Source organism: Actinoplanes sp. NPDC051494 (genome assembly GCF_044454705.1).
Classification (GTDB): domain Bacteria; phylum Actinomycetota; class Actinomycetes; order Mycobacteriales; family Micromonosporaceae; genus Actinoplanes.
Genome location: NZ_JBITDZ010000012.1, coordinates 56515 through 112898 on the forward strand (window position 1 = coordinate 56515; position 56384 = coordinate 112898).

Annotated in this window: 56 protein-coding genes, 2 pseudogenes and 1 riboswitch (2 of these 59 only partly in view); of the genes and pseudogenes, 13 read left to right on the top strand and 45 right to left on the bottom strand. The window is 69.9% G+C overall.

What is annotated here, in order from left to right:
- Positions 1 to 1154, bottom strand: partial view of an AAA domain-containing protein gene (locus ACIA6A_RS33155; RefSeq protein ID WP_396101917.1) — the start only. Its footprint begins 1489 nt before the window's first position; only the first 1154 of its 2643 coding nucleotides appear in the window; its start codon is at positions 1152 to 1154; its stop codon lies beyond the left edge, outside the window.
- 11 nt (positions 1155 to 1165) lie between these two features.
- On the bottom strand, positions 1166 to 1729 hold the full coding sequence (locus ACIA6A_RS33160) for a methyltransferase domain-containing protein (RefSeq protein ID WP_396101918.1): 564 nt from the start codon (positions 1727 to 1729) through the stop codon (positions 1166 to 1168).
- Positions 1730 to 1865: 136 nt separating this feature from the next.
- Between ACIA6A_RS33160 and ACIA6A_RS33165 the strand changes: the two genes are divergently transcribed.
- The 4 genes from ACIA6A_RS33165 to ACIA6A_RS33180 all read left to right on the top strand — a co-directional run bounded on the left by ACIA6A_RS33165 (position 1866) and on the right by ACIA6A_RS33180 (position 4711).
- The gene (locus ACIA6A_RS33165) at positions 1866 to 2168 is read left to right on the top strand and encodes a putative quinol monooxygenase (RefSeq protein ID WP_396101919.1); all 303 of its coding nucleotides are present in this window, start codon (positions 1866 to 1868) and stop codon (positions 2166 to 2168) included.
- Positions 2165 to 2635 carry a DUF664 domain-containing protein gene (locus ACIA6A_RS33170; RefSeq protein WP_396101920.1) on the top strand — a complete coding sequence of 157 codons (471 nt, stop codon included), beginning with the start codon at positions 2165 to 2167 and terminating at the stop codon, positions 2633 to 2635. The genes ACIA6A_RS33165 and ACIA6A_RS33170 overlap by 4 nt, the downstream gene beginning before the upstream one ends.
- A gap of 354 nt (positions 2636 to 2989) precedes the next feature.
- A complete protein-coding gene (locus ACIA6A_RS33175) occupies positions 2990 to 4036 on the top strand; it encodes a hypothetical protein (RefSeq protein WP_396101921.1) in 1047 nt (348 codons plus the stop codon).
- Between the two features lie 105 nt (positions 4037 to 4141).
- Complete coding sequence (locus ACIA6A_RS33180; RefSeq protein WP_396101922.1) at positions 4142 to 4711, top strand: hypothetical protein; 570 nt, start codon at positions 4142 to 4144, stop codon at positions 4709 to 4711.
- Positions 4712 to 5017: 306 nt separating this feature from the next.
- Here the strand turns inward: ACIA6A_RS33180 and ACIA6A_RS33185 are convergent, their stop codons facing one another.
- The 5 genes from ACIA6A_RS33185 to ACIA6A_RS33205 form a co-directional block, all read right to left on the bottom strand.
- Positions 5018 to 5590 carry a TetR/AcrR family transcriptional regulator gene (locus tag ACIA6A_RS33185; RefSeq protein WP_396101923.1) on the bottom strand — a complete coding sequence of 191 codons (573 nt, stop codon included), beginning with the start codon at positions 5588 to 5590 and terminating at the stop codon, positions 5018 to 5020.
- 129 nt (positions 5591 to 5719) lie between these two features.
- Entirely contained in the window at positions 5720 to 6718 is a 999-nt protein-coding gene (locus tag ACIA6A_RS33190; RefSeq protein ID WP_396101924.1) for an SDR family NAD(P)-dependent oxidoreductase, read from the bottom strand.
- A gap of 97 nt (positions 6719 to 6815) precedes the next feature.
- On the bottom strand, positions 6816 to 7214 hold the full coding sequence (locus tag ACIA6A_RS33195) for a VOC family protein (protein ID WP_396101925.1): 399 nt from the start codon (positions 7212 to 7214) through the stop codon (positions 6816 to 6818).
- Positions 7215 to 7510: 296 nt separating this feature from the next.
- A complete protein-coding gene (locus tag ACIA6A_RS33200) occupies positions 7511 to 8338 on the bottom strand; it encodes an alpha/beta fold hydrolase (protein WP_396101926.1) in 828 nt (275 codons plus the stop codon).
- 140 nt (positions 8339 to 8478) lie between these two features.
- On the bottom strand, positions 8479 to 9330 hold the full coding sequence (locus ACIA6A_RS33205) for an NmrA family NAD(P)-binding protein (protein ID WP_396101927.1): 852 nt from the start codon (positions 9328 to 9330) through the stop codon (positions 8479 to 8481).
- A gap of 76 nt (positions 9331 to 9406) precedes the next feature.
- Between ACIA6A_RS33205 and ACIA6A_RS33210 the strand changes: the two genes are divergently transcribed.
- Positions 9407 to 10318, top strand: coding sequence for a cupin domain-containing protein (locus ACIA6A_RS33210; protein ID WP_396101928.1), 912 nt, complete (start codon positions 9407 to 9409; stop codon positions 10316 to 10318).
- Positions 10319 to 11322: 1004 nt separating this feature from the next.
- Here the strand turns inward: ACIA6A_RS33210 and ACIA6A_RS33215 are convergent.
- Positions 11323 to 12840 (bottom strand): MFS transporter, encoded by a 1518-nt coding sequence (locus ACIA6A_RS33215; protein ID WP_396101929.1) that lies wholly within the window; start codon positions 12838 to 12840, stop codon positions 11323 to 11325.
- Positions 12841 to 12967: 127 nt separating this feature from the next.
- Here ACIA6A_RS33215 and ACIA6A_RS33220 point away from each other — a divergent pair, with 127 nt between their 5' ends.
- Positions 12968 to 13606 (top strand): TetR family transcriptional regulator, encoded by a 639-nt coding sequence (locus ACIA6A_RS33220; protein ID WP_396101930.1) that lies wholly within the window; start codon positions 12968 to 12970, stop codon positions 13604 to 13606.
- Here ACIA6A_RS33220 and ACIA6A_RS33225 read toward each other — a convergent pair.
- Positions 13586 to 13879, bottom strand: a complete 294-nt coding sequence (locus tag ACIA6A_RS33225) for a hypothetical protein (protein ID WP_396101931.1) — start codon at positions 13877 to 13879, stop codon at positions 13586 to 13588. The two genes, ACIA6A_RS33220 and ACIA6A_RS33225, sit on opposite strands and share 21 nt — an antisense overlap.
- 220 nt (positions 13880 to 14099) lie before the next feature.
- On the opposite strand from ACIA6A_RS33225, the gene ACIA6A_RS33230 reads away from it, so the two are divergent.
- A complete protein-coding gene (locus ACIA6A_RS33230) occupies positions 14100 to 14624 on the top strand; it encodes a DUF6624 domain-containing protein (protein WP_396101932.1) in 525 nt (174 codons plus the stop codon).
- On the opposite strand, the gene ACIA6A_RS33235 is transcribed toward ACIA6A_RS33230, so the two are convergent.
- From ACIA6A_RS33235 to ACIA6A_RS33280, 10 genes are all read right to left on the bottom strand, one after another.
- Positions 14606 to 15373: a GNAT family N-acetyltransferase gene (locus tag ACIA6A_RS33235; RefSeq protein ID WP_396101933.1), complete on the bottom strand. Its 768-nt coding sequence runs from the start codon at positions 15371 to 15373 to the stop codon at positions 14606 to 14608. The two genes, ACIA6A_RS33230 and ACIA6A_RS33235, sit on opposite strands and share 19 nt — an antisense overlap.
- A gap of 227 nt (positions 15374 to 15600) precedes the next feature.
- A complete protein-coding gene (gene pheT, locus ACIA6A_RS33240; protein ID WP_396101934.1) occupies positions 15601 to 18078 on the bottom strand; it encodes a phenylalanine--tRNA ligase subunit beta in 2478 nt (825 codons plus the stop codon).
- Between the two features lie 2 nt (positions 18079 to 18080).
- Entirely contained in the window at positions 18081 to 19142 is a 1062-nt protein-coding gene (pheS, locus tag ACIA6A_RS33245) for a phenylalanine--tRNA ligase subunit alpha (RefSeq protein ID WP_396101935.1), read from the bottom strand.
- A 204-nt stretch (positions 19143 to 19346) separates the two neighbouring features.
- A complete protein-coding gene (locus ACIA6A_RS33250) occupies positions 19347 to 20141 on the bottom strand; it encodes a TrmH family RNA methyltransferase (RefSeq protein WP_396101936.1) in 795 nt (264 codons plus the stop codon).
- Between the two features lie 78 nt (positions 20142 to 20219).
- Entirely contained in the window at positions 20220 to 20612 is a 393-nt protein-coding gene (gene rplT, locus ACIA6A_RS33255) for a 50S ribosomal protein L20 (RefSeq protein WP_396101937.1), read from the bottom strand.
- A gap of 37 nt (positions 20613 to 20649) precedes the next feature.
- Positions 20650 to 20844 carry a 50S ribosomal protein L35 gene (rpmI, locus tag ACIA6A_RS33260; RefSeq protein ID WP_396101938.1) on the bottom strand — a complete coding sequence of 65 codons (195 nt, stop codon included), beginning with the start codon at positions 20842 to 20844 and terminating at the stop codon, positions 20650 to 20652.
- Between the two features lie 66 nt (positions 20845 to 20910).
- A complete protein-coding gene (infC, locus tag ACIA6A_RS33265) occupies positions 20911 to 21537 on the bottom strand; it encodes a translation initiation factor IF-3 (protein WP_396102134.1) in 627 nt (208 codons plus the stop codon).
- 352 nt (positions 21538 to 21889) lie between these two features.
- Positions 21890 to 22333, bottom strand: a complete 444-nt coding sequence (locus tag ACIA6A_RS33270) for a PH domain-containing protein (protein ID WP_396101939.1) — start codon at positions 22331 to 22333, stop codon at positions 21890 to 21892.
- Complete coding sequence (hisG, locus tag ACIA6A_RS33275) at positions 22330 to 23175, bottom strand: ATP phosphoribosyltransferase (RefSeq protein ID WP_396101940.1); 846 nt, start codon at positions 23173 to 23175, stop codon at positions 22330 to 22332. The genes ACIA6A_RS33270 and hisG overlap by 4 nt, the downstream gene beginning before the upstream one ends.
- Positions 23176 to 23218: 43 nt before the next feature.
- Positions 23219 to 23482, bottom strand: coding sequence for a phosphoribosyl-ATP diphosphatase (locus ACIA6A_RS33280; protein ID WP_396101941.1), 264 nt, complete (start codon positions 23480 to 23482; stop codon positions 23219 to 23221).
- Between the two features lie 79 nt (positions 23483 to 23561).
- Here ACIA6A_RS33280 and ACIA6A_RS33285 point away from each other — a divergent pair, with 79 nt between their 5' ends.
- From ACIA6A_RS33285 to ACIA6A_RS33300, 4 genes are all read left to right on the top strand, one after another.
- Positions 23562 to 24434 (top strand): ABC transporter substrate-binding protein, encoded by an 873-nt coding sequence (locus ACIA6A_RS33285; protein WP_396101942.1) that lies wholly within the window; start codon positions 23562 to 23564, stop codon positions 24432 to 24434.
- The gene (locus ACIA6A_RS33290) at positions 24431 to 25279 is read left to right on the top strand and encodes an amino acid ABC transporter permease (protein WP_396101943.1); all 849 of its coding nucleotides are present in this window, start codon (positions 24431 to 24433) and stop codon (positions 25277 to 25279) included. Before ACIA6A_RS33285 ends, ACIA6A_RS33290 begins: the two co-directional genes overlap by 4 nt.
- Before the next feature lies 1 nt (position 25280).
- Positions 25281 to 26021: an amino acid ABC transporter ATP-binding protein gene (locus ACIA6A_RS33295; RefSeq protein ID WP_396101944.1), complete on the top strand. Its 741-nt coding sequence runs from the start codon at positions 25281 to 25283 to the stop codon at positions 26019 to 26021.
- Positions 26022 to 26131: 110 nt separating this feature from the next.
- Complete coding sequence (locus tag ACIA6A_RS33300) at positions 26132 to 26938, top strand: hypothetical protein (RefSeq protein ID WP_396101945.1); 807 nt, start codon at positions 26132 to 26134, stop codon at positions 26936 to 26938.
- On the opposite strand, the gene ACIA6A_RS33305 is transcribed toward ACIA6A_RS33300, so the two are convergent.
- Together ACIA6A_RS33305 and ACIA6A_RS33310 are read right to left on the bottom strand one after the other, a co-directional pair.
- The gene (locus tag ACIA6A_RS33305) at positions 26910 to 27641 is read right to left on the bottom strand and encodes a glycosyltransferase family 2 protein (protein ID WP_396101946.1); all 732 of its coding nucleotides are present in this window, start codon (positions 27639 to 27641) and stop codon (positions 26910 to 26912) included. The two genes, ACIA6A_RS33300 and ACIA6A_RS33305, sit on opposite strands and share 29 nt — an antisense overlap.
- On the bottom strand, positions 27638 to 28354 hold the full coding sequence (locus tag ACIA6A_RS33310) for a hypothetical protein (RefSeq protein WP_396101947.1): 717 nt from the start codon (positions 28352 to 28354) through the stop codon (positions 27638 to 27640). The genes ACIA6A_RS33305 and ACIA6A_RS33310 overlap by 4 nt, the downstream gene beginning before the upstream one ends.
- Positions 28355 to 28479: 125 nt before the next feature.
- Between ACIA6A_RS33310 and ACIA6A_RS33315 the strand changes: the two genes are divergently transcribed.
- Positions 28480 to 29217 (top strand): phosphatidate cytidylyltransferase, encoded by a 738-nt coding sequence (locus ACIA6A_RS33315; RefSeq protein ID WP_396101948.1) that lies wholly within the window; start codon positions 28480 to 28482, stop codon positions 29215 to 29217.
- Here ACIA6A_RS33315 and ACIA6A_RS33320 read toward each other — a convergent pair whose 3' ends face one another.
- The 11 genes from ACIA6A_RS33320 to ACIA6A_RS33370 all read right to left on the bottom strand — a co-directional run bounded on the left by ACIA6A_RS33320 (position 29218) and on the right by ACIA6A_RS33370 (position 40025).
- A complete protein-coding gene (locus ACIA6A_RS33320; RefSeq protein ID WP_396101949.1) occupies positions 29218 to 30195 on the bottom strand; it encodes a polyprenyl synthetase family protein in 978 nt (325 codons plus the stop codon).
- A 94-nt stretch (positions 30196 to 30289) separates the two neighbouring features.
- Positions 30290 to 30766 carry a 6,7-dimethyl-8-ribityllumazine synthase gene (ribH, locus tag ACIA6A_RS33325; protein WP_396101950.1) on the bottom strand — a complete coding sequence of 159 codons (477 nt, stop codon included), beginning with the start codon at positions 30764 to 30766 and terminating at the stop codon, positions 30290 to 30292.
- A 29-nt stretch (positions 30767 to 30795) separates the two neighbouring features.
- Complete coding sequence (locus ACIA6A_RS33330) at positions 30796 to 32001, bottom strand: bifunctional 3,4-dihydroxy-2-butanone-4-phosphate synthase/GTP cyclohydrolase II (protein WP_396101951.1); 1206 nt, start codon at positions 31999 to 32001, stop codon at positions 30796 to 30798.
- On the bottom strand, positions 31991 to 32605 hold the full coding sequence (locus ACIA6A_RS33335; protein WP_396101952.1) for a riboflavin synthase: 615 nt from the start codon (positions 32603 to 32605) through the stop codon (positions 31991 to 31993). The genes ACIA6A_RS33330 and ACIA6A_RS33335 overlap by 11 nt, the downstream gene beginning before the upstream one ends.
- Complete coding sequence (gene ribD / locus ACIA6A_RS33340; RefSeq protein ID WP_396101953.1) at positions 32605 to 33660, bottom strand: bifunctional diaminohydroxyphosphoribosylaminopyrimidine deaminase/5-amino-6-(5-phosphoribosylamino)uracil reductase RibD; 1056 nt, start codon at positions 33658 to 33660, stop codon at positions 32605 to 32607. Before ribD ends, ACIA6A_RS33335 begins: the two co-directional genes overlap by 1 nt.
- 134 nt (positions 33661 to 33794) lie before the next feature.
- Positions 33795 to 33972, bottom strand: a riboswitch (FMN riboswitch).
- Positions 33973 to 34043: 71 nt separating this feature from the next.
- Positions 34044 to 35063 (bottom strand): response regulator, encoded by a 1020-nt coding sequence (locus ACIA6A_RS33345; RefSeq protein WP_396101954.1) that lies wholly within the window; start codon positions 35061 to 35063, stop codon positions 34044 to 34046.
- Positions 35060 to 35737 carry a ribulose-phosphate 3-epimerase gene (gene rpe / locus ACIA6A_RS33350; RefSeq protein WP_396101955.1) on the bottom strand — a complete coding sequence of 226 codons (678 nt, stop codon included), beginning with the start codon at positions 35735 to 35737 and terminating at the stop codon, positions 35060 to 35062. The genes ACIA6A_RS33345 and rpe overlap by 4 nt, the downstream gene beginning before the upstream one ends.
- A gap of 42 nt (positions 35738 to 35779) precedes the next feature.
- Positions 35780 to 37270 carry an RsmB/NOP family class I SAM-dependent RNA methyltransferase gene (locus tag ACIA6A_RS33355; RefSeq protein ID WP_396101956.1) on the bottom strand — a complete coding sequence of 497 codons (1491 nt, stop codon included), beginning with the start codon at positions 37268 to 37270 and terminating at the stop codon, positions 35780 to 35782.
- Positions 37267 to 38193, bottom strand: coding sequence for a methionyl-tRNA formyltransferase (gene fmt / locus ACIA6A_RS33360; protein ID WP_396101957.1), 927 nt, complete (start codon positions 38191 to 38193; stop codon positions 37267 to 37269). The genes ACIA6A_RS33355 and fmt overlap by 4 nt, the downstream gene beginning before the upstream one ends.
- A gap of 4 nt (positions 38194 to 38197) precedes the next feature.
- The gene (def, locus tag ACIA6A_RS33365) at positions 38198 to 38755 is read right to left on the bottom strand and encodes a peptide deformylase (protein WP_396101958.1); all 558 of its coding nucleotides are present in this window, start codon (positions 38753 to 38755) and stop codon (positions 38198 to 38200) included.
- 37 nt (positions 38756 to 38792) lie between these two features.
- Positions 38793 to 40025 carry a cytochrome P450 gene (locus ACIA6A_RS33370; RefSeq protein ID WP_396101959.1) on the bottom strand — a complete coding sequence of 411 codons (1233 nt, stop codon included), beginning with the start codon at positions 40023 to 40025 and terminating at the stop codon, positions 38793 to 38795.
- Between the two features lie 52 nt (positions 40026 to 40077).
- Here ACIA6A_RS33370 and ACIA6A_RS33375 point away from each other — a divergent pair, with 52 nt between their 5' ends.
- Positions 40078 to 41259: an esterase-like activity of phytase family protein gene (locus ACIA6A_RS33375; RefSeq protein WP_396101960.1), complete on the top strand. Its 1182-nt coding sequence runs from the start codon at positions 40078 to 40080 to the stop codon at positions 41257 to 41259.
- Here ACIA6A_RS33375 and ACIA6A_RS33380 read toward each other — a convergent pair.
- The 13 genes and pseudogenes from ACIA6A_RS33380 to ACIA6A_RS33440 form a co-directional block, all read right to left on the bottom strand.
- A pseudogene (locus ACIA6A_RS33380) lies at positions 41256 to 42803 on the bottom strand (primosomal protein N'); the annotation flags it as partial. The gene ACIA6A_RS33375 and the pseudogene ACIA6A_RS33380 sit on opposite strands and share 4 nt — an antisense overlap.
- Positions 42804 to 43451: 648 nt before the next feature.
- Positions 43452 to 43895 (bottom strand): annotated as a pseudogene (locus ACIA6A_RS33385) (hypothetical protein); the annotation flags it as partial.
- 344 nt (positions 43896 to 44239) lie between these two features.
- Entirely contained in the window at positions 44240 to 45430 is a 1191-nt protein-coding gene (gene metK, locus ACIA6A_RS33390) for a methionine adenosyltransferase (protein WP_396101961.1), read from the bottom strand.
- Positions 45431 to 45484: 54 nt separating this feature from the next.
- The gene (gene coaBC / locus ACIA6A_RS33395) at positions 45485 to 46729 is read right to left on the bottom strand and encodes a bifunctional phosphopantothenoylcysteine decarboxylase/phosphopantothenate--cysteine ligase CoaBC (RefSeq protein ID WP_396101962.1); all 1245 of its coding nucleotides are present in this window, start codon (positions 46727 to 46729) and stop codon (positions 45485 to 45487) included.
- A gap of 64 nt (positions 46730 to 46793) precedes the next feature.
- Entirely contained in the window at positions 46794 to 47057 is a 264-nt protein-coding gene (gene rpoZ, locus ACIA6A_RS33400; protein WP_396101963.1) for a DNA-directed RNA polymerase subunit omega, read from the bottom strand.
- Between the two features lie 12 nt (positions 47058 to 47069).
- Complete coding sequence (gmk, locus tag ACIA6A_RS33405; RefSeq protein ID WP_396101964.1) at positions 47070 to 47660, bottom strand: guanylate kinase; 591 nt, start codon at positions 47658 to 47660, stop codon at positions 47070 to 47072.
- A 32-nt stretch (positions 47661 to 47692) separates the two neighbouring features.
- The gene (gene mihF / locus ACIA6A_RS33410) at positions 47693 to 48010 is read right to left on the bottom strand and encodes an integration host factor, actinobacterial type (protein ID WP_396101965.1); all 318 of its coding nucleotides are present in this window, start codon (positions 48008 to 48010) and stop codon (positions 47693 to 47695) included.
- A 184-nt stretch (positions 48011 to 48194) separates the two neighbouring features.
- Positions 48195 to 49025 carry an orotidine-5'-phosphate decarboxylase gene (gene pyrF, locus ACIA6A_RS33415; protein WP_396101966.1) on the bottom strand — a complete coding sequence of 277 codons (831 nt, stop codon included), beginning with the start codon at positions 49023 to 49025 and terminating at the stop codon, positions 48195 to 48197.
- Between the two features lie 277 nt (positions 49026 to 49302).
- On the bottom strand, positions 49303 to 50307 hold the full coding sequence (locus tag ACIA6A_RS33420; RefSeq protein ID WP_396101967.1) for a quinone-dependent dihydroorotate dehydrogenase: 1005 nt from the start codon (positions 50305 to 50307) through the stop codon (positions 49303 to 49305).
- A complete protein-coding gene (carB, locus tag ACIA6A_RS33425) occupies positions 50304 to 53612 on the bottom strand; it encodes a carbamoyl-phosphate synthase large subunit (RefSeq protein WP_396101968.1) in 3309 nt (1102 codons plus the stop codon). Before carB ends, ACIA6A_RS33420 begins: the two co-directional genes overlap by 4 nt.
- Positions 53612 to 54721: a glutamine-hydrolyzing carbamoyl-phosphate synthase small subunit gene (gene carA, locus ACIA6A_RS33430; protein WP_396101969.1), complete on the bottom strand. Its 1110-nt coding sequence runs from the start codon at positions 54719 to 54721 to the stop codon at positions 53612 to 53614. The genes carB and carA overlap by 1 nt, the downstream gene beginning before the upstream one ends.
- Entirely contained in the window at positions 54718 to 55998 is a 1281-nt protein-coding gene (locus ACIA6A_RS33435) for a dihydroorotase (RefSeq protein WP_396101970.1), read from the bottom strand. Before ACIA6A_RS33435 ends, carA begins: the two co-directional genes overlap by 4 nt.
- On the bottom strand, positions 55995 to 56384 hold the final stretch of the coding sequence (locus ACIA6A_RS33440) for an aspartate carbamoyltransferase catalytic subunit (RefSeq protein WP_396101971.1). It continues 534 nt past the right edge of the window; the window shows 390 of its 924 coding nt (coding positions 535-924); the start codon falls outside the window, past its right edge; the stop codon is at positions 55995 to 55997. Before ACIA6A_RS33440 ends, ACIA6A_RS33435 begins: the two co-directional genes overlap by 4 nt.

Consider the following 56384-nt stretch of genomic DNA (forward strand, 5'->3'; position numbering starts at 1 on the left):
TCGACGTCGTCGTCGAACACCCCCGGCACGTCGGCGGCCAGACCCGGCAGCAACGGTTGCCAGGTGGCCAGCTCGGCGGCCGCCCGATGCAGATCCAGCGTGTGCTGCAGATCGGCGACGTGGCCGCGTACCGCATCGTGGTGCCGGGTGACGGCCTGGCGGTCCGCACGCAGCTCGCGGTCGGTGAACCCGGCCCCGGCCCCGCCCGCCAGCTCGGCGGCCAGCGCGACCCGCCGCTCAGCGTTGCCGAACAGCACCGGTGCCGGCCCCGGATAGCGGGTCAGCAGCGCGGCCAGCACGTCGGCGGCGTGCGGTGACTGCGTCGCGACCAGCACCGATCCGCCGCGGTGCACCACCTCGAGCGCGGCCGCGACCACGGTGTGGCTCTTGCCGCTGCCGGGCGGCCCGGACACCACGGTGACCGGCGCGGTACGGGCCCGCGCGACCACCTCGGTCTGCGCCCGGGTCAGCGGGAGCGGCGACAGCACCTCGCCACCCTCCTCGTCCGGCACCGGCCCGGGCCCATAGACCGCGGCCAGTGCCGTCGCGGTCAGATCCCGGGCCGCCCAGCTGCGCAGACTGTCGACCAGGCCGCCACCGAAGACGTCGCGCGCCACGAACAATGCCGCCGCCGACACCACAACAAGGCGATCGTTCGGGAACCGGGCGGTGGCCGTGGTGACCGAGTCCAGCGGCAGACCGGTGGCCTCCGCGACCGACCACAACCACGAACGGGTGCCGAGCGCGTCGAGCCACCCCGCTGTGCCCAACCCCGGCGCCGACTCCATCGCCGCGGCCAGCTCCCGGTCCTCGACCAGCGGCGTGATCTCCGCGTCGCCGGCCGGCACCACCTTGTAACCGGTCAAGCCGCGCTCCAGCCGCACCGGCTGGGTCAGCAACGGTACCCGGATCTTGCGTTTCACCCCGTCGATCTCACTCTGCCCGGCGATGAAACCCCAGGCCCGCCGCAGCACCCGCTCCTCGCGGTGCAGCGCGTCGACGGCCGCGAGCCGGTCGCTGTCCGCACCGCGGGGCGCCCGCTCGGCATCCTTGAGCCACACCAGTGCCTGACCGCCCCGGGTGACATCATGGACGCGGTCGCTCCCGGCCGGGGCCAGCTCGGCGAGCACGGAGAGAACGGTCTGGGGTCGCATCGGCGCCGACGCTACCGAACAGCCGCGACCCACATCCCGCCGCCGTCGAGGTAACGTGCGATCCGCAGCCCGGCTCCGGCGAGCGTGTCCTCGAACCGCTCACGGCTCAACGGCCGGCTCAGGAACGTCTGGGTCCACGTCGCGTCAGGGAAGACATACTCCGTCCGCACCGACCGCACGCCCGCTGACGTCTCCGTCGACGACACGGTCCGCAGGACGCCGTCCAGCAACGGCCGTTCCCGGGGCAGATCCGTGTGCCAGCCCTCGCCCTCACGCTGGATCACCACCACACCACCGGGTGACACATGCCGGTGACAGGTCGCCAGCACGCCCGCCGGATCCGGTGCGTGCACGAGGAACGACGCGAGCAGGACGACATCGAACGTCCGGCCCAGATCAAGATCCTCGATCGGGCTGCATACGGTACGACCACCCGTGACGTACCCGAGCATGGCAGCGCTCTCGTCGACGGCGGTCACGTCGTACCCCAGCCGCGTCAACGGCCTGGTCAACCGGCCGACGCCGCACCCGAGCTCCAGCAGCGACGCGGGCGGTCCGGCCGCTGTCGTCACCATCAGCGGCTCGTTGTCCACAGGAAGGCGCCGGTAGAGGTCCACGGCGCATCCGTCCGGCGTAATGTGCCCGGGGCCGGACCCGGAATAGCCGGGCCGGAAGGTGGTCTCCATACGATCGAGCCTAGGAGGACCGGCTGTGTACGGCTATGTCGGCACCATGCGCACGACGGCGGGCAACCGCGACAAGGTCGTGTCGATCCTGCTCAGCGGCGTCGAGGGCCTGCGCGCCGCGGGCTGCCATCTGTACCTGGTGAGCGTGTCCGGCACCGACCCCGACCTGATCCACGTCACCGAGGCCTGGGACAGCAAGGAGCACCACGACAACTCCCTCAAGCTCCCCGGGACGCGGGCGGCCATCGCCACGGCCATGCCGCTGCTGACCGGCGAGTTCACCAGCCAGGAACTGACCGTCGTCGGCGGACTGGGGCTGTCGTCATGACCTACCCGGCGTTCCCCGACGGCCTGGCCGACGAGCGGGAGTTGCTGCTGCGCTGGCTGGGCTTCCTGCGAGGAGCCGTGCTGCGCAAGGCCTCGGGCATCACCGACGAGCAGTCCCGCTGGCAGCCGGACGGCAAACTGATCCCGCTGGTCGGCATCGTCCACCACCTGACCAACGTCGAATGGCGCTGGATCGACGGCGAGATGCGAGGCGAGCAGACCAGCAAGGCCGCCGACGAATACCAGGCTCCGGGCCTGTCCATCGCCGACGCGATCGCGGCCTACCAGCAGCGAGCACAGAAGACCGACGAGGCGGTACGCGCCATCGGCGACCTGAGCACCCCCGGCCGCTACGGCCACGACACGGACCTGAGGTTCGTGCTCCTGCACCTGATCAACGAAACAGCCCGGCACTCCGGCCACGCGGACGCCGTACGCGAACTCCTGGACGGCACCACCGGGGAATGACCCCGGCCGCTCCCACGACCGTCTGCTGATTCTCGCGATGACGCTCCGGCCATGTCGCATGTGCCTCGGAGCCGCGACGACCCTCGGCGTCGCCCGGGTCTCCGACGACCGGGTGGCATCAGATGACAGCGCCGGCGGTGTAGCCGCCGTGTGCAGGGCGGCCCGGCAGAGCATGTCGGTCCCTCACCTGCCCGCTGCGCCCGGTGGTTACCGGCGGCGGGATTGCCGGGATCAGTTCCGGCGGTACTCGGTGACCGCCACGAACGCCCCACCACGCCGGTTGCCGCAGGCATGACGGACCTCCCGGAGAACGTGGCCACCTCGCCGCTAAGGTGCAGGGTTTAAAGTGGAGACATGGGTGAAATTCACGTCCCGGCTGTCCCTGCGAAGACCACTTCCGGCACGGCCGCCCGGCGCCCGGTCCACCCCGGCCTGACCCCGCAGCAGCAGCACCTGGTCACGCTCCAGCGTGCAGCCGGCAACAGTGCCGTGACAGCCCTGCTCGAGCGGGCACCGGTCGCGGGCACCGAGACCGAGTCGACCGAGAAGCGCTACAAGCAGACCACCTCGTCGGGGCCTGGCACCCGGCCCGCCGACCTGCGGGCCCTGGACCGCCTGGCCCGCGTGCTGTATGCGGCGTTGAATCCCGGCAAGTCGACGCCGCACCTCGCCACGATCGTCGACGACGGCATCCTCCACGTCGCCGGCAACACGGCGAAGCGGTCGGTGAACCAGGAGGAACAGAGCAAGGCCATCGCATTGCTCAAGCAGGTCGCCGACGACGCCGTGCGGACGGTGCCCGACAGGTTCAAGGGCGACGTCAACCGGTGGAACAAGGACTTCGCCAAGGTACGTGCGCTGGCCACCGGCGACTACGCGGCTGTGCATTCCGAGATCGCGGGCATGGCGGAGAGCCTCGACGTGATCGCGAGAGCGATGGGCACACTCACCAAGGACTCCTGGCCCAATGTGGAGAAGAACCGTGGCCCGAAGGGCCCGGCCGAGCACGGCGAGCTCACCCTGCTCGGCCAGATCCACGAGAAGAACAAGGACCGCCCGGAGACCAGCGGCGGATCGCTCGAGGAGATCAAGATCGGTGGTGTGAAACTGGCCTGCGGGGCGTGCCAGCTCGCCTACGACGCCTACAACCAGGAGTTCGCCGAGAAGCGCGGCTACAAGGTGGTCGCCTCTGGCACCCACGAGGGTTTTTTCCCAGGCTGGAAGGCGCCGAAATACCTCTGGGACATCCCCGCCGTGCGGGCGCGGCTGATGGCGGGGCTGCCGAGTACGGCCTGGAGCCTCACTGCGGATGGCGTGTTGGAGGGCGCGGTGGACCTCAGCGCGGCGCAGGGCCCCGACCACAACCCGGGCGAATCAAGTTCGGACTGGGACACGGAGTAGGCCCACCGGGCACCCGTCTCCTGCGCCGAACGCGCGACGCGACCGCGGACGCTAGTGGCCTCCGAGGGGTTCACCATGCTCCGATTACGGACGTTGCGCGGTCGCGTGATGGCCGTCCGCGGGGCACTCAGCCTGCTGCTCGTCGCGCTCGGTATGACCGCGGCGCTCACCGCGACGGGCAGCAACGACCGCATCGACATCCTCATCGACAAGACAGGCCCCATGCGGACCGCCGGGCAGACCCGCGATTCGGCCGTAGTCGACCAGGAGGCCGGGGTATGCGGCTTTCTGGTGCTCCTTCGGTGGGGACCGCGGGTTGTCTCAGTTGAGGAGAATACGACGGCGGAGGAGGGTGAGTCCGGCTCGGCCGTGCATCTGACGCATGATTCGTCCAGGCGAGCGCTGTTGCCTTCGCCGGTCGTGGAAGGCGGCGAACGAGCTGACGAGACCGGTGAGATCGAATGTTCAGGGGCAGGCATCAGGCAGCTCGTGGCGATGTTCGCGCCGGTTGTCGCTGAGGTGGGCCGGCACGAGGCCGGTCAACCGGGACGCAGACATCGGCGGGCGGCCACCACCCTTCTGCGAGGCCACGCACGTCGGCGTGGATTTCGCAGGCTCCGGACCGGCACCTGGTGGCTGCTGCGGCTGCCGGGCCTCAGGCACGGCAGCCCCTGAACGGGTCAGGTGTTGCAACGACCGGTGGAACCCGAGCCACCGCGGCGGGACCGTCGGGGCCGCAGCCTGGTGGGGCGGGCCGCGACAGGGCGGGGCGGGCCGCAGCAGGGCGGGGCGGGCCACGGCAGGCCGCGGCTACCCGGTTCGCGGGTGGTCGCGGCCTGCGTCAGCTGCGGCTCTGGGGGCCGCCTTCCCTGAAGGTGGTGCGTCCCGATCCTCGACTTGGCGGAGCAGCCGCGCTGATACCAGCCCTCATCGGAGTTGACCACACGCATGGCTCGAGGCGGCTTGTATCGCTGCGGGTTGTCAGTCGAGGTCAGGCTGACGCATCCACTCCGGTAACAAAGAGTGCGCCACGCGTGCGATGTGCGCGGGGTCACCCTCTCCACGGGCGCCGATCGACAACACGGCGTAAAGGCCCGCGGCGGCGTAGGTGACCTCGACCTCGGCGGTGTCCGATTTGTTACCGCTGTCTGCCCAGACGATGCGATTTTGAACTCTGAAGACTTCGGCGAGCCCGGGAAGGTTGGAACCGTCTTCATAGGCGTCGGCCAGTCGGATGAGCTGCGGCTCAGACCTCAGCACCTCGACGATCAGGCGGAGGCTCTCTATTCCGGCGGCTTCGAATGTCATCCCTTGACGCCGGTCCTCGAAGGCGCGCTCCAGGATGTGATCGAAGGTGTCGAGGATGGCGAACCACGCCGCCTCCTCGATCGTGTCGAAGTGGTTGTAGAAGGTTGCTCTCGTGACGCCGGCGGCCGTGCTCAGGCAGGAGATGGTGGTGAGTTCTCCTTCGCGCGCTTGGTGATGCAGTGCGTCGAGGATCTGCTGGCGGGATCTCTGCGCCCGTGGGTCTGACGAGATCGAGCGTGCTCCCATGAGGCTGACTCGCCCTTCGATTGGCCACCTGGCGCCGGCTACACCCACGAATTTATCCCAGTGTGCAAGACCCGCCGCTCCCGGCCGCCGCGCAGCCGGTAGCTGACGCGAACCCCGGCCCGGACACGATCAGGTTCTCGCCTCGGCGATCAGCTCTTCTGATACGTCCCACAGACGCCTGGCGGCGGCGGGGTCGAGAGCGTGTCGCATCACGCCCGCCCACCCTTGCATGTCGTCGACGATGTCTGATTCGCTGCTGTTCTCGAAGTAACGGCCACCTATGCCCGCCAGTAGCGGCGACGCGGCGAGAAATACCGATGTCGCGGCACCCTCCTCTACGGTCTTCATTCGGAAGCCGCCGGTTGATTCGGCTTGTTTCACTTGCTCTGTCGCTTCCGCGCGTTGCTCCGCGGTCCAGTGCCGGGACAGGTTTGTGGCGATGATACCGGGCATCAAAGCGTTTGCGGTGATGCCATCGGCCGCCCAGCGTCGTGTTGCTTCGACGGCGAAGAGCACGTTCGCAGTCTTGGATTGCCCGTACGCGCTGTTCGGGTCATATTGGCGTTTTTCGAAGAACAAATCGTCGAAAAAAATCGGCGAGCCGGCGTGACCCGCGGACGCGACGGACACGATTCGTGCGTCTTTGGCAGCGGCTAGCGCCGAGTGGAGGCCGGTCGCCAGAGCGAAGTGACCGAGGTGGTTCGTTCCGAAGTGGGTTTCCCAACCTTGTCTGGTCGTTCCTTGCGGCGCGTCCATGACGCCGGCGTTGTTGACCAGGATGTCGAGCGCCCCGGTCCATGCTGCGACGAATGCGTCGATCGTCTCGAGGTCACCGAGGTCGAGGAATGCGACCGCGACGTCGTCGCGACCGCTCGTGCGCCCGATGTCGGCCCTGACGCGTTCCCCTGACGCGAGGTCGCGGACCGCGAGCGTGACCTGAGCGCCTGCGTGAGCCAGCGCGCGAGCCGTTTCCACGCCGATGCCGGACGAGCCGCCCGTCACGATGGCCCGCCTACCGCCGAGGTCGACGCCGTCCACTATCTGCAGGGCGGTGGTGGTGTCGTCGTAGTCGGTGGAAATTCGAGATGGCGCGTTGAGTTCGCGGGAGTCCTGGGCGCGCTGTGTCATTGGGGACAAGTCCTTTGTGTCTCTGAAGTGATGGAGACGCGGCGCACGGGTGTTGCGGAGACCCCGAGCGCGACATCGCTGGCGCGAGACTGGGCGACTAGCGTTTCGGGGCCCAGCTCTTGTTGACGATCTCGAACTGGTTGCCGTCGAAGTCGGTGAAGTTGGCGGCGTAATACCCCTCGGCGAACTGGGGACGAGGTCCGGGTGCCCCGTCGTCGTTTCCACCGGCCGCCAACGCCGCGGCGTACGTGGCGTCGACCTCATCGGTCGAGTTCGCAGCGATGCCGAGGTAGATGCCTTCGATCAAGTCCGACTCGCGACGGCGAAGCCAGATGCTGTCCGGGCCTTCGACAATGCCCCAGGCGTCGACCTCGGTGCCGGGACCACCGGAGCTGAACTTGCCGAACTCTTTCCAACCGAGGGGCTTCAGTGCCTCGAGGAGGAAATCGAAGGAACGTTCCGGGTTGCTGACGGAAATGAACACGTGATCGAGCATGGTGGTCTCCTTCTTCGGAACCGGCCCCCTGGCCGGGAATTCACGTGGTGGGCTCGCCACCAGTGTGCCACTTCTTTTACACTTGTCAAATACTTCTTTTACGGCTGTCAAAGAAGTACCCGTTTGGGCATGACTGTGCCGGGTGCGTGAAGCGGCGGCCGGCACTCGCGGGATCGTGTTCAAGGTGCGGCGGGCGCCGGCGAGCGGCCTCTGGATGCTTTCGAACGTGAACCGGTTCGGCACCTGAAAAACGCCGGGGATCCCAGCCGCGTACGCCTACCCCCGACGTCGTCCTCCTACTTCTGGACGAAGGGCAGCAGGATGGCATTGACCTCGTCGGCGTGGGTCCAGAGCATGCCGTGCGGAGCACCGTTGATCTCGTGGTAGGCCGCCTCGGGGAAAGCCTGGTGGAATGGGCGGCCGGTCGCGTCGATCGGCAGGACGCGGTCGACCGTGCCGTGCACGATCAGGGTCGGGGTTCCGCTGGCCCGCACCGCGGCGACGTCGGCGGTGAAGTCGTCGATCCACGTCGGGACGACCTCGTAGGCCGCGGCCGGTGCGCTGGCGACCGCGACATTCCAGCTGGCGGTGACGACTTCCTGGGAGATGCGGGAACCCAGATTTTCGTCGAGGTTGTAGAAGTTGGAGTAGAACTCCGAGAACCAGGCGTAGCGGTCGTTTTTCGCGGTTTCGGCGATGCCGTCGAACAGTGACCGTGGCATCCCCTGCCCGAGCATTCCGGGTTCGATGGCGGCGAGGAAGGCGAACTTGGCGATCCGATCCGTGCCGAAAAGCTTGGCGTAGCGAGCCAGTTCACCGGTTCCCATGGAGAAGCCGACCAGGATCACCTCGGTAAGGTCCAGCTTCGTGAGGAGCGTGTCGAGATCGCCTGCGTAGGTGTCATAGTCGTAGCCGACCTCGGATTTCGACGACTTGCCGAAGCCGCGACGGTCGTAGGTGATGACCCGGTGACCAGCCGCCCGCAGCTCACGGGACTGGCGCTCCCATGACGTGCCGTCGAGCGGATAGCCGTGCACGAGCACGACGGGCTGCCCGGCGCCGTGGTCTTCGTAGTACAACTCGATCGGGGTCGAGTTCTCCTGGCCGACGGTGAGGTATCCCATGATTTCTCCTTGATCCAGTTACTTGAGGACGCTTGTTCACAGGCTGTTGCCGACCTCGCACCAGCCCAACTCGTGCGGCGCCGAGGAATAGAACACGGCGGAAAGGGCGACATCCGTCACCGGGAGGAACACCTGGTCGATCATCGAACGGTCTCGGTCGTCCACGCCGATGCGGCGCGGGCGGCGAATTCCGCGAAGGCGATCGGGGCGGACCCGGTCACGGTGAGGACGTCGTCGGTGGGCGTGGAGCCGTGCCCGTCCGCGATGGTCGAGGTGAGTGTGCGCAGCACGTCGCCGTACGTTTCCGGGATTCCGGATGCCATCATGGCCCGCACCCATCGCTCGCGGTCGGTGTCCCGGTAGGTGATGGTGCGGCCGATCGAGGTGGAGATGATCACCGCGGCTTCCGCTACGGTCAGCGCCTCCGGGCCTGTGGGGGCGTAGGCCTTACCGGCGTGGCGCCCGGGTTCCCGGAGCGTGGCCGCCGCCACGGCCACGATGTCCTCGACCGCGACGAACGCCTCGCGTCCGTCGCCGTTCGGTACGACGATCTGATCGGCTACCGGCTTCAGGAACGTCTCGCTGAAGTCCTCCATGAACCACGCCGGCCGGATGATCGAATGAGTGAACGTGCTGCGGGAGCCGAGGTCCAGCTCGACCGCTCGGAGCGCGACTTCAGCCGGGGAGCGCTCGACGCCGTACCCGCTCAGGTAGGTGACGTGCCCGACACCCGCACGTTCGGCCTGATCCAGGAAAGCTGACACGTCCGCCGCGAAGTCGACCCGCAGGACCGGGGACACGAGGTACACGCCCGTCACCCCGTCCAGTACCGGGGCGAAGGTCACCTTGTCGTTCCAGTCGAACCGGACCTGAGGGTCTCGCCGAGCTGCGCGGACCGCGAGACCGTGCTCGGACAGGATGCGGGCCACCCGCGTACCCGTCTTGCCGGAGGCGCCGAGCACGAGGATGAGGGATTTTGCTGATCTCTGCACGCCATCGATCATGAGCGCGACTCATGAGCGCATCAATCATTGATTAGCTCATCTTTTTACGTGAGACACTCAATGGGTGGACATTCTCCAGGAGCATCTCGTCCGCGCTCGCGCCACCGGCGGGGTCTTCGCCCGGTCGGTCGCGGCCCCGCCCTGGGGCCTGCGCATGCCCGGCGAGATCCAGCTCGCGGTGCACGCGGTGACCCGGGGGCACGCCTGGATCCGGGTCGACGATGGCACCGACCCCATCGAACTGGAACCGGGAGACCTCGCCCTCGTCAAAGGCGGCGCGGACCACATCATCGCCCACCGGCCCGATGCGGAGGCCCTCACACACGACGAGTTCGCGATCAGGCACCCAGCCGACACCGAGCCCATCGATCCCGACAGCAGCGTATTTCTCTGCGGGGCCTACCGGTTCCCCGGCGACATCGGACGAAGCCTCGTCGACGCCCTGCCGCAGCTGCTCCGCCTCAGAGCGAGCGCAGACGACCCCGTACAAGGCGTCGTCGCCCTCGTCTCACGGGAGATGGTCAACGACAGCCCCGGCAAACAAACCGTGCTCGACCGGCTCCTCGATATCCTCGTTGTCTACGGGTTACGCACCGGCCTCACGCAGAGCACCAGCCCGCCCCCGTGGCTCCGCGCCGCATCCGACCCACGCCTGACGGCAGCGCTGCACGCCATCCACTCCAGCCCCGACACAGCCTGGACCGTCGACGAACTCGCCGGGCTCAGCGCCATGTCCCGAGCTTCATTCGCCCGGGTCTTCCGCGCCGCTGTCGGCCAGTCGCCGATGCAGTACCTCTCGGACTGGCGCATGACCCTCGCTCGCGACTACCTGAGCTCGGGAACAATGCCGCTCGCCCACATCGCCGCCAAAGTCGGGTTCTCCTCGGTGTACGCCTTCGGCGCCGCGTTCCGCCGGCACCACAACGAAGCACCCGGCCAGTGGCGCCGGCGCACCGGAACGTCTGCGACCAGGTAGTTCCGGGAGAACGGTGACCGGGACCCACCGGCCCGAGGACGCATGATCGTGCGTTCCCACCGGACAACGCAGTCGATGTCCGTTCGTGACCACCTGCCACGCCGCGTCGTCCGCCCGAGCCGCCGCGATCGGCGAGGTTCCGGGTTCCTCGTGGTCAGCCGGTCCACACCAAACGCTAGCTACAACACCACCGAATCTTCGCTGCGAGGCCATCGACGTGATTCACGCCCGCAATCAGATCTTGCGGGGCCGGTTGTTGAGTTCGACGGCTACGGCGGTCAGGTTGTGCGGCGTGCTGGTGACGGGGTGAACTCGGCATGCCGGCCCATCTCGATGCCCTGAGCCCAGGCCGGCGACCGTCTCAGCCCCACCGGAAGGGTCGAGAACAAGGTGATGCGCAGGTCGTGGACGGTCATCGAGCGGTCGGTGCACCACCGTTGCGACGACGCTTTGCGGTAGGTGCAGCCGGTGCGCAGCAACGGCGAGCGTATGAGAGTCAGACCGCCGGGACCGGGCCGGCACAAACGCCTGGTGGATCGTTCGTGTATCAGCCGTAGCCCTCCCCGGCCGGGATGCGGCAACGGCAGGGAGCGGCAGACCTGCTCCGCGGCTGATCCAGCCGTCCTGGTGCCGGGTCGCGCGGCTCCGCGAGGGGTTCCGCATGCTCCGGACGACACCTGGTGGCTTACGCGGCCGCCGGCGCTCGGGCACGGCAACTCCTGAGCGGGTCAGGTGTTGCAACGACCGATGGACCTCTGGGCCACCGCGGCGGGACCGTCGGGCCGCAACCAGGTGGGGCGGGCTGCGGCAGGGCGGGAGCATCCGCGACCGGGTGGGGGTCCGTGGCAAGGCGGGGCGGGGCGGGGCATCCGGGACCGGGCGGGGTGGGGTGGGACCGGGGCGGGATCGGCGGAAACGCGGCAGGCCGCGACTACCCGGTTCGCGGGTGGTCGCGGCCTGCGTCAGGTGCGGCTCTGGGGGCCGCCTTGCTCGGGTGGCTGGGGTCAGCCGCGAGCGCCCTCGTGGCGGTGGGGCAGGTGCGGGAGGTGGATCTCGTCGGGTTCCGGCGGGAGGTCCTCGACGCCGGTTGCCACGGCCTGCTCGTGCCGGCTGCGGGCTGAGGGGACGAGCAGTGCGGCGATGATGGCCAGGGAGGCCACGACCGCGCAGACCCAGAAGCCGGTAGTGAACGCGGAGTCCATCGGCAGGCCCTGCGGCGTGCTCTTGGAGGTGATCACGGCGGCGATGACGGCGGTGCCGATGCTGCTGCCGATGGTCCGGGCGATGGTGTTGACGCTGCTGGCCTCGCCGGTGTTGGCGGCCGGGACGGCTTCGATGACCGCGTTCGACATGGCGGCGAACGCCAGGCCGATGCCGGCACCGGTGAGCACGCCGGACGCCAGGACCTGCCAGATGGCGCCGTGGGTGATGGCCGGGAGGACGAACGCCGCGGTGACCGAGACCGCGCCGAGGAACATCGGGAGCTTCGGGCCGTACTTGCGGACCAGGATGCCGGCCAGCGGGCCGAACACGACCATCATCAGGGTGGTCGGCAGCAGGAACAGCCCGGCCGTGGAGACGGTCTTGCCGAAACCGTAACCGGTGGCCTCGGGGAGCTGGAGCAGCGTCGGGACCAGCACGAACGTGCCGAACATCGCGAAGCCGAAGATCAGGGCGACCAGGTTGGCGGTCCAGACACCGCGGATACCCATGAGCTTCATGTTGATCAGTGGTTCGCTCACCCGCAGCTCGACCATGACGAACACGACCAGCGCCACGACGCCGAGGACGAGCAGGCCGACGGTCTTCGCCTCGCCCCAGCCCCAGGACTGGCCCTTGCTGATCGCCAGCAGCAGTGCCACCAGGCCGACCGACAGGATGGAAGCGCCGAGCACGTCGAGGCGGCCCGGGGTACGGACCGGGGATTCCGGCATGCCGAAGACCGCGCCGATCAGCGCGATGACGACCAGCACCAGCGGCAGCCAGAACAGCCAGTGCCAGGACAGGTGCTCGACGATCGGGCCGGCGGCCACGATGCCGACGCCCGCGCCGATACCGAAGATGGCGGAGAGCAGGCCGATCGTGACGCCGACCTTCTCGCGGGGCAGCTCGTCGCGGACGATGCCGATCGAGAGCGGCATGACCGCACCGGCCGCACCCTGCAGCGCGCGGGCCACGATCAGGACGGCCAGGTTGGGCGCGAGCGCGGCGAGCAGGGTGCCGATGGCGAGCAGGCCCAGGACGGCGATGAGGACGCGACGCTTGCCAACCATGTCGCCGAGACGGCCCAGGATGGGGGTCAGGACCGAGGCGGACAGCAGGTAGGCGGTCAGCACCCAGCTGATGTCGCTGGTCGAGGCGTTGAGGTCCTTGGCGATGGTCGACAGCGCCGGCGCCACGAGTGACTGCAGCACCGCGAAGGCCAGGCCACCCAGCGACAGGCAGAGCACCACCATGGTGCTGTTAGCGCGGCGGACCACGCTGGCATCGGGGCCGGACGGCCCTTCGAGGGTTTGCGTCATGAGATCCTCAAGCTTGATGTAAACAGTTGCTGACTTGGTCCAGTATCGGGGCTGTCGAGCTGAAGTCAACAATCGTTTACGTCACATCCCTCTCCCGCTACTCTTAACAGCGCAACGAGAGGACGCCATGACGACACGTGCACCCCGGCCCGCCACCGAGACACCGGCCGCACTCTGCGAGGACGCTCCCCCCGCACGGCGCCGGGATGCGACCGCCACGAAGCAGGTCCTGCTCGACGCCGCCCGCCACCGGTTCGCCCGGCACGGATACTCCGCCACCACGGTGCGCGACATCGCGGACGACGCCGGGGTCAACGTGGCCCTCATCAGCCGATATTTCACCTCCAAGGAGGGCCTGTTCGAGGCGTGCCTGGTGGTCGCGGTCAGCGAGATCGGCCGCACCGTCGACGACGACTCGACCCTCGACCAGGTGGCCCGCCGGATGGCCGCGCAGCTGGCCGGCAGCGAGGCCGGGAAACGCGCCAACCAGATGCTCATGCTGTTGCGCTCCTCCGGCGACGCCCGTGCCGACCAGATCCGGGTCGCCATCCTGCGGTCCTTCGCCGAGAAGCTGGTCCAGACGTCGGGCGACCCGAACGGGGACCAGATCCTGCTGCGCGCCCAGATCGCCATCGCCACCGGGCTGGGCATGGCCCTGCTGCGCTCCTCGACCACACTGGAACCCCTCTCCTCCGCGGGCGAACAGGACTTCGTCGAACCCCTCCAGGACATGTTGAAAGGGCTCTTACAGCCCGGGAAGCCCTGACCGGTCGGCACTACGCGGGTCGTCGACCGGACGGCTGCGATAGATGTCACCCCGCTTCGCCTCCGCACGCCACGGACGGGCGAGATGCGGAGTCATGTGGAACGCCGGATCGTCGCGGTCCAGCAAAACGACGGCCACCTGCCCGCCGGCCCGGGCACCGACATCAACCCGGCCCTTCGCACCGGCACCGACCTCGGACAGGGGGTCGCCGGTGGGACCGATGATCGACGACCGCAGCAGGCCGGCACACTGCGCCGGCACCGACAGTCTCAACCAGTAGCAGTGATCGCCGCGAGCGACTGCGCCTTGGGAAAGAAGATCTCGTCGACCGGCCACGCCGACAGGAGCAGGCAGTCCACGCCGAGGGTTTCGTACTCCGCGAAGAGCTCGGGGAATGCCCCAGGGGCCGTATCAAGTATCGCGAATCGGTGTCCGTGAACGCGCGCGGGGGACCTGGCTGTCCCACATGGACAGATACCTAATGTCGGACAGCATGACGAACGAGACACTGGCACACGAACTGATCACCATGACTGACGAGGACCGGGAGCTGCAGGCCGGCGCGCTGAGCGACGATCTCGGGGCCCAGCTGGCCCACCGCCGGGTCACCACACGCAACGCCGACCGGCTTGCCGAGATCCTCGACGGATCCGGCTGGCCGACGGCCGTCACGGTCGGCGCGGAGGCGGCACGGCGTGCGTGGCTGATCGTCCAGCACGCCGACCGGCAGCTCGAATTGCAGCGCCGGGCACTCGCGTTGCTGACCGACGCGGTCCGGCGCGGTGAGGCGGACCCGCAGCATCTCGCCATGCTGCGGGACCGCGTTCTCGTCAACGAGGGACGGCCGCAGATCTACGGTACGCAGATCGCGGGGGTCCGCGACGGGCGCCCGCTCCCGTGGCCGTGCGAGGACCCGGACCGGATGGACGAACGCCGCGCCGAGGTGGGCCTCGACCCGTTCGAGGTCCACGTCGCCCGGCACGCGCCGCCCGCCGCGAATCAGTCCAGGGCGAGGTAGGTTCGCTTGCCGGCCGCCCGGTAGCCGACCCGTTCGTAGACCCGCCAGGACTCCTCGCCCGAGGCTTCCAGCCAGGCGATCTCGGCACCGGCGGCGAACAGCCGGGTGGTGACGGCCGCGGTGATCGCTCCGGCCAGGCCACGACGGCGGTACGCCTCCCGGACCGCGATCCCCGCGACCTCGCTCACCCCGCCGGACGGGGGCACCGCCTGCCCACCCCCGGCACACACCCCACCAGGGAGGAGTGACGCGGTGGTCACGGCCATGATGGCGATGCCTCCGCGGGACTGCAGGCGGCGCATGCGGTCGGCGTCCGCGGGGGTGGCTCCCGGGTCGCCGCCGAAGGCTTCGCTCTGGGCGTCGACCATGGCGATGCGCTGGTCGTCGGTGGCCGGGGGGTGCACCTCGAAGCCGTCCGGGGCCGACGGCAGGACCACCGATGCCGGGTCGCACACCAGGTAGTCGTGGCGGGCCTCGACGGTGAAGCCGGCCGCCAAGAGCAGCGCTTCGAGGTCGGGGGCGCTGCTGGTGACGTACTCCAAGCGGGGTTTGCGGTCCGCCTGCCGGAAGGCTTTCACCATGGCGGTCACGTCCGCGCCGGTGATGCGGGTGCCGGGGCGGGGTGTCGCGTAGTTGATGCCGGGGTTGTCGGTGGCCGGGTCGAGGCCGAGGACGAACGGTCCCGAGTCGACGGCCGCGGGCCGGGTGGAGAGGTTGGCGACGACGGACTGCTGGATGCGGGCATCCATGATCAAGATAGACCTCTGGTGTCGGGTGAAGCGTGACGAACGACAGGACGATGGACGTCGGGCCGCTGTCAGCCGCGGAGACCGGTGGACCGGTCGCGTCGCGGACGAATCAGGCGGCCGCTGCGGGCGCCGTGATCACAGGCTTCATTCCTTCGAACACCAGAAGAGACGATTACCGGGCCAGACTAACAGGGCCGGCCCCTCCGGGGAGGGACCGGCCAGGTGCGTCAGGCGCCGCGCAGGGTGGCCCCGGTGCGCGTGCTCGCTTCGGTGACGGCGGCGTCGCGGGCGGCGACCGCCTCCTCCACCGTGAGGGTGCGGTCCGGTGCCCGGAAGGTCAGCTTGTAGGCGAGGCTCTTGAGACCCTCGCCGAGCTGCTCCGAGGTGTACACGTCGAACAACCGGACCGATTCCAGCAGCTCGCCCGCGCCGGTGACCAGGGCCTGCTGGACCGACGCGGCCGGGACCGCGGCCTCGACCACGAGCGCCACGTCGATCAGCGCGGGCGGGAACGTGGAGATCGACACCGACTCGGTGACCGGGGCGGCGGGGATCGCGTCCAGGTCGATCTCCATGGCGCAGGTGCGCTTCGGGAGTTCGAGGGTGGACAGCACCGCCGGGTGCAGCTCGCCCGCGTGACCGATCACGACGCCGTCGACGAGGATCGCGGCGCAGCGGCCCGGGTGCCAGGGGGCGTGGTCCGCCGCCTCGACCGTGATCCGTGCCGGGGTCATGCCCGACGCGGCGAGCGCGATGCGGGCCGCCTCGATCGCGTCCGACCAGGTGGCGGTGCGGCCGCCGCCCCACCAGCCGGCCGGGGCCGCGTCGCCGGTCAGCGCGACCGCGAGGTGCCACGGCTGCTCCGGGACGATCGCGTTGGCCGCCACCCAGTCCTCCTCGGACGGGGCGTGATCGACACCGAGCACCGGGGGTGCCGTCGCGGTCAGGTGCGGCTGGAAGACCGTACCCGTCTCGTAGATCGCCACGTCGCGCTCGCCGCGGCCGAGGTTGCGCTTGAGCGTCGCGAGCAGCGGCGTCAGCAGCGAGGTGCGCAGCAGCGGCTCCTGCTCGGACAGCGGGTTGGTCAGTCGGACCGCGCTGCGCCGGGGGTCGTCCTCGGCCAGGCCGAGCGCGTCCGCCGCGCCGGGTGCGACGAACGGGTACGACAGCACCTCGACGTAACCGTTCTCGGCCATGGCCCGGCCGACCGTACGGCGCCGCACCTGCATCGGGGTGAGTCCGCCGCCGCCACGGGCCGGGGGCAGGATCGACGGGATCGCGTCGAGACCGCCGAGCCGGGCCACCTCCTCGATCAGGTCGATCGGGGCGACGAGGTCGGGGCGCCACGACGGCGGGGTGACCTCGAGCGGCTCGGCCCCGGTGACCGTACAGCCGATCCTGCTGAGAATCTCCTCGATCTGCTCGACCGGGTACGGCACACCGATGCGCCGGGTCGCGAGGTCGGTCGGCAGCTGGATCGCCGCCGGGGCGCTCACGTGGTCGAGATCGAGGACGAGAGGATCAACGACGCCACCCGCGTACGTGGTGAGCAGCGCGACCGCCCGCTCCAGCGCGACCAGCGTCAGGCTCGGGTCGACGCCGCGTTCCCAGCGCTTCGCGGCCTCGCTGAACAGCTTGTGCCGGCGTGCCGTGCGCCCGACCATGACCGGGTCCCAGTGGGCGGCCTCGAGCAGCACGTCCACGGTGTCCGGCTGGACCTCGCTGGTCTCGCCGCCCATGACCGCGGCGAGCGAGATCGGGCCGGAGTCGTCGAGGATCACCATGTCCTCGGCGTCGAGGACGCGGGCCACCCCGTCGAGTGTGGTCAGCTTCTCGCCCTGGTGGGCGCGGCGCACGACCAGGCCGCCACGCAGGCGGTTCAGGTCGAACACGTGCATGGGCTGGCCGAGCTCGAGCATCACGTAGTTGGTGATGTCGACGGCGAGCGAGATCGACCGGATGCCCGCCGCGACGAGCCGGCGCTGGATGAAGTCCGGGGACGGCGCCGACGGGTCGATGCCGCGCACGACCCGGGCCGAGAACCGGTCACAGCCGACCGGGTCGTCGATCCGCACCGCATAGGGCGCGTCGGCGGTGCCACCGGGAACGGATGCCACGCCCGGGTCGGTGTACGCGGCTGCGTACGGGTAGGAGAGCTCGCGCGCGATGCCTCGTACGCTCATCTCGTAGCCCCGGTCCGGGGTGATCTCGACGTCGATGACGGTGTCGTCGAGGCCGATCAGCGGCCGGGCGTCGGTGCCGGGCACCGCGGAGCCGGCCGGCAGCACGATGATGCCGTCGTGGTCGCCGCTGAGGCCGAGCTCGGCGGCGGAGCAGATCATGCCGTGCGAGTTGCGGCCGTACGTCTTGCGGGCGCCGATCGTGAATCCGCCGGGCAGCACCCCGCCGGGCAGGATCACGACCACCAGGTCACCGGCGGCGTAGTTGCGGGCACCGCAGATGATCTCCTGCGGCGCGGGGTTGCCGACGTCGACGAGGTTGAAGCGGATCGGCTTCTTGAAACCGGTCAGCTCCTCGACCTCGAGGACCCGGCCGACGACCAGGCCGCCCTTGATGGTGGCGGCCTGGTCGACGATGGACTCGACCTCGATGCCGAGGTCGACCAGCTTGCGTTCGAGGTCGGCGGCGTCGAGGTCGGCCGGCAGGTCGACGTACTCGCGCAGCCAGGAAAGAGTGAGCTTCATGATCAGACCGCCATACCGAAGTTGCGGGTGAAACGGACGTCACCCTCCACCATGTCGCGCATGTCGCTGACGCCGTTGCGGAACATCAGCGTGCGCTCGACGCCGATGCCGAACGCGAAACCGGAATACCGGTCCGGGTCGATGCCGCAGGCGGTCAGCACCCGCGGGTTGACCATGCCGCAGCCGCCCCACTCGACCCAGCGCGGGCCGTCGCGGTGCTGGGCGAACCACACGTCGAACTCGGCCGACGGCTCGGTGAACGGGAAGTAGTGCGGCCGCCAGCGGGTCTTCGCGTCCGGGCCGAACAGCGACCGGGCGAAGTGGTCGAGGGTGCCCTTGAGGTGCGCCATCGTGATGCCCTCGTCGATGACCAGGCCCTCGATCTGGTGGAACACCGGGCTGTGGGTGGCGTCGACCTCGTCGGTGCGGTACACCCGGCCGGGGCTGACCACGTAGATCGGCGGCTGCTGGGTGAGCATCGTGCGGACCTGGCCGGGCGAGGTGTGCGTCCGCATGACCAGGCCGGGCAGGTCGACGTGGAACGTGTCCATCAGACCGCGGGCCGGGTGGTCCGGACCGATGTTGAGGGCGTCGAAGTTGGCCCACTCGAGCTCCAGCTCGGGACCGTCGACCACCGAGTAGCCCATGCCGGCGAACAGGTCGCCCATGTGCTCCATCAGCGTGGTCACGGGGTGCCGGGCGCCGCGCGGGTGGCGGTCCCAGGGCAGCGTGACGTCGACGCGTTCCTCGACCAGGACCCGCTGCGCGCGTTCGCGCTCGAGCTCGCCCTGGCGGGTGTCGTAGGCGGCCTGCACGGCCTGGCGGGCCACGTTGACGCGCTTGCCGGCGTCGGACTTCGCGGCCGGCGGCAGCGAGCCGATCTCCCGGCGGGCGAGCGACACCGGCGACCGGTCACCGAGGTGTGCCGGCTTCAGCGCGCCGAGGGCGTCGAGGTCAGCGGCCTTCTCGAAGGCGCCGGCGGCGTCGGTGACGGCCGTCTCCAGCGCCTCCGGCGCGAGCAGGGCCGCCTGCTTCGGATCGTACGGATCGTTGCGGTAGGACATGGTCGAGCAAGCTCCCTCACACCGAGATGAATCATCGGCTTGTCGGAACCGAGTGCACCGGGCGCAGCGAGGACCGCGAGGGGGCGACTCGGGTGGATCAGTGTACGGAGGCACGGCTGGGCCGCAGCCCGCCGGTCAGGGAGTTTCGCGCGTGAAGAAGTCAGGCAGCGAGCCCGCGACCAGCGGGCCGGGTAAACAGCATGCTCATGACGTTCCCCTAACGGAGCGTTGCGCTCTCGCCGAAGCATACAAGCAGACCGCCGCGGCGGCAGCCAGGTTAAGGCTCTCCGCACCGCCGTAGATGGGTACGCGCACCCGCGCGTCGGCCGCCTTCAACAGCTCCGCCGGCAGCCCGTGCGCCTCCGAGCCGAACAGCCACGCGGTGGGCCGTACCAGCGAACCGTCGTCGAGCAGATCGTCCAGATCGGCGTCGCCGTACCCGGTGGTCGCGAGCACCCGCATCCCGGAATCGCGCAGGTCGTCGAGAGCGGACAGCGGCGCGCGCACGACGTCCACGTTGAACAGGCTCCCGGCCGAGGACCGGACACATTTGCCGTTGTACGGGTCCACGGCGTCACCGGCGAAGATGACCGTCCCGGCCCCGGCGGCGTCCGCGGTGCGCAGGATCGTGCCGGCGTTGCCCGGGTCCCGGATCTCGGCGACCACCGCCACCAGCCGCGGCCCCTTGGACAACGCCTCGGGCAGGGACACGTCCATCTGCTCGCAGACCGCGACCAGGCCCTGGGGCTGGACCGTCTCGGCGAGACCGGCGAGCGCCTCCTCGGTGACCGGGGACACCTCCGGCGCCTGCATCGCGAGGTCGCCGTAGCGGGTGAGTGCTTCGTCCGTACCGAAAAGGTCAAGGACCACCCCGGCGGCGAGAGCGGACCGCACGGCCTGGGGTCCTTCGGCGAGGAACCGGCCGGCCCTGTCGCGGTCGCGGCGGCGCTGCAGGCGGCGGGCCGCGACGACCCTGGGGGTGCGCGGGGTGAAAGTCACGGGCGAGCCTTCCGGCAATGGCAGAGGCGCCCCCCGGCTGACCGGGAAGCGCCTCTGCGAAAAGTGCGGTGCGATATGTCAGGCTGCCTGGGCAGCGGCGCCGCCGATGCCCTCGGCCGCGACCGCGGCACGCGCGATCTCGACGATCGCCGCGAAGGACGCGGCGTCGTTGATGGCCATGTCGGAGAGGATCTTGCGGTCCACCTCGACGCCGGCCAGCTTCAGGCCCTGGATGAGGCGGTTGTAGGTCATGCCGTTGGACCGGGCACCAGCGTTGATGCGCGTGATCCACAGCTGGCGGAAGTCGCCCTTGCGGTCCCGGCGGTCACGGTAGCTGTACTGCATCGAGTGCAGTACCTGCTCCTTGGCCTTCCGGTAGAGCCGCGAACGCTGTCCGCGGTAACCGCTGGCGCTCTCCAGCAACGTGCGACGCTTCTTCTGGGCGTTGACTGCCCGCTTGACGCGTGCCATTTCAGTACTCCTAACAGGGGAACGGGTGTGGCGCGCGTCAGCGGCCGAGCATCTTCTTCACGCGCTTGGTGTCGGCCTTGGCCACCTCGACCGTGCCGGTCATCCGGCGGGTGGTCTTGGAGGACTTGCCCTCCAGCAGGTGACGCTTACCGGTCTGCTCGGTGAGGAGCTTGCCCCTACCGGTGACCTTCACCCGCTTACCCATGCCGGTGTGGCTCTTCATCTTCGGCACTTGACGCCTACTCTCAGTCTCTTTCCCCAGCGGCTGACAACCGCCGGGGAAACCTCATCCGTGCTCTTACTCTGCTGCGCTGTCGGCGGTCTCAACCGCCGCAGGTGCCTCGGCCTGGTCACCCTCACGGGGCTCGCGCGGCGCGCGCCCGGTCTCGGCGGCGGCGACCGCGGCGGCCTTGGTGGCCCGGTGCGGTGCGAGCACCATGATCATGTTCCGGCCGTCCTGCTTCGGGCTGGCCTCGACGAAGCCGAGCTCGGAGATCTCCTCGCTGAGCCGGCGAAGCAGCCGGAAGCCCAGCTCGGGGCGGCTCTGCTCACGACCACGGAACATGATCGTGACCTTGACCTTGTCGCCGGCCTTGAGGAACCGCACCACGTGACCCTTTTTGGTCTCGTAGTCGTGCGGGTCGATCTTCGGCCGCAACTTCATTTCCTTGATGACCGTCTGCTGCTGGTTGCGCCGCGATTCGCGCGCCTTGAGTGCGCTCTCGTACTTGAACTTGCCGAAGTCCATGAGCTTGCACACCGGCGGGCGCGCCATGGGCGCAACCTCGACCAGGTCCAGGTCGACGTCGGCGGCCAGCTGCAGGGCGCGCTCGAGCGGGACGATGCCCACCTGCTCACCCTCGGGGCCGACCAGCCGGACCTCTCGTGACCGGATCTGTTCGTTAACGCGTGGTTCGACGCTGATGGGGCCTCCTCAGAACGGGATCAATACAGCTACCCCGCGGTTGGGACCGCGAGACGGCACGTGCCAATGTCGGTCGGCCTCGCGCCGCCCTCTGACCACCGGGCGGCGGGAAAGCAGAAGGCCTCGGCACCGCGCTGGAACAAAAGCGCATGCCAAGGCCCGCTCGACCGGTCATCGGCGCCCACAAGAGGACGCACACCCACCGCGGGATATTCCCACGATCGGTAGACCGGACCCAGCCGCCTCGAGGGCAACGGGGTGGGAACCAGCGGGCTCCTCTTTCGCGCCAGCCAAATGACAACGTGCGGTCGTCAGAGGGCAGGCGTGGTCGACTGCTCGGAAGTCTACCAGCTCAGGACGTAGCCGCCGAATGGAGGGCCCGCAACGAACGGACGCCCTCCACCGCGTACTCCTTGTCGGTCGCCTGCAGCGCGTGCACCGACACCGTCTCGTCGTCGTGCAGCTCCAGCATCGCCCAGGCCGAGTTGCGGTCGAACCGCACCGCCCGCACCGCCGACCAGGGCAGATCGAAGTTGCCGACCACGTTGCGGACCCGCACGTGCTCGGCGTCCGCCCAGACCCGGGGCCGGGTGAACGCGAGGATGCCGATCCCGGCCAGCACACCCAGCCCGATCATCGCGCTCTGGTCACCGCGCTGGAACGACCCGAAATTGTCGCCGGTCGAACCGTGCAGCCCGAAACTGAGCACGGTGAACAGGATCATCACCGCGGCCGCCGAGATACCGGCCACCCAGCGGATCCGCTTCGGCTTGAACTCGACCACGGTGTCTCTCACAGTCTGCAGTTGGCGATGTCGGTGACCAGGATCGCGCGGGCACCCAGGTCGTACAACTCGTCCATGACCCGGTGCACGTCGGCCCGGCGGACCATGGCCTGCACCGCCACCCAGCCCTCCCGGTGCAACGGCGACACGGTCGGCGACTCGATGCCCGGCGTCAGCGCGGTGGCGTTCTCCAGCAGATCGGCCCGCACGTCGTAGGCGAGCATCACGTACGACCGGGCGACCAGCACCCCCTGCAGCCGGCGGATCAGCTGCGAGGTCCTGGGGTCGGCCTCGTCGTGGTGCCGGCCGATCACGATCGCCGACGAGCGCAGCAGCGGCTCCCCGAACGTGACCAGGCCCGCCTGCCGCAGCGTCGCGCCGGTCTCGACCACGTCGGCGATCAGGTCCGCCACCCCCAGCCGTACGGCGTTCTCGACCGCGCCGTCGAGCCGCACCACGTCGGCCTTCAGGTCGTGGGCCGCCAGATACTGCGCGACCACACCCGGGTACGCGGTGGCGATGCGCTTGCCACCGATGCCCTCCTCCGACGCGCTCGACCCGGCCGGGGCCGCCCAGCGGAACGTCGCCCCGCCGAAGCCCAGATCGAGCACCTCCTCGGCCGGGACGCCGGAGTCGACCAGCAGGTCCCGCCCGGTGATGCCGAGATCCAGGTCACCCGAACCGACGTACGTGGCGATGTCGCGCGGGCGCAGATAGAAGAACTCGACGTTGTTGTCCTCGTCACGGCAGGCGAGGTCCTTGGGGTCGGTGCGCTGGCGGTAGCCGGCGTCACGCAGCATCTGCGCGGCCGGGGCGGACAGGGTGCCCTTGTTGGGGACGGCGATACGCAACACGGACGTGCTCCATTCTCGGGGTTCGATCGAACGGGAGGGCACGTCAGAGATGTCGGTAAACGTCCTTCAGGTCGAGCCCGGAGGCGATCATCAGGCATTGTGCCTGGTAGAGCAGCTGCGAGATCTCCTCGGCGGTGCGCTCGGCCCCCTCGTGCTCGGCGGCCATCCACGACTCGGCGGCTTCCTCGACGACCTTCTTGCCGATGAAGTGCACACCCTTGTCGAGCGCGGCGACCGTGCCCGAGCCCGCCGGCCGCTCGGCCGCCTTGCGCTGCAACTCGGCGAACAACTCTTCGAACGTCTTCACAGGGCCAGATTGTTGCAGCTCATTACGGGGTGGCAACGGACGGGCCTCATCCGGCGGCACGTGCCCTAGGCTGCGGTTCATGGTCAGCAGAAACACCTTCACCGTTCTGGGCAGCGCCGCTGTGCTCCTCACCACACTCGCCGCCTGCGCGCCCGCGGACGAGGACACCACCCCCACAGCGGGTGGATCCGCCTCCGCCGGCGCCTCCTGCGCCCCCGGCGCCCTGGACACCCTGACCGACGGCAAGCTCACCATCGGCACGGACAACCCGGCCTACGAGCCGTGGTTCAGCGACAACACGCCGAGCAACGGCAAGGGCTTCGAGTCCGCGGTCGCGTACAAGGTCGCCGAGAAGCTGGGCTACCCCACCGCGAACGTCGCCTGGACCCAGGTCACGTTCAACAACGCGATCGCGCCCGGCCCGAAGACGTTCGACTTCGACGTCAACCAGTTCTCGATCACGCCGGAACGCCAGAAGGCGGTCGACTTCTCGTCGCCCTACTACCTCGTGCGCCAGACCGTGATCACCGTCAAGGGCTCCCCGATCGCCGCCGCGAAGTCGATCGCCGAGCTGCAGAACGCCAAGCTGGGCGCCCAGGTCGGCACCACGAGCTACCAGGCCATCACGGACCTGCTCAAGCCGGCCACCGACCCGCAGGTGTTCAACAACAACGACGACGCCAAGGCCGCACTGGTCAACAAGCAGATCGACGGCCTCGTCGTGGACCTGCCGACCGCGTTTTACATGACCGGCGCCGAGCTCGACGACGGCCTCATCGTGGGACAGCTGCCGCAGGTGGGCACGCCCGAGCAGTTCGGCCTCGTACTCGACCTCGACTCGAAGCTCACCCCCTGCGTCAGCCAGGCCGTCGACCAGCTGCGCCAGGACGGCACCCTCGCCGAGCTCGAGAAGACCTGGCTGGCCAGCGGCGGAGCACCCGAACTTTCGTGACCGGAACGCCCTATCACCCCAGTGACACCCAGCGCGAGCGGATCGCCTACCGGCGCCGGCTGACGATCCGCTCCGTGCTGCTGGCCGCGCTGTCCACCGCCCTGGTCGGCACCGCCCTGTCGTTCGCCGTCACCGGCGCGCCCGGCTGGGACCGCGTCAAGGCGTCGTTCTTCGACGGGGACATCGCCGTCCGCTACCTCCCGGACATCCTCGAAGGCCTCTGGCTCAACATTCGCCTGCTGTTCTTCTGCACCATCGCGGCACTGCTGCTCGGCCTGCTGATCGCCACGCTACGGACGCTGCGCGGCCCGGTCTTCTTCCCGGTCCGCGCGCTCGCCACCGGATACACGTACGCGTTCCGGGGCCTCCCGCTGATCATCGTGTTGTACGTCTTCACGTTCGGTGTCCCCGGCCTGCGCCTGCAGGGCATGCCCAGCGTCCTCGTGCTCGGCGGGGCCGCCCTGGTCATCGTCTACGGCGCCTACCTCGCCGAGGTGTTCCGGGCCGGCATCGAATCGGTACACCCCAGCCAGCTCGCCGCGGCCCGCTCGCTCGGGCTCACCTACCGCCAGACGATGCGCCACGTGGTGCTCCCCCAGGCCGTCCGCCGGGTCACCCCGCCGCTGCTCAACGACGTGGTCGCCCTGCAGAAGGACGTCGGCCTGGTGTCCCTGGCCGGCCCCATCGACGCGGTCCGCGCAGCCCAGATCGCCGTCGCGCAGGAGGCCAACTTCACGCCGTACATCGTCGCCGGGGTGTTGTTCGTCCTGCTCGCCCTGCCCCTGATCGGCATCACCGACTGGGTCACGCTGCGCGCGGCCCGCCGCCAGTCCGCGGGAGCCTGACATGCTGCTGACCTGCGAGAACGTTCGCAAGACGTTCGGCTCGAACGTCGTGCTCGACGACCTGTCCCTCACCGTCGGCGAACACCAGGTGGTGGCGCTGATCGGAGCGTCCGGCTCCGGCAAGTCGACACTGCTGCGCTGCGTCAACCTGCTCACCGGCATCGACGACGGCACCATCCGCCTCGACGGCGAGGACATCACCGACCCACGGGCCGACCCGGACAAGGTCCGCCAGCGCATCGGCATGGTCTTCCAGTCCTACAACCTGTTCCCGCACATGACGGTCCTGCGCAACATCACCCTCGCCCCGGACAAGGTCCACAAACGCGCCGCGGCCGAGATCAAGGACCAGGCCATGGAGTGGCTGACCCGGGTGGGCCTGGCCGACAAGGCGGACACCTACCCGGACCGGCTCTCCGGCGGCCAGCAACAACGGGTCGCCATCGTCCGGGCCCTGGTGAACAAGCCCCGGCTGCTGCTGCTGGACGAGGTGACCTCGGCCCTCGACCCGGAACTCGTCGGCGAGGTCCTCACCATGATCCGCGGCCTGAAGGACGACGGCATGACCATGGTCCTGGCCACCCACGAGATGGGCTTCGCCCGCCAGGTCGCCGACCAGGTCGTCTTCCTCGACGGCGGACGCGTCCTGGAGGCCGGGCCGCCCGCCCAGGTCCTCGGCGACCCCACCCAGGACCGGACCCGGCAGTTCCTCGCCCGCATCATCGAGGCCGGACGCCTCTAGCCGGCCCGCTCACGCTGGGACGGTTGGGGCCAGTGGCGCCGGAATGAGCATTCTGGCCATGGCGGGGAGGGACTTTAATAAGCCGAATAGGCAGATGCCTAGGAGGCGCAATGACTCGCACCCGGAACCGGTCCACCTACCGCCTCGTCCTCTCGGGGGCGATGGTCGGGGTGGCTGCGGTCCTGATGATCAAGAAATCACTGCCCGGCCGCCCCGATCCTGCGGATGAACCCGTCGAGTATGTCGCGCCCGCCCCACCGGTCGATGGAAAGCCACCCTCAAGCTGGCAGGACGCCACCTGGGAACCATACAAGATCGCTATCGGCGCGTTCTACGCGTTGTGCCTCCAGAAGGCCTTCGACACCGTCATCGCCTTCTTCCAGAAGCAACCGGTGGATCTCTCGGATCCCCACGCGGCCATCACGATCAGTTCCGGCCAGATGATCACGATACTTCAGCTCGGCGCCTACATCATCTGGGTGAGCATCTACTTCCTGCACAACGGCAGGCTCTACTTCCAGCTACGCCCGTATCCGGCCGGGCCCAGGATCCGGGCTCACGGAACCATGACCGTGGGCTTTGCGATCTTCTATTTCTTCGGGGCCACACTGGGGCATCCGGGACGGCTGCAGATCGCCCTCATAGCGACGATCATCCTCGTCGACATGGCTTTTCCGTTGCACCTGGGCGGCATCGCCAGGAATCGGGCCCGTGTCCTGTGGGTGCTTCGTGGTGCCGCGGAATTGGCGTTCGTGCTGGCTCTGTTCCGCAAACTCAGCGATGATCAGCTCACCACCATCTGGTGGGCTCTGGTCCTTTTCATGCTCCTCGTCGCGCAACTGTTCGTCGTGGGTCCATGGGAGGGGCGGTTCCAGCAGAAATCGGCCCTCAGGTCCAGCTACCGAACGGATATTTGATATCGCTGGAACGAGGAGTCGGCCCGCGCAGGACAGCGCGGATGAATGCCCGGCTCCAGATGGCGATCAGGCTGCCGGCCGACATCTGGGTCAGACGCCGGCTGGAGGCCACGACATGCTCGCGTGAGATGAAGGCGTATCCCGCACCCGCCCGCCTGGCCCGCACCCCGAGGTCGGTGTCCTCGCCCAGCAGGTAGCCTTCGCGGAACCCGCCGATCTTGTCGAACGTCGCCCTGTTGGTCAGCAGGAAGTCGCCATTGGTCACCCCGAAACCGAAGACCCTCGCGACCAGCAGCAGGGCATAGATCAGGACGAGCCCAGCACGGGTTCCGAACGTGTCGATGTCAGCCTTGTGGAGGATGGCGCCGACGAACAGGCGATCCTCGGATGCAGCGGCACATTCCCGGAGCACGCCGGGCGTGAGGGTGACGTCGGCGTCCAGGAAGAGCAGTAGTTCGTGCTCCGCGTGAGCCGCCCCGGTGTTGCGCTGGGTCCCGATGTCCTTGACCGGGCTGCGCTCGTACGTGAGATCGAGCGATCCCCGGTGTCGCAGCACGGCCTCGAACGTCAGGTCGTCATCGCTGCAGTCCACCACAAGAACCTCGAACGGTGGAGCCGACGTCTGGCGTTCGAGCGATCCCAGCAACCGACCGATGTACTTCTGCTCGTTGAGCGTGGGCACCACGATCGAGATCGGCGTCATCCCGACGCTCCCGCCATCGACGCCGGTGCCGGTTCGGCAGACTCCGGACGGACAAATCGCCGGACGAAACCGGCCACCGCACTGTGCGGGCGTTCCATGGCGTTCAGATAGATCAGGTATGCCGCGTCCCCAGCCAGACACAGAAGACCGGTCAACGCGATGAAGGGCCGGAACTCCCCGATGAAGCCGGAGGCGATTGTCGGCGCCAGTGTGCCGAGAAGCTTGTTGACAGCGATGAAATTCGATTGTCCGCTCGCGCTGCGACGCCGGTGCAGCATGGACAGGAACAGAACTGACATCAGGAGGTTCTGCGCGAAGGCAGAATAGCGCGCACCGTTCTCGGCACCGAACTGGAGCAGGAATGCGAGATGGACGCCGATACCGATGACCAGGCCGCCCGCCGACATCGCGAGGAATCCAGCTCGTGTCAGGGAAACCCACTGCCCGGGCCCGAACCTGAAGAAGGTCACCAGTATGCCCAGATCGAGTGCCGCCCAGAGGCCGTTTATCAGGGTCTGCGCGTGGATGTCCGCCGGGTACTGCTGCCAGTAGATCACTCCACCGGTGAAGTACAGCAACTCCCAGACGAAGTTGAGGCCGAGCGCAAAGGCCGGTATCGCATACGTCCGATCGCGGAATCCGGCACGAATCGCAGCCGCGTAGACAAGGGTCCAGCACAGGCCGCTGAGGATTTTTAGCGCCGGCTCCAGCACATACCCACCCTCTCACGGTGGTCGCAAAATCGGGAGGCCCGGCAGCTCCGCGATCCGTGCGCCGGCGCGAAGCGATACTCTCCGACGACGTACCTCTGTCATCGGTCACAGCTCAGGAGTGCCGAGTGAATCTCCAACGGATCATCACCTTCGCCGCCGTCGGTCCGCCGGCGGTTCTCCTGATCCACAGGGGTGGACGACCGTTTCGCATTCTCGCCGCAGGGGTGGCCGGGACAGCCGCCGGGGAGCTGCACGGCCTTTTGACCATGCACCGGAATTCTCCTGCTTCCCTGCGGGTCGGGGCCGCCACGGCTGTCGGCGTTTTCACGATGACCCGGCCGAGCTGGAAATGGGCGCTTGCCGGATTCCTGTGCGATCCCCGGGACGGCACAGCCGCATCCATTGCCAGCTGCCTCGTCGTGGGGAACACCTTTGCGTCCTGGGTGGCGGACGGAACAGCCGACGAACAAGTCCGGCGATCATTTCTGAGCATTGTCATAGGCACCTGGGCCGCGGATGCCGCGTCGGATCTGACCGGAACCTCTTGGGGTGGCCCGCACCTGCCGCGCTGGGTGAACGACCGCAAGGTCTACTCCGCCTACGGCGTCGGTGTCGCTGCCACGGCGGTCACCCGGACCGCGCTGAACCGATACGCGCCGACGGCTCCCGGTGCTGCCGTGGCGTCCGGAGTGCTGGCCGCTCTGGGCGACATCGCGGAGTCGGCTGTCAAAAGACGAGCCGGGGTCAAAGACTCCGGCAATGTCCTGCCGGGCTATGGCGGTGTGCTCGACCGTGTCGATAGCCTGCTGGCGAATCTGGTCGTGCACCGCCTGCTGAGGACGGGACGAGCCCGATCACGATAGCTATCGCTCCGGATCCTGCAGGGTGAACCTCGCCGCGGCGTCCGGTGTGGTGAGCAGCGTCAGGATCCGGCCCGCAAGGCCGTCCGGTCCGGTCTCGGCCATACGGTGGGCTGCCTCGGCCATGCGGCGGCCGGCTTCCTCCTCGACGATGGCACACACCGTTTCGAGGTGACCTGGCTCGTCGAGCGGCGATCCGCCGATCATCGCCTCGGCTGCCAGCCGCACCGAGCTGAATCGCCCCTCGGCCAGGTCGGACGACGCGATCGCGCCCCTGTCCTCCTCGTTGCGCGCGTTCCGGACGTCATTGATCAGCTGGAACGCGGAGCCACAGAGCTGACCGATCGCCGACCATTCGTCGAGACCGGCCGGATCGACGCCGGCGCCTCGTGCCCCGCTGCGAAAGGCAAGTTCCACCAGGGACCCCGTCTTGAGCCGCGAGGGCAGCGTCCAATCACTGTCGGCGATGCCAGCGGTCCCGACGAAGTCCATCAGTTGCCCTCGTGACATCCGCTGGTACGTGGCGACCACGTCCAGGAGAAATCCCGGATCGGGGAACCGGCCGGCGACTACCAGCGCGTGGGAGAGCAGGACGTCTGACACCGCGACGGCGATCGGTAGCCCGTGCGAGACATGGAAGGTCGGCACACCCCGCCGGAGCCGGTCCCCGTCCTGGATGTCGTCGTGGATCACCGAGGCGCGATGGACCAGTTCGATGGCCGTCGCCATGCGGATCAGCACCGTGCCGTCACCGGCTCCGAGTGCCTCGCCGACGAGAATCGTCAGCACCCCGCGGTTCACCTGACCGGCCGAGACGAGTGATGGGATCATCCGGCCGGGAAGATCCAGCACACGCAGTTCGGCGGTGAGGGTCGATCGGACTCGTTCCCGGGTGCCATCGACATATCCGGACCATCCCGCATGTGTCATACACCGATCAACCCCCGCCAAGGCTTTAACGGAGGGTAACACCGGAATCACGGTTACGTTTCTGGCGAACTTGGCACCATCTGTGCCGGCGGCCTCCTCGCGACCAGCCGCGGGAAGGCCGCCTCACTCGGCACCGCGGACAACCTCAGCCGCGGTTGAGTTCCCGGATGGCCAGGACCGCGCCGAGTACGGCTACCGTGCTCTGCCAGCCCTTGTCCTCGATCGAGTCCTCGAGGCCGGCGCGGTCGCGGGCCTGGCCGAGGCTTTCCACGGTGAGGACGCCGTGGGCCACCGGGGTGTGTTCGTCGAGGGCTACCCGGGTCAGGCCGGCTGTCACCGAGTCGCACACGTAGTCGAAGTGGGCTGTCTCTCCTCGGATGACCACTCCCAGGGCTACCACCGCGTCGCATTTCTTGGCCAGGGCCTGGGCGACGATGGGTAGTTCGACCGAGCCGGCCACGCGGGACACGAGGATGCTGTCCACGCCGCAGGCCTTGGCTGCTTCCCGTGACCGTTCGACCATGTGGTCGACGAGGTCGGAGTGCCAGCTCGAGCCGACGATGCCGAGCCTGAGCCCGTACGCCTCGACGGTGTCCAGATGCGGAGCTCCGAAACCTGCCATCATGCCCCCTATTTCGCTGATGTCCAGTATCAACCCAAAGCTTCGAACAGGTGGCCCATCCGGTCCCGTTTGGTCCGCAGGTAGCGGACGTTCTCCGGGTGCAGGCGCACCGGCAGCGCTTCCCGGCCGGTGATGGTCAGGCCGTAGCCTTCCAGCCCGGCGCGTTTCGCCGGGTTGTTGGTGAGCAGGCGCATGGAGCGCACGCCCAGGTCGTACAGGATCTGGGCGCCGGTGCCGTAGTCGCGGGCGTCGGCCGGCAGACCCAGCTCGAGGTTGGCGTCGACCGTGTCCAGGCCGCGGTCCTGCAGCTGGTAGGCCTGCAGCTTGTGCAGCAGGCCGATGCCCCGGCCCTCGTGGCCGCGCATGTAGAGCACGATGCCGCGCCCGGCCGCCGCGACCCGGTCCAGGGCGGCTTCGAGCTGGGGGCCGCAGTCGCAGCGCACCGAGCCGAAGACGTCGCCGGTCAGGCACTCGGAGTGCACCCGGACCAGGACGTCCTCACCGTCGCCGAGCTCGCCGAAGACGAGGGCCACGTGTTCGGCGCCGTCGGTGGTGGCCCGGTAGCCGACCGCGGTGAACTCGCCGTGCTCGGTGGGGAGCCGGGTCTCGACCACCCGTTCGACCTGCTGCTCGTGGTGGCGCCGGTAGTCGATGAGAGCCTCGATGCTGATCAGCGCCAGGTCGTGCTCTGCGGCGAACTTCTCCAGCTCCGGGCCGCGCATCATGGTGCCGTCGTCGTTGACCAGCTCGCAGATCACCCCGGCGGGCCGCAGCCCGGCGAGCACCGCCAGGTCGACGGCGGCCTCGGTGTGCCCGGCGCGGCGCAGCACCCCGCCCGGTTTGGCGCGCAACGGCACCACGTGGCCGGGCCGGGACAGGTCGCCGGGCCGGGTGTCCGCACCCGCGAGCAGGCGGATCGTGTGGGCCCGGTCGGCTGCGGAGATGCCGGTGCTGACACCTTCGCGGGCGTCGACCGTCACCGCGTACGCCGTACCCTTCGCGTCCTGGTTGGTGTGGAACATCGGGGGCAGGTCGAGGCGGTCGGCCTCGTCCTGCGGCAACGGCACGCAGATGTAGCCGGAGGAGTAGCGGACCATGAACGCGACCAGCTCCGGGGTGGCCAGCTCCGCCGCGAAGATCAGGTCGCCCTCGTTCTCGCGGTCCTCGTCGTCCACCACGATCACCGCGCGTCCCGCGGCGATGTCCGCGACGGCGCGTTCCACGTCAGCTGACATAGCGGTCTCCCAGCATCTTCTCGACGTACTTGGCGATCACGTCGACCTCGAGGTTGACCGGGTCGCCGACGCCCTTGGAGCCCAGCACGGTGAGCTTGAGCGTGGTCGGGATCAGCCCGACGCTGAACTCGTCGGCGGTCACCGCCATGACGGTGAGCGACACGCCGTCGACGGTGATCGAGCCCTTCTCGACGACGTAGCGGGCCAGCTCGGGCGGCAGCGAGAAGCGCAGCACCTCCCAGTCGTCGGCGGGCTCCCGGGCGGTGATCGTCGCGACGCCGTCGACGTGGCCCTGCACGAGGTGCCCGCCCAGCCGGGACCCGACCGTCGCGGCCCGTTCCAGGTTGACCGGCGACCCGGCGGCGAGCGCGCCCAGCGACGAGCGGCGCAGGCTCTCACCCATGACGTCGACGGTGAAGACGCCGTCCACGTTGTCGACGACGGTCAGGCAGACGCCGTTGACGGAGATCGAATCGCCGTGCGCGGCGTCGGACGTGACGACGGGACCGCGGACGGCGAGCACCGCCGAGTCGCCCCCCGCGCCGCCGTCGGCACGGGTGAGGTGCACGACCTGACCCAGTTCCTCGACGATGCCAGTGAACATCAGTTCCCCTTCTCGACCGGTACAGCGGTGAAGCGCAGGTCGGGGCCGATCTGCGTGATGTCGGTGAACGCCAGGTCGATCGCCTCGGCGATCGTCGTGACGCCGGCGTCCACCAGGGCCGTGCGGCCGGCGCCGAGCAGTCGGGGAGCCAGGTAGCCGACGACCCGGTCGACCAGCCCGGCGGCCAGGAACGCCCCGGCCAGCGTCGGGCCGCCCTCCAGCAGCAGCGACCGGATCCCCCGGGCGTACAGCTCGGTGAGCAGGGCGGACAGGTCGACATGGCCGTCCGGTCCGGCGCCGACCGCGGCCACCGTCGCGATCCAGGTGGGTGCGGCGCCGTCCCGCACGCGGGCTTTCGCGGGGGTACGGCCGGAGCTGTCCACGACGACCCGGAGCGGCTGCCGTGCGGCGAGCGAACCGTCGCGCAGATCCCGCACGGTGAGCTGGGCGTCGTCGGCGAGCACGGTGCCGATCCCGGCGACGACGGCGTCGACCGTGCCCCGCAACAGGTGCACGTCGGTGCGGGCCGGTTCGGAGGTGATCCATTTGCTGGTGCCGTCGGCCGCCGCCGAGCGCCCGTCCAGCGTCGCCGCGAATTTCCAGGTCACGAACGGCCGGCCGCGCCGCACCGCGGTCAGCCAGGCCACGTTGCCGGCCTCGGCCTCGGCGCGCCGCAGGCCGGTGTCGACCCGCAGCCCGGCGGCGCGCAGCGTGGCCGCTCCCCCGGCCGCGTCCGGCGTCGGGTCGTCGACCGCGATGACGACCCGGGCGACCCCGGCGGCGATCAGCGCCCGGGCGCAGGGGCCGGTGCGCCCGGTGTGGTTGCAGGGCTCGAGCGTGACCACGGCTGTCCCGCCCCGGGCCCGCTCACCGGCCTGGGCCAGCGCGACGACCTCGGCGTGCGGGCCACCGGCGTACGCGTGGAAGCCCTCCCCGGCCACCTCGCCGGCAGCGTCGAGCAGCACGCAGCCGACCACCGGATTGGGGCTGGTGGTGCCGAGGCCGCGGGCGGCCAGCGCGATCGCGCGGCCCATCGCCTGATCCTCGGTGACCATCTCGCAGCTCTCCTTCGCACGGCGTGGTCACGCGCGGCAGGAGAAAAAAAACGCAGGAAAAGGACATCAGGGGACGCCAAGCGTCACCCGGGTCGAGGAATGCGCACGACGGCACAGCACACGGTCCAATTCCCGCGCGCTGTCTCCCATCCGGACTGTAGGACCGATCGGCATGTGCCGGTCGATCCACCGTCGGCCCCGGAATCTCACCAGGTCCACCGTCCGCCTCGATCAGGCGTCCGGGTCGCGGGCTTACCCCCGTGCAGGGGGATCACCGCCGGTTCGGAATTTCACCGAGTCCCGCCAGCGCGTGGTGGGTCACCCCCGATACTGTCACGCGATCCGCGATTTGCCACCTAGCGCGCGATCGACGTCACAGCGCGTCAGCCCAGCGGGACGTCGTCGGTCTCCGAGTCACCGCGCCGGCGGTCGATGGCCACGTACGACCCGGGCTGGCTCTTCGCGACCTTCTTCATCTCGGACGCGACCGCGACCACCGCCCGGTAGTCGTCGAACGGCCGGCCCCCGGCCGTCGACTGGGCCACCCCGATCGAGAGAGTGACCAGGGCCGCCCGTTGCTTGCCGCCCCGGCGGTCCGGGACCTCGATGTAGCCGCGGCGGGCGTCCTCGGGGTCGTACAACTGGTCGGCGGACGACTCGAAGTCGGTGACCATGTGCTTGGTCAGCGGCAGGACCTGGTCCGGGTGGCAGATGAAGACGAAGTCGTCACCGCCGATGTGGCCCAGGAACACCGACGGCTTGCCGGCCACCGTCGCCGCCCGGTGCAGGCTGCGCGCCATCGTGGTGATGAACTCGTCGCCGCGGTCGAAGCCGTACACGTCGTTGACCGGCTTGAAGCGGTCGATGTCGATGTAACCGACCGAGAAGTCGCCGCCGCCGCGCAGCCGGTCCACGATCTCGCGGGTGACCCGGGCGTTGCCGGGCAGCCCGGTCAGCGGCGAGACCTCGCGGAACTCCTTGGTGCGCCGCAGCGTCGAGGACACCCGTGCGATCAGCTCGGCGGTGTCGAACGGCTTGACCAGGTAGTCGTCGACCCCGGCGGTCAGCCCGACGACCTTGTCCACGGTCATGCCCTTGGCGGTCAGCATGATCACCGGCAGCGCGGACGTCAGCGGCTCGGCCCGCAACCGGCGGGTGAGCTCGACACCGTCCATCCGGGGCATCATCCAGTCGACCACGGCCAGGTCGGGGCGCCGCGTCTCCATCAGCTCCAGCGCCTCCTCGCCGTTCGCGGCGCGGATCACCTCGAAGCCGTGCACCTTGAGGTTGAACGCGACGAAACCGGCGATGTCCTCGTCGTCGTCCACGACCATGACCAGGTCGGGACGCTCCACCGGGGCCGCCCCCGGCGCGTCGTTGACGCTGACCGGCTTCGAGCTCATGCTCTGACCGGGGTGTTCGCCGCCAGGTCGCGGAGCTTGCGGATCGCCTCGGCGGGATCCGCGGCGCCGTAGACCGCGGTGCCCGCGACGAACGCGTCGGCACCGGCCTCGGCGGCCTGCTCGATGGTGTCCGCGGCGATGCCACCGTCGACCTCGAGGCGCACCTCGAGGTTCTTGGCGGTGATCCGGCGCCGCACGTCACGAACCTTGTCCAGCATCTCCGGCATGAACTTCTGCCCGCCGAACCCGGCCTTGATCGTCATGATCAGCAGGGTGTCCACATAGGGCAGCAACTCGAGATAGGGCTCCACCGGGGTGTCCCGGTCGATGGCCAGGCCGGCCTTGGCGCCCGCCGCCCGCAGCGTCTTGGCCAGCGCCACCGGGTTCTCGCACGCCTCGGCGTGGAACGTCACGTTGTACGCCCCGGCCTCGGCGTACCCGGGCGCCCAGCGCTCCGGGTCGGTGATCATCAGATGCACGTCGAACGGGATCGACGTCGCCTTGCGCAGACTCTGCACCACCGGCAACCCGATGGTCAGATTCGGGACGAAATGGTTGTCCATGACGTCGACGTGCACCCAGTCAGCCGCACCCTCGATGTCATGCACGGCCGAGGCCAGGTGCGCAAAATCCGCGGCGAGGATGCTGGGGGCGATGATCGGCGATGACTCCACCGCTGAAGTGTATGACCTCACCGCCCCCGGCATCCGCGAGACCTAACTCGTGCGGCGCAGGACCGCCAGGAACATCGCGTCCGTGCCGTGGCGGTGGGGCCAGAGCTGCACCGTGGGGCCGGTGCCGAGCTTCGGCATGCCCGCGGGCAGCAGCGGGCGGGCGTCCACGAAGTCGACCTCGACACCGCTGCGGCGCGAACCCTCGGTCACCGTCACCTGGGTCTCCACCATGTGCGGGGAGCAGGTCACGTACGCGACCACCCCGCCCGGGCGGACCGCGCGCAGCGCCGCGACGAGCAGCTCGCGCTGCAGCTTCGTCAACGGCGGCAGGTCGGTGGGCTTGCGGCGCCAGCGCGACTCCGGGCGCCGGCGCAGCGAGCCCAGACCGGTGCAGGGCGCGTCGACGAGCACCCGGTCGAAGCCCTCCTCGGGCAGGTCCGGGTCCCGGCCGACCGTACGCCCGTCGGTCGGCAGGACGGTGACCGGCAGGCCGACGGTGGCCTGCTCGACCAGCCGGGCCCGGTGGTCGGCGACCTCGACCGCGGTGACCTCGGCGCCACGCTGCGACGCGATCGCGCCGAGCAGGCCGGCCTTGCCGCCGGGGCCGGCGCACAGGTCCAGCCAGCGCTCGTCGCGGCCCTCGAGCGGCGCCGCGACCAGCGCCGCCGCGACCAGCTGGGAGCCCTCGTCCTGCACGTGCGCGCGGCCGTCGCGGATCGCGGCCAGCTCGGACGGGGAACCGCCGTGATTCAGATAGACCGAGTACGGCGAGAACGCGCCGGGCACGCCACCCACCTCGTCGGCGAGCTCGATCGCGTCGGAGCGGCCCGGGCGGGCACACAGGTGCACGGTCGGCGGCTGGTTGTCCTCGATCAGCAGGCGGGCGGTGTCCTCGAGGTCACCGCCGAGCGCCTCCGAGAACGACCGGATCACCCACTCCGGGTGGTTGTGCACCACCGCGAGGTTCCCGATCGGGTTCTCCGCGTAGTCCGGCGCGAGCTTGGTCAGCCAGTCGTCGTGGCTGGTCTCGGAGATCGTGCGCATGACCGCGTTCGCGAAACCGGCCGCGCCGGGTGCGACCGAACGGACCAGGTCGACGGTCTGGTTGACCGCGGCGTGCGACGGGACCCGGGTGAACAGCAGTTGGTACGCCCCGAGGCGCAGCGCGTCCCGCGCGGGCGGGTCGATCCGGGACACGTCCCGGCCGGCCGCGTCGGCGATGATCAGGTCGAGGGTGCCCAGGGCCCGCAGCGTGCCGTACGTCAGCTCGGTCGCGAACGCCGCGTCCCGCCCGTGCAGCCCCATCTCCCGCAGGATCCCGGACAGCACCAGGTTCGCGTACGCGTCGTCGCGGTGCACCGCGGCGATGGCCTCGTAGGCGGCCTGCCGGGCCGGGTCGGACGACGGGCGGCCGGCGCGCGGGGCCCGGCCGGACCGGGCGTCCCGGTCCTGGGTGCGGCCGTAGCCGGGCCCGCCGGAGCCGCGCGGGCGGCCGGTGTGGTGCGGGCGGTCGGCGTGGTGCTCGGAACTCACTGAAGTTGCTCCCCGGGGTTGATGCGCAGGCCGCGCGCCCAGTCGCCGGCCGACATGGGCTTCTTTCCAGCGGCGCGGACCTCGCCGAGGATGACAGGGGTGGTGGCGGTGCCCGCGAGCACCTGGTTGCGCTCGACGAGCAGCTCACCGGGGCGCAGCGGCACCGCGTTGGCCACCGGGCGGACCGGGCCGAGCTTGACCCGTTCGTCGCGCAGGGTGGTCCAGGCGCCGGGCGCCGGGGTGCAGGCCCGGATCCGCCGGTCGACCGCGAACGCCGGGTCGCTCCAGCGGATCCGCGCGTCGTCGACGGCGATCTTCGGGGCCATCGAGATGCCGTCGGCGGGCTGCGGGTGCGCCCGCGCGGTGCCGGCCTCGATCGCGTCGAGCACCGCCACGAGCAGGCCGGCACCCTCGGTGGCGAGCCGGTTCAACAGGTCACCCGACGTGTCGGTGGCGCGGATCTGCTCGGTGAGCGTGCCGTAGACCGGGCCGGTGTCCATGCCGGCCTCCAGCTCGAACACGCTGGCACCGGTGACCTCGTCACCGTGCAGGACGGCGTGCTGCACGGGAGCCGCGCCACGCCAGGCCGGCAGCAGCGAGAAGTGCAGGTTCACCCAGCCGTGCTCGGGGATCTCCAGGGCGGACGAGGGCACCAGGGCGCCGTACGCGACGACCGGGACGCAGTCCGGCGCGATCTCGCGCAGCCGCTCCTGGAACTCCGGTTCCCGGGGACGCTGCGGGGTGAGCACCTCGATGCCCCGCTCGTCGGCCCACGCGCCGGCCGGTGAGCGCAGCAGCTTGCGCCCGCGCCCGGCGGGGGCGTCGGGACGGGTCACGACCGCGACCAGCTCGTGCGACGACGCGGCGATCGCGTCGAGGGAGGGCAGGACCACTTCCGGCGTACCGGCGAAGACAAGGCGCATCAGCTCACCGTCCCAGACCGAAGAGGCCGCGGCCGTGCGGGCTGGCCTTGACGACCGGCGGCTTGCCCGCGTCGTACCACTCGGAGGAGCGGATCTGCTTCATCGCGTCCTTGCGCCCGGCGGCGTCGAGCCGGTCCAGGAACAGCACCCCGTCGAGGTGGTCGGTCTCGTGCTGGACACACCGCGCCATCAGGCCGGTGCCGATCAACCGGACCGGGTCGCCGTGCTCGTTGAAGCCCTCGGCCACGACGTTCTGCCGGCGCTTGGTGTCGACGTAGACCCCGGGGATGGACAGGCAGCCCTCGGGGCCGTCCTGCTCGTCCTCGTCGGGGAAGCTCAGCACCGGGTTGACGATGTGGCCGACCACGTCGTCGACGTCGAACGCGAACACCCGCAGGCCGACCCCGAGCTGCGGGGCGGCCAGGCCGGCACCGCCCTCGTCGAGCATCGTGTCGGTGAGGTTCTTGACGAGGGTGCGCAGTTCCTTGTCGAAATCGGTGACCGGATCGGCCTGCGAACGCAGCACCGGGTCGCCGAAAAGACGGATGGGCTGGACGGTCACTCGGCCCTGCTCCTGACTGATGGCGGTGTTGTTCCGCCTAGTCTACGGAGGCCGCCCGCCGGCTACCCAACGCGACCGGCTGAGTGGCCCAGCCGCGCAGGGTGAGCCGGTCGCGCCGGACCGGTTCCCCGGCCGCCGTCAGCTCCGGGAAACGCCGCAGCAGCGCGGGCAGGGCCACCTGGGCCTCCAGCCGGGCCAGCGGCGCCCCCAGGCAGTAATGCGCCCCCGCGCCGAACGACAGCGGAGCGTTCCCGGGCCGGTCCGGGTCGAACCGGTCGGGGTCACGGAAGCGGGCCGGGTCCCGGTTGGCCGCACCCAGGAGGAGCACGAGCTCACTGCCGGCGGGTACGGGCAGCCCGCCGACCGTCGTGTCCCCGGCCGCGAAACGCTCGGTCAGCTGCACCGGGGAGTCGTACCGCAGGATCTCCTCGACGAACGCGGGCGCGAGCTCCGGATCCGCGCGCAACCGGGCAGCGAGATCCGGATGGCGCAGCAGCAACCACAGCCCGTTCCCGAGCAGGTTCGTGGTGGTCTCGAACCCGGCGACCAGCAACAACGCCAGGTTGCCCATCAGCTCGTCGGCGGTCAGCTTGTCACCGCCGGCGTCGTGCGCCGCGGCCAGCGCGGTCACCAGGTCGTCACGCGGCTCCCGCCGGCGGATCGCGATCAGAGCCTCGAAGTACGCGGTGAGCTCACCGGCCGCCTCGTGCGCGGCCCGGCCCTGCGCCTCGCTCCAGCGCACCTCCAGCACCGCGGTCAGCGCCTCGGCCAGCCGCCGGAACTGACCCCGGTCCTGCGGCGGCACCCCCAGCAGGGTGCAGATCACCCCGATCGGCAACGGGTACGCGAGGTGGCCCATCACGTCGACGGCCCCGTCCACGGCGTGCGTCTCGAGCTCGGCCAGCGCGTCGTCGACCTGCGCGACGATCGCCTCGCGCAGCCGCCCGACCCGCCGCGCGGTGAACACCCCGGAGGCCAGCCGGCGCATCCGGGTGTGGTTCAGCGGGTTCTGCCGCAGCATCGAGTCGACGAACAACGCGACGCCCCGGTTCTCCCGCCAGTCCGACCACTGGTCGTCGAGCAGCACCGTGTCATACGTCCCCATCAGCGGATCCCGCAGGATGGCGTCGACGGCGTCGTAGCCCGTGACGAAGAACGTCTGGTTCTGCCCGATGATCGGCCCGGCCGACCGCAGCACGGCATAGGCCGGGTACGGGTCGTGCCCCGCCCCGGGCGACAGAAGCGTATTGATCGCTGCGGCAACATCCACCGCTCTATTGTGGGCCGCCTGGGATTCACCGTGGGCCCCTAGCGTGCCGCCCATGCGTCGAATCGTCTCCCGGGTGGCCGTCACCGGCCTCCTCGTCCTCGGAGCGGGCCTGGCGGCAGCCCCGTCCTCCGCTTCCTTCTCCCGGCCCACCCTCACCGGCTTCGCCTCGTTGCCGGCGCTCACCTTCGTGCCCGGCAGCGAACCCTCCGGCGCCGCACTGGGCACCGCGCCGGTCAACGGCATCGCCGCGCCCTGGGACGACCAGCCGGTGCAGGGCTTCTCCGGCGTGCTGCCCAACAAGGACGGCACCTACGACGTCCTCAGCGACAACGGTTACGGCAACAAGGCCAACAGCGGCGACTTCCTGCTCCGCGTGCAGCACATCGGCCCGGTCACCGGTACCGGGAAGGTGGACGTCCTCGGCGGCATCACCCTCACCGACCCGGACCACAAGGTGCCGTTCGCCCTCACCCGCGCGGACCGGGTCCTCACCGGTTCCGACTTCGACCCGGAGTCGATCGTCCGGGCCGGCGACGGCACGCTGTGGATCGGCGACGAGTTCGGCCCGTACCTGCTGCACTTCGACCGGGCCGGCAAGCTGCTCACGGCCCCGGTCCCGCTGCCGGGCGTCTTCGCCCCGGAGAACCCCACCGGCCCGAGCAACCTGCCCAGCAGCAAGGGCTTCGAGGGTACGGCGCACTCGCCCGACGGCCGCTACCTGTACCCGTTGCTGGAGGGGACCGTCGCCGGTGACACCCCGGGTGACCTGCGCTTCAACGAGTTCGACACGCACCGCGGCGGGTACACCGGCAAACGCTGGACCTATCGCCTCGAGTCCCCGGCCAACGCCATCGGCGACGCCATCCCGGTCGACGCCAACCGGTTCCTCATCATCGAACGCGACAGCAACCAGGGCGACGCGTCGCAGGTCAAGCGCATCTACCTCGCCGACCGCCGGGACCGCAACCACGACGGTCTCATGGACAAGACGCTGGTCGTCGACCTGCTGACCATCGCCAACCCGCGCCGGCTCGGCGGTTTCGGCACCACGTTCCGCTTCCCGTTCCTGACCATCGAGGACGTGGCACTGCTGTCCGGCGACACGATCGCGGTCCTCAACGACAACAACTTCCCCGGCTCCGCGGGCCGCACCCCCAACACCGCGGACAACAACGAGTTCATCACCGTACGGCTGCCGCACTCGCTCAAGCCGGACCCGCGCGTCCTGCCCTAAAGCAGCTCGGCGGGGTCGACCTGGACCCTGACCGGAAGGGTGGCCCGCTTGGCGCTGCGTACCCCCGCGGCCTCGTGCAGCACCCGCGCCAGCTCGGCCGCCCTTCCCCGGGACACCCGCACCAGCATCCGCTCCTGCTCCTCGTCGGCGGCCGGCACCGGCCCGAGCACCTCGGCCCCCTCGGGCAGCCGGGCGATGTCGAGCAGCTCGGCCACCGCCTCGGTCCGCCCGGTCAGGCTCACGAACCGGGCGGCCGGGGGAAAGCCCAGCTCCCGCCGCTCGGCGAGCTCCCGCCCGGCGAACCATCCCGGATCCCACCGCAGCAACGCCTGCACCGGGGCCAGCGACCCGTCGGCCACCACCACGACCCGGCCGCCGTCCCTGCCCGGCCGGGCCAGCGCCGCCGCGGACAACCACCGCCGCATCGTCTCCTCGGCCGCCCGCAGATCGGCCCGGCTCAGCAACGCCCACGAGTCGAGCAGCAGCACGGCCCCGAACCCACCGTCGGCCACCGGCTCAGCACCCGGCGTAGCGACAACCAGCGCGGCCTCCCCCGGCACCGTGTCGAGGATCTCGTCCCGCCCCGACGTCCGCACCGGCACACCCGGAAACGCCCGGCCCAGCTCCTCAGCCGTCCGCCGTGCCCCGGTCACCGAAGCCCGCAGCCGCCGCCCCCCACAGGCCGGGCACGAATAGTCGGCCGCGGCCCGCCCGCACCAGTGACAGGTCGGCACATCCCGGGCACCGGCCAGCCCCAACGGCCCCGAACAATGCGGACACCGGGCCGGCGTGCGGCACTCGGCACAGGCGACAGCGGGCAGATACCCCCGCCGCGGCACCTGGACCAGCACCGGAGCACCGTCCTTCAGCGCCTGCCGGGCGGCCTGCCACGCCAGACTCGGCAACCGGGCGGTGGCGGCCCCGGGATCCCGGGCCAGCTGCGGATCATCACCGGTGGGAGCAATGTTCGGGCACCGCGCCCGGATCGTGTCCCGGGCCGCGACGATCTCCTTCGCCCACCCGGTCTCGAGAAGCAGCTGAGCCTCCCCGGTCCGGGCGAACCCGGCCACCAGCGCGGCACACCCGGCCATCTGGGCCCGGGTGAGCAGCACATCCCGGGCATGCGGGTACGGCGCCCGGGGCTCGGCATGCAAGTCGTCCCCGTCGTCCCAGATCACCACCAGCCCCAGATCCGCGACCGGGGCGAACATGGCCGCCCGGGTCCCGGCCACCACCGGGACCCGGTGCCGGCTCGCGGCCAGGAACCGCCGGTACCGCTCCGAGGGCCCGGCGGCGGCGTTCAGGGCGACATGCCGCCCCGGTCCGAGCACCGCGGCCAACGCCCGGTCGACCCGCTCCAGATCCCGGGCATCCGGAACAACGACGACAACGCCCCGCCCACCCCGCACGGTGGCAGCGCAGGCCTCCGCGATCCGGGCGGCCCAGTCCTCCCCGGGCAGAGCGGACCACACCGCCCGGGCCTCCCGCCCCTGCTCCAGAGCGTGCAGGAACGAAGGCCCCGCGGGATAGTCCCCCCACCCCGGACCCCGGTCGCCCGGACCCTGGTCACCCGGACCCTGGTCGCCCAGGTTTTGGTCTCCCCGGCCCCGGTCTCCCAGGCCTTGGTCTCCCCGGCCTCGGTCTCCCCGGCCTTGGTCGCCCGGCGGGACGCCACCGGCCGGCGGCGGACCACCCTCCGTACCCCTCACCGCGGGCCCGGCCGGCCGGCCATCCGCCGCGTCGACGCCCGGGCCGCCCCCCTCACCGGGCACAGCAACGGCAACCGCGCCCACCGGAACCGCCTCGGCCGCGGCAGCACCCACCGAGGCCGAGGCACGAGACCCGGCAGCCGGCGACAGAACACCGTCGACCAGACCCGGCCCCGCAGCGAAGGCCGCCGAAGGGCCAGGACCACCCCCCGAGCCAGACGCACCGGGGCCGCCCTCAGAACCGAGCGTGGCAGAACCGCCTTCCGAGCCAGGCCTGACAGAACCGCCACCCGGGCCAGGCCCAGCGGGGCCGTCCTCGGGGCCAGGCGCAGCGAAATCACTCTCCAGGCCAGACGTAGCGAGGCCACCCTCCGAACCAAGCGTGACAGAAACGCCACCCGGGCCAGGCCCAGCGAAGTCGCTCCCCGGGCCGGGCGCGGCGGGGTCGCCAAGTCGGGTTCCGGCAGGCGGGCCGACAGGCGGGCCGGCAGCAGATGGCCGCGACCCTTCCGGACCAGGCGGCCCGGCCTCGGGCGGCACCGGGCCTCCCGGACCGGCCTCGGGCGTCCCCGGGGCGGGCGAGCCGGGCTCAAGGGGTGGGGTGGGTTGGGACTCGACGCGTGCGTGGCGGGGTGGGATCGCCAGGCGGAGGACATCGGAGAGGTTGCCGGCGTAGCGGTCGGCCACGGCCCGCGCGAGGGTGGCGATCTCCGGGTCGAGGATGCGTTCCGGGGAGACGACCTTGTCGAGGTAGGCGAGCTTGGCGTGGGTGCTCGACTCCGCCCGCTCCAGGATGAAGCCGTTGACCATCTGGCCGGCGAAGCGGACCTTGACCCGGACGCCCGGCTGGGCCGCGGCGTCGTCGGACGCCGCGACAAGGTAGTCGAAGGGGCGATCGAGGTGCGGCAGCGGCACGTCGACGGACACGCGGGCGACCGGGAGGGTCGTCGCGGGTTCGCGGTCACGCTGTTTCGCCGGCACCCGACCATTCTGCCGCCGGGGTACGACATCGTCCGGCGTGACGGGAGCGTCTGTGGACAACTCCGCGAAGAGTGCGGGCGGGGCCGGATCCGCAGCGGCAGCCCGGTCGGAGACGGGCCCCCGGGAAGCGGCCGGACCCCCGGAAGGCGGACCCGCAGCAGGCGGGACCGCGGTAAGCAGGGCCGCGATAGGCAGGGTCGGGGCTGGGTGGGGTGGGGCAAAAAGAGCGGGTGCCCCGGCATCAGCCGGGGCACCCGCCTCGTGTGACAAGTGAGCCTGGGACAACTGGGTCAGGCTGCGGCGTTCTTCAGGTCCTGGGCGCGGTCCGTGTTCTCCCAGAGCAGGTCCGGCAGCTCACGGCCGAAGTGTCCGTACGCGGCGGTCTGCTGGTAGATGGGACGCATCAGGTCCAGGTCACGGATGATCGCGGCCGGGCGCAGGTCGAAGACGGCGTTGATGGCCTTCTCGATCTTTTCCACCGCGACGTTCTCGGTGCCGAACGTCTCGACGAACAGGCTGACCGGGTGGGCCTTACCGATCGCGTACGCGACCTGGGTCTCACACCGCTCGGCAAGACCCGCCGCGACGACGTTCTTCGCGACCCAGCGCATCGCGTACGCGGCAGAGCGGTCCACCTTGGACGGGTCCTTGCCGGAGAACGCGCCACCACCGTGACGGGCGTAACCACCGTAGGTGTCAACGATGATCTTGCGTCCGGTCAGGCCGGCGTCACCCATCGGGCCACCGATCTCGAAGCGGCCGGTCGGGTTGACCAGCAACCGGTAACCCTCGGTGTCGATGCCCAGGGCCTCGAGCTCCGGGCCGATGACATGCTCACGCACGTCCGGGGTCAGCAGCGACTCCAGGGAGATGTCGGCCGCGTGCTGCGACGACACCACGACCGTGTCGAGACGGACCGGCTTGAGGCCGTCGTACTCGATGGTGACCTGGGTCTTACCGTCCGGGCGAAGGTACGGGATGGTGCCGTCCTTGCGCGCGGCCGACAGACGGCGGGCCAACCGGTGGGCCAGAGCGATCGGCAACGGCATCAGCTCGGGCGTCTCGGAGCACGCGAAGCCGAACATCATGCCCTGGTCGCCGGCACCCTGCGCGTCGAGGACGTGCTCGGAGTCACCCTCACGCAGCTCGAGGGCACTGTCGACGCCCTGCGCGATGTCGGGTGACTGCGAGCCGATGGAGACGCTGACGCCGCAGGACGCGCCGTCGAATCCCTTCTTCGACGAGTCGTAACCGATACCGAGGATCGTCTCGCGGACGATGCTCGGGATATCGGCGTACGCCTGGGTCGTCACCTCGCCGGCGACGTGCACCTGACCGGTAGTGATCAGCGTCTCCACCGCAACGCGGCTGCGCGGGTCCTGCGTGAGCAGGGCATCGAGAATACCGTCGCTGATCTGATCAGCGATCTTGTCCGGGTGGCCTTCCGTGACCGACTCGGAAGTGAACAGGCGGCGTGCCACGGTGCTCCTCAGATTCGTCGAAGGTTCGTTCCGCGGCAGTGTAGTCACCACCGCTCAGCGGGCGCTGGCCCGGCCTTGTGCCGTCCCATCGTCGCCGACCTGCGGGACCAGCCGCGCGGCGACCTGGTCCCATATCGCATCGGATACATCGTCTTTGGGGAGTTTGCCGAGCCGCACGGTGGAGCCGTCGGCCCCCAGGATCGTGACGGTGTTCTCGTCGGATCCGAAGACCAGGTCGGTGCCCACCTCGTTAACGACGATGAGGTCCGCACGTTTCCGGGAGAGTTTGCCACGGGCGTTCTCGAGCGCGTCGTGGGTCTCGGCGGCGAACGCGACGAGCATCTGACCAGGGCGTTTGGCCGCACCGAGCTCGGCGGCGATGTCCGGGTTGGTGACCAGCTCGAGCACCGGGGCCGCGCCGTCATCGGTTTTTTTGATCTTCTGGCCGGCCACCGACGCCGGGCGGAAGTCGGCCGGCGCGGCGGCCATGACCACGACGTCGGCCCCGGTCGCGGCGGCCACCGTGGCCTCGCGCAGCTCCTCGGTCGTGCCGACGGTGATCAGGTCGGCGCCGGCCGGGACGCGAAGAGTGACGTTCGCCGCAATCAGTGTGACCCGGGCACCACGGGCGACCGCGGCACGGGCAAGGGCGTATCCCTGCTTTCCGGACGAACGGTTGCCCAGGAACCGTACGGGATCGAGTGGCTCACGGGTGCCGCCCGCGGTGACCACCACGTGGCGCCCGGCCAGGTCGTGCGGGGCGGCCGCGCCCCGGCTCAGGACCCGCAGCGCGGTCGCGTAGATCTCGGCGGGGTCGGGCAGCCGGCCCTTGCCGGTGTCGGCACCGGTGAGCCGGCCCACGGCGGGCTCGATGACGATCGCCCCGCGGGCGCGCAGCGTGGCGACGTTGGCCCGGGTGGCGGGGTTCTCCCACATCTCGGTGTGCATCGCCGGCGCGTAGACGACCGGGCAGGTGGCGGTGAGCAGCGTGTTGGTGAGCAGGTTGTCGGCGAGGCCGTGCGCGGCCTTGGCCAGCGTGTCGGCGGTGGCCGGGGCGACCAGCACCAGCTCGGCGGCGCGGCCGATGCGCACGTGCGGCACCTCGTGCACGTCGTCCCAGACGCCGGTGGCGACCGGACGGCCGGACAGGGCGGCCCAGGTGGGCTCGCCGACGAATCGCAGCGCCGACGCGGTGGGTACCACGCGTACGGAGTGCCCGGCCTCGGTGAACAGCCGCAGCAGCTCGCACGCCTTGTAGGCGGCGATGCCACCGCAGACGCCGAGCACGACCTCAGCCATGGTTACTCCTGCCCAGCAAAAAGCCCGCGCCCGCAAGAATGCGGACACGGGCCGGACGTGTGAATCACGGGTTGTCGGTCGCCTCGGCGGTCAGCAGCCCGGCGTTGATCTCGCGCATCGCGATCGAGAGGGGCTTCTCCTGCGGCGTCGTCTCCACGAGGGGGCCGACGTATTCCAGGAGGCCCTCACCGAGCTGGCTGTAGTAGGCGTTGACCTGGCGGGCGCGCTTGGCCGCGAAGATCACCAGCGAGTACTTCGACGAGGTCTTGTTGAGCAGCTCGTCGATCGGCGGGTTGGTGATGCCCTCGGGGTTGGCGATGGTTCCCACGAATTGACCTACCTAAAGCTGTTCGGGAGTCAGATATGACGAACCGAGCAATCCTACCAGCTCATCCGCGGCGCGCTCGACGAAGTCGTTGACGACCGTGCGGTCGAACTCCTTCTCGGCGGCGAGTTCCTCGTCGGCGTGCTTGAGCCGGCGGCGGATGGTCTCCTCGTCGTCGGTGCCGCGGCCGACGAGACGGCGGCGCAGCTCCTCGACGCTCGGCGGGGCGAGGAAGACCAGCTGGGCGTCGGGCGTGGTGGCCCGGACCTGGCGGGCGCCGTGCAGATCGATCTTCAGCAGGACCGGACGGCCCTGCGCGAGCCAGCCCTCGACCTGGGCCCGGGGCGTGCCGTAGAGGTTGCCCGCGAACTCGGCCCACTCGAGCAGCTGATCGCCGTCGACCAGGCGCTGGAACTCCGAACGGGTGACGAAGTGGTAGTGCTCGCCGTCGGTCTCGTAGTCACGCTTCTTGCGCGTCGTCACCGAGACCGAGAGCTTGATCCATGGCGAACGCGCCCGGATCAGCTCGATCACGCTGTCTTTCCCGACCCCGGAGGGGCCGGACAGGACAGTAAGTCGAGCTGCCGGGCGCGTGTCGTCATCCATACTCACGGCTCATTCCTACACGAGCCACTGAGTCAGTTCGCAGCGAACTCCCCCAGGAGGGCCTTACGCTGCTGCTCGCCGAGGCCACGAAGGCGACGGCTGTCGGCGATCTTGAGCTTCTCCATGATCTGGGTGGCCCGGATCTTGCCGATGCCCGGCAGTGCCTGGAGCACGGCCGAGACCTTCAGCTTGCCAACGACGTCGTCGCCCTCGGCCCGGTCGAGCACGGCGGCGAGGGTGGTCTTGCCCTGCTTGAGCTGATCCTTCAGCTCAGCGCGAGCCTTACGGATCTCCGCGGCCTTCTCCAGCGCGGCTTTACGCTGTTCGGGGGTCAGTGACGGGAGCGGCACCAGTTCTCCTCAGGTCCCTATCGCGCTGGTATACGAATACCGGCGCATCTGTGAAACGTGGTGTGCCAGGGAACCAAAGGGGCATGTGGTTCCCGGCGCCGGGAAAACTAGCGGTCAATGGCGCTTTCGGCAACGTGGGGGTACCCCCCGGGCCGGTGCGGCCGGGCCTGCTAGGCAGGCTGTTTCACCCGATCACGGCCCGGCAGGCGGCCGCAGCGCGCTCCGCGGCGGCCCGCAGCGAGGTCACGTCGGGTCCCGCCGCGAGAACCTCGCGTGAGTACGACGGCAGCACGTTCCGCAGGCTCTCGCCGAAAATCGCGCGGAGGCCGGCGGGGTCCCCGCCCTGCGCGCCGAGGCCCGGCGCGAGGAGCGGCCCGTTGATCTTCGAGAGGTCGTGGCCGGTCTCGCCGATGGTCGCGCCGACCACCAGACCGAAACTTCCGAGACCTTCCGCACCGGCGTTGAGCTGGGAAATCTCGTCGATCACGGTCTGCGCGACGGTGCGGCCGGCCGCGGTGACGGCGTGCTGAAGTTCCGGTCCTTCCGGATTCGACGTCAGCGCGAGAACGAAGACGCCGGCGCCGTGAGCGGCCGCCAGGTCGAACGCGGGACGCAAAGAGCCCACGCCGAGATAGGGACTCACCGTAATCGCATCGACACTCAGCGAACTGTCCGGATCGAGGTACGCGGCGGCGTACGCGGCCATCGTCGAGCCGATGTCACCCCGCTTGACGTCGAGAAGTACCAGCGCACCGGCCTCGCGTGACTGTCGGATAGTTGACTCAAGAACAGCGACGCCACGTGACCCAAATCTCTCGAAGAACGCCGACTGCGGCTTGAGAACGGGGACCCGATCAGCCAGTGCTTCGACGACCGTAAAGCTGAAGCGTTCCAGGCCGGCGAGGTCGTCATCGAGCCCCCAGCGCTCCAGCAGGGCGGGGTGCGGATCGATGCCCACGCAGAGCGGGCCCTGGGCCTCCGTGGCGGCGCGCAGCCGGTTTCCGAAGCTCTCCATCGCGGTGATTCCCTTTCGTGTCGGGTGGCGGACACCGCTGCGGCGACCCCACTGGTAATGCGTTCGACCTCGGAGTGGTCCGCTCTCAGCGGTCCCGGCGCCGGGGTGATGTAAGGAGCGGCCCTTCAGCGGCCTTACCGCTTCCAGGGCCGCCCGAGGCCCATGGGAGCCCTTCCAGGCCGCCAGCGGCCCGATGAGGCCCGCTGGGCGCGCTCCCAGGACCGGGTCCCGGCGGGCAAAAAGAAGTCCGGCCGAGCATGCGCTCGGCCGGACCGGGTCATCGCCGGGCCTTCGCCGCGGCTCGGACAAGGGCCGGGCCCCGGTAGATGAAACCCGTGTAGAGCTGGATCAACGCGGCCCCCGCGTCGAACATCCGGGCCGCGTCGTCGGCGCCGGTTATCCCCCCGACCCCGATGATCGGCAGTTTCCCGCCGGTCTCCTGATGGACGAAGTGCACGACCTTGCGGGCCCGTTCGGTCAGCGGCCGGCCGGAGAGCCCGCCCGCCTCACCCGCCCGCGCCTCGTCCCCCGCGGCCAGCCCACCGCGGTCCAGCGTGGTGTTGGTGGCGATGACGCCGGCCGCACCGTACGCGAGGCACACCTCCAGCAGCTCCGCGATGGCCGGCTCGGTCAGGTCGGGCGCGATCTTCACCAGTACCGGGGTCTTGCCGACCAGGGCACCCAGCAACGATGCCAGGGCCGATTTGTCCTGCAACGTACGCAACCCCGGCGTGTTCGGCGACGACACGTTGACCGCGATGTAGTCGGCGTACGGCTCCAGCAGCTCGTACGAGGTCAGGTAGTCCTGCACAGCCTCCTCGAGCGGGGTGACCTTGGACTTGCCCAGCGAGACGCCGAGCGGCACCCCGATCGGGCCGAGCAGCTCGAGCCGGGCCGCCAGCGCCGCGGCACCGGCGTTGTTGAAGCCCATCCGGTTGATCACGGCCTCGCTGTCACGCAGCCGGAACAGCCGGGGCCGGTCGTTGCCCGGCTGCGGCTTCGCGGTGACCGTGCCGACCTCGACGAAGCCGAAGCCGAGCGCGGGCCACGACGGCAGCGCCACACCGTTCTTGTCCATCCCGGCGGCCAGGCCGACCGGGTTCGGGAAACGCACCCCGAAGACCTCGGTGGGGGCGCTGACCGCGTACCGGCGGCGCAGCAGCGCGAGCGCACCCGGGTTGAGCCCGGCGAGGCGGTCGAGGGTGAACTCGTGCGCCTTCTCCGCGTCGCCGCCGCCCACCCGGAACAGCACCGGGCGGACGGCGGTCTCGAAGAACGTCACTCGCTCTCCCGCAGGGCGGCGTGCAGCTCCTGAAGCGGGCGTACGGTCATGTCGCCCCGCATCAGCGCCTCGATGCCCATCACCGCCGCGGCGGCTCCCGGAACCGTGGTGATGCTCGGGATGTCATGGGTGACCGCCGCGCTGCGGATCTCGTACCCATCGGAACGGGCACTGGCCCCGGAGCCCTGCGGGGTGTTGATGATCAGCGCGATCTCCCCCGCCTGGATCAGCGCGACCGCGTTCTGGCCCGGGCTCTCGAAGTGCTTCGGCACGACCTCGCACGCGATGCCGTGCCGGCGCAGCACCTCACCGGTGCCCGCGGTGGTCACGATGGTGAAGCCCAGGTCGGCCAGCCGCTTGATCGGGAAGATCATCGACCGCTTGTCCCGGTTGGCGACCGACACGAAGACCTTGCCGCTGGTCGGCAGCGAGCCGTACGCGGCGGCCTGCGACTTCGCGAACGCCGGGCCGAACGCCGGGTCGATGCCCATGACCTCGCCGGTCGACTTCATCTCCGGGCCGAGCAGGCTGTCGACGCCCTTGCCCGCCGGGGTACGGAACCGCTTGAACGGCAGCACCGCCTCCTTGATCGCGATCGGCGCGTTCTCCGGGGTGGACCCCCCGTCGCGGCTCTTGAGCAGCATGCCCTCCGCCCGCAGCTCCGCGATCGTGGCGCCGAGCATGATCCGGGCGGCCGCCTTGGCGAGCTGCACCGCGGTCGCCTTGGACACGAACGGGACGGTCCGCGAGGCGCGCGGGTTGGCCTCCAGCACGTACAGCACGTCGTCCTTGAGCGCGTACTGGACGTTCAGCAGGCCCCGCACCCCGACCCCGCGGGCGATCGCCTCGGTGTAGCGGCGCACCTCGGCGAGGTGCGAGCCGGCCAGCGTGACCGGCGGCAGCGAGCAGGACGAGTCGCCGGAGTGGATGCCGGCCTCCTCGATGTGCTCCATGACCCCGCCGATGTAGACCTCGCCGGTGGCGTCGCAGAGCGCGTCCACGTCGATCTCGATGGCGTCGTCGAGGAAGCTGTCCACCAGCACCGGGTGGTCCGGGGAGATCTCGGTGGACCGGGCGATGTAGTCGGCCAGCGTCGGCTCGTCGTAGACGATCTCCATGCCGCGGCCGCCGAGCACGTACGACGGGCGGACCAGCACCGGGTAACCGATCTCGTCCGCGATCGCCTTGGCCTGCTCGAACGAGGTGGCGGTGCCGTGCTCGGGCGAGCGCAGTCCGGCCTTGGCCAGCACCGCGCCGAACAACCCGCGGTGCTCGGCCAGGTCGATCGACTCCGGCGAGGTCCCGACGATGGGTACGCCCGCGGCCTTGAGACGTTGCGCGAGCCCCAGCGGCGTCTGCCCGCCGAGCTGCACGATCACGCCGACGACACCCGGGCCGCCGGCCGCCTTGCCCGAGGAGTCCTCGGAGTGGAAGACCTCCAGGACGTCCTCGAACGTCAGCGGCTCGAAGTACAGCCGGTCGGCGGTGTCGTAGTCGGTGGAGACGGTCTCCGGGTTGCAGTTGACCATGACGGTCTCGTACTCGCCCTTGAGCGCCATGACCGCGTGCACGCAGGAGTAGTCGAACTCGATGCCCTGCCCGATCCGGTTCGGCCCCGAGCCCAGGATGATCACCTTGGGCCGGTCCGACGGTGCGACCTCGGTCTCCTCGTCGTACGTCGAGTAGTGATACGGCGTGTCCGCCTCGAACTCGGCGGCACAGGTGTCGACCGTCTTGTAGACCGGGCGGATCCCCAGCCGGTGCCGCAGCGTACGGACACCGTCCTCACCGGCCAGCTCGGGGCGCAGCGCGGCGAGCTGCCGGTCGGACAGGCCCTGGCGCTTGGCCCGGCGCAGCAGCACCTCGTCGAGCACCGGCGCGTCCAGGATCTCGGCGCGCAGGTCGACCAGCGCCTTGATCTCGTCGAGGAACCACGGGTCGATCCGGCCGCTGGCCTCGTGCACCTGCTCCACGGTGGCGCCCAGGCGCAGCGCGGCCTCCACCGTGTACAGCCGCCCGTCGTGCGGCGTACGCATCGCTTCGAGGGCTTCTTCCTTGCTCTCGAAGCTCGGCGCGGTCCAGAAACCGGCCGCCTTCGTCTCCATCGAGCGCATCGCCTTGTTGAGCGCCTCGGCGAAGTTGCGGCCCAGGCTCATCGCCTCACCGACCGACTTCATCGTGGTGGTGAGCTCGGCGTCGGCGCCGGGGAACTTCTCGAACGCGAACCGGGGGATCTTCACGACCACGTAGTCCAGCGCCGGCTCGAACGCGGCCGGGGTCTTCAGTGTGATGTCGTTCGGGATCTCGTCCAGCGTGTAGCCGATGGCCAGCTTCGCGGCGATCTTCGCGATCGGGAAACCGGTCGCCTTCGAGGCCAGCGCGCTGGACCGCGACACCCGCGGGTTCATCTCGATGACGACCAGGCGGCCGTCGTCCGGGTTGATCGCGAACTGGATGTTGCAGCCACCGGTGTCGACGCCGACCTCGCGCAGCACCGCGATGCCCAGGTCGCGCAGGTTCTGGTACTCCCGGTCGGTCAGCGTCATGGCCGGCGCGACGGTGACGCTGTCGCCGGTGTGCACACCCATCGGGTCGATGTTCTCGATCGAGCAGACGACCACGACGTTGTCGTTCTTGTCGCGCATCAGCTCGAGCTCGTACTCCTTCCAGCCGAGCACGCTCTCCTCGATGAGCACCTCGTGCACCGGGGAGGCGGCCAGGCCGGCACCGGCGATGCGCTCCAGGTCCTCGTCGGTGTGCGCCATGCCGGAACCCAGGCCACCCATGGTGAACGACGGCCGGATGACGACCGGCAGACCCAGGTCGGCGACGGTCGAGCGGACCTCGTCCATCGAGTGGCAGACCCTGCTGCGCGGGGTCTCGCCGCCGGCCTTGGCGACGATGTCCTTGAACAGCTGCCGGTCCTCGCCGCGGTTGATCGCCCCGATGTCGGCGCCGATCAGCTCCACGCCGTACTTCTCGAGGATGCCGTTCTCGTGCAGCGCGACCGCGGCGTTGAGCGCGGTCTGCCCGCCCAGCGTGGCCAGGATCGCGTCGGGGCGTTCCTTCGCGATGACCAGCTCGAGGAACTCCGGGGTGATCGGCTCGACGTACGTGGCGTCGGCGAACTCCGGGTCCGTCATGATCGTCGCGGGGTTGGAGTTGATCAGGGAGACGCGCAGCCCCTCGGCGCGCAGCACCCGGCACGCCTGGGTGCCGGAGTAGTCGAACTCGCAGGCCTGCCCGATGACGATCGGCCCGGAGCCGATCACCATCACATGCTGGAGATCAGTACGTTTGGGCATCAGGCATCCACTTTCTCGACGAGCTCGACGAAGCGGTCGAACAGGTAGTCCGCGTCACGCGGGCCCGCGGCTGCCTCGGGGTGGTACTGGACGGTGAACGCGGGGACGTCGAGCGCCCGCAGGCCCTCGACCACGTTGTCGTTGAGGCACACGTGGGAGACCTCGACACCGCCGAAGTCGGTGTCGATCACGGTGTTGAGCGGCGCGTCGACCGCGAAGCCGTGGTTGTGGCTGGTCACCTCGACCTTGCCGGTGGTCTTGTCGAGCACCGGCTGGTTGATGCCGCGGTGGCCGTACCCCAGCTTGTAGGTCCCGAAGCCGAGCGCGCGGCCCAGGATCTGGCTGCCGAAACAGATGCCGAACAGCGGCACCCGGCGCTGCAGCACCGCGCGGGCCAGCGCGACCGGCACGTCCGCGGTCGCCGGGTCACCCGGGCCGGGCGACAGGAACACCGCGTCCGGGCTGACCGCGAGCATCTCCTCGATCGTCGTGGACGCCGGGAAGATGTGCGTGGTCACACCGCGCTGCGCCAGCCGGCGCGACACGTTGCGCTTGATGCCCAGGTCGAGGGCGGCGACCGTGTACCGGTGCTCCCCCACGGCCTCGACGGTGTACCGCTCGGCGGTCGTGACCTGGGCGGACAGGTCGGCCCCGGTCATCTGCGGCTGGTCGAGCACGCGGGCCCGCAGCGACACCGGGTCGAGGTCCACCGTGGAGATGCCGACCCGCATCGCGCCACGCGAGCGCAGGTGCCGGGTCAGCGCCCGGGTGTCCACGCCGCTGATCCCGACGACACCCTCGGCGGCCAGGCGTTCGCCCAGGTCACCGGTCGAGCGCCAGTTGGACGGGCGGCGGGCCGGGTCACGCACGACGTAACCGGCGACCCACATCCGGTCGGACTCGTCGTCCTCGTCGTTGACGCCGGTGTTGCCGATCTGCGGCGCGGTCTGCACCACGACCTGCCGGTGGTACGACGGGTCGGTCAGCGTCTCCTGGTAACCGGTCATCCCGGTGGTGAAGACCGCCTCGCCGAACGTCTCCCCCTCGGCGCCGTAGGACTCACCGGAGAACGTGCGCCCGTCTTCGAGCACGAGAATCGCTTTTTTCATCTGACTGCTTTCCCATCCAGGACTGTCGGCTCTCCCCGGAGGAAGGTCGCGACGATGCGACCTGGCAGGGTGGTGCCCGCGTACGGTGTGTTGCGGCTGCGGCTCGCCAGCTCGGCCGGGTCGACGACCCGCCGGGCGGACGGGTCCACCAGCGTGAGGTTGGCCGGCGAGCCGGCGCTCAGATCGGTGCCGTGCCCGTCGAGACCCGCGATCCGGGCCGGGGCACGCGACATCCGCTCGGCGATCAGCTCCCACGGTTGATCGAAGCCCAGATCCTCTAGGACGGACAGCACCACCGGCAGCGCGGTCTCAAGACCCACCATGCCGGGACGCGCGTACGCCCATTCGCACTCCTTGTCCTCCACGGCGTGCGGGGCGTGGTCGGTGGCGACGATGTCGATGACCCCGTCGATCAGTGCCTGACGCAGGGCTTCGACATCTTTCGCCGTACGCAACGGTGGGTTGACCTTGTAGACCGGGTCGTAGCTGGCCGCGAGCTCGTCGGTGAGCAGCAGGTGATGCGGGGTGACCTCGGCGGTGACCCGCACGCCGCGGGCCTTGGCCTGGCGCAGCACCTCGACCGACCCGGCCGTGGACACGTGGCAGACGTGCAGCCGGCTGCCGACGTGCTCGGCGAGCAGCACGTCACGGGCGATGATCGCCTCCTCGGCGACCGCGGGCCAGCCGGTCAGCCCGAGACGGGTGGAGACCTCGCCCTCGTGCATCTGCGCGCCCTCGGTGAGCCGCGGCTCCTCGGCGTGCTGGGCGATGATCCCGTCGAACGCCTTCACGTACTCCAGCGCGCGGCGCATCAGCCGCGGGTCGGCGACGCAGTGCCCGTCGTCGGAGAAGATCCGCACGTTCGCGGCGGAGGTCGCCATCGCGCCGAGCTCGGCCAGCTGCTTGCCGGCCAGCCCGACGGTGACCGCGCCGATCGGCTGCACGTCGACCAGCCCGGCCTCGCGACCGAGCCGCCAGACCTGCTCGACGACGCCGGCGGTGTCGGCGACCGGTGAGGTGTTGGCCATCGCGAACACCGCGGTGTAGCCACCGAGTGCCGCCGCCCGTGAACCGGTCTCGACCGTCTCGGCGTCCTCGCGGCCGGGTTCCCGCAGGTGGGTGTGCAGATCGACGAGCCCCGGCAGGGCCACCAGACCCGTACCGTCGATCGTCTCGTCGGCTTTGATCTTCTCCGTGCTGACGACGCCGTCTTTGATCAGCAGATCGGTGGGTGCGGCGCCCAGAACGGAGACCCCTGTGATGAGGTACGAGGTCATGCCTTGCCTCCGAGCAGCAGGTAGAGAACGGCCATCCGGGCGCTGACCCCGTTGGCGACCTGTTCGACGATGGTGGAGCGGGAGGAGTCGGCCACCTCGGGCGCGATCTCCATGCCGCGGTTCATGGGACCGGGGTGCATCACGATCGCGTGGCCCGGCAGCTTGCGCATGCGCGGCACGTCGAGTCCGTACCGGCGGCTGTACTCCCGGGCGGAGGGGAAGAAGGAGTCCTGCATGCGTTCGGTCTGCACCCGCAGCATCATCACCACGTCCACATCGCCGAGGACGCTGTCCAGGTCGTAGGACACCTTCGTCGCCGGCGACAGCGCGGCGGCGACGTCGAGCGGGATCAGCGTCGGCGGGCCGACCAGGGTGATCTTCGCGCC

What these genes read in the sequence shown, in the direction of transcription:
- ACIA6A_RS33170 (WP_396101920.1), top strand. Translation starts at nt 2,165, where the DNA reads ATGACCTACCCGGCGTTCCCCGACGGCCTGGCCGACGAGCGGGAGTTG.
- ACIA6A_RS33375 (WP_396101960.1), top strand. Translation starts at nt 40,078, where the DNA reads ATGCGTCGAATCGTCTCCCGGGTGGCCGTCACCGGCCTCCTCGTCCTC.
- ACIA6A_RS33300 (WP_396101945.1), top strand. Translation starts at nt 26,132, where the DNA reads ATGACTCGCACCCGGAACCGGTCCACCTACCGCCTCGTCCTCTCGGGG.
- ACIA6A_RS33175 (WP_396101921.1), top strand. Translation starts at nt 2,990, where the DNA reads ATGGGTGAAATTCACGTCCCGGCTGTCCCTGCGAAGACCACTTCCGGC.
- pyrF (WP_396101966.1), bottom strand. Translation starts at nt 49,025, where the DNA reads ATGGAGAGCTTCGGAAACCGGCTGCGCGCCGCCACGGAGGCCCAGGGC.
- ACIA6A_RS33285 (WP_396101942.1), top strand. Translation starts at nt 23,562, where the DNA reads ATGGTCAGCAGAAACACCTTCACCGTTCTGGGCAGCGCCGCTGTGCTC.
- ACIA6A_RS33160 (WP_396101918.1), bottom strand. Translation starts at nt 1,729, where the DNA reads ATGGTGACGACAGCGGCCGGACCGCCCGCGTCGCTGCTGGAGCTCGGG.
- ACIA6A_RS33220 (WP_396101930.1), top strand. Translation starts at nt 12,968, where the DNA reads ATGACGACACGTGCACCCCGGCCCGCCACCGAGACACCGGCCGCACTC.
- ACIA6A_RS33335 (WP_396101952.1), bottom strand. Translation starts at nt 32,605, where the DNA reads ATGTTCACTGGCATCGTCGAGGAACTGGGTCAGGTCGTGCACCTCACC.
- ACIA6A_RS33295 (WP_396101944.1), top strand. Translation starts at nt 25,281, where the DNA reads ATGCTGCTGACCTGCGAGAACGTTCGCAAGACGTTCGGCTCGAACGTC.
- ACIA6A_RS33200 (WP_396101926.1), bottom strand. Translation starts at nt 8,338, where the DNA reads ATGGGATACCTCACCGTCGGCCAGGAGAACTCGACCCCGATCGAGTTG.
- ribD (WP_396101953.1), bottom strand. Translation starts at nt 33,660, where the DNA reads ATGGTCACCGAGGATCAGGCGATGGGCCGCGCGATCGCGCTGGCCGCC.
- ribH (WP_396101950.1), bottom strand. Translation starts at nt 30,766, where the DNA reads ATGGCAGGTTTCGGAGCTCCGCATCTGGACACCGTCGAGGCGTACGGG.
- gmk (WP_396101964.1), bottom strand. Translation starts at nt 47,660, where the DNA reads ATGGATGACGACACGCGCCCGGCAGCTCGACTTACTGTCCTGTCCGGC.
- pheS (WP_396101935.1), bottom strand. Translation starts at nt 19,142, where the DNA reads ATGTCCTACCGCAACGATCCGTACGATCCGAAGCAGGCGGCCCTGCTC.
- coaBC (WP_396101962.1), bottom strand. Translation starts at nt 46,729, where the DNA reads ATGGCTGAGGTCGTGCTCGGCGTCTGCGGTGGCATCGCCGCCTACAAG.
- ACIA6A_RS33215 (WP_396101929.1), bottom strand. Translation starts at nt 12,840, where the DNA reads ATGACGCAAACCCTCGAAGGGCCGTCCGGCCCCGATGCCAGCGTGGTC.
- ACIA6A_RS33345 (WP_396101954.1), bottom strand. Translation starts at nt 35,063, where the DNA reads ATGAGCTCGAAGCCGGTCAGCGTCAACGACGCGCCGGGGGCGGCCCCG.
- ACIA6A_RS33305 (WP_396101946.1), bottom strand. Translation starts at nt 27,641, where the DNA reads ATGACGCCGATCTCGATCGTGGTGCCCACGCTCAACGAGCAGAAGTAC.
- ACIA6A_RS33190 (WP_396101924.1), bottom strand. Translation starts at nt 6,718, where the DNA reads ATGACACAGCGCGCCCAGGACTCCCGCGAACTCAACGCGCCATCTCGA.
- ACIA6A_RS33330 (WP_396101951.1), bottom strand. Translation starts at nt 32,001, where the DNA reads ATGTCAGCTGACGTGGAACGCGCCGTCGCGGACATCGCCGCGGGACGC.
- ACIA6A_RS33195 (WP_396101925.1), bottom strand. Translation starts at nt 7,214, where the DNA reads ATGCTCGATCACGTGTTCATTTCCGTCAGCAACCCGGAACGTTCCTTC.
- pheT (WP_396101934.1), bottom strand. Translation starts at nt 18,078, where the DNA reads ATGAAGCTCACTCTTTCCTGGCTGCGCGAGTACGTCGACCTGCCGGCC.
- carA (WP_396101969.1), bottom strand. Translation starts at nt 54,721, where the DNA reads ATGAAAAAAGCGATTCTCGTGCTCGAAGACGGGCGCACGTTCTCCGGT.
- ACIA6A_RS33230 (WP_396101932.1), top strand. Translation starts at nt 14,100, where the DNA reads ATGACGAACGAGACACTGGCACACGAACTGATCACCATGACTGACGAG.
- ACIA6A_RS33185 (WP_396101923.1), bottom strand. Translation starts at nt 5,590, where the DNA reads ATGGGAGCACGCTCGATCTCGTCAGACCCACGGGCGCAGAGATCCCGC.
- fmt (WP_396101957.1), bottom strand. Translation starts at nt 38,193, where the DNA reads ATGCGCCTTGTCTTCGCCGGTACGCCGGAAGTGGTCCTGCCCTCCCTC.
- ACIA6A_RS33235 (WP_396101933.1), bottom strand. Translation starts at nt 15,373, where the DNA reads ATGGATGCCCGCATCCAGCAGTCCGTCGTCGCCAACCTCTCCACCCGG.
- carB (WP_396101968.1), bottom strand. Translation starts at nt 53,612, where the DNA reads ATGCCCAAACGTACTGATCTCCAGCATGTGATGGTGATCGGCTCCGGG.
- rplT (WP_396101937.1), bottom strand. Translation starts at nt 20,612, where the DNA reads ATGGCACGCGTCAAGCGGGCAGTCAACGCCCAGAAGAAGCGTCGCACG.
- ACIA6A_RS33435 (WP_396101970.1), bottom strand. Translation starts at nt 55,998, where the DNA reads ATGACCTCGTACCTCATCACAGGGGTCTCCGTTCTGGGCGCCGCACCC.